This window comes from Kitasatospora sp. NPDC127060, from assembly GCF_042724935.1.
In the GTDB taxonomy this organism is placed as follows: domain Bacteria; phylum Actinomycetota; class Actinomycetes; order Streptomycetales; family Streptomycetaceae; genus Kitasatospora.
Genome location: NZ_JBHXEG010000047.1, coordinates 1 through 56,563 on the forward strand (window position 1 = coordinate 1; position 56,563 = coordinate 56,563).

At 72.6% G+C, this 56,563-nt stretch carries 51 protein-coding genes (1 of these 51 cut by a window edge); 30 read left to right on the top strand and 21 right to left on the bottom strand.

Going from position 1 to position 56,563, the window contains the following annotated elements; translation table 11 throughout:
* The first annotated feature begins 475 nt into the window (after nt 1-475).
* The 18 genes from ACFWIS_RS24150 to ACFWIS_RS24235 all read left to right on the top strand — a co-directional run bounded on the left by ACFWIS_RS24150 (nt 476) and on the right by ACFWIS_RS24235 (nt 22,236).
* The gene (locus ACFWIS_RS24150) at nt 476-835 is read left to right on the top strand and encodes an NADH-quinone oxidoreductase subunit A (protein WP_188306789.1); all 360 of its coding nucleotides are present in this window, start codon (nt 476-478) and stop codon (nt 833-835) included.
* 137 nt (nt 836-972) lie between these two features.
* Nucleotides 973-1,527 carry an NADH-quinone oxidoreductase subunit B family protein gene (locus ACFWIS_RS24155; protein ID WP_030286559.1) on the top strand — a complete coding sequence of 185 codons (555 nt, stop codon included), beginning with the start codon at nt 973-975 and terminating at the stop codon, nt 1,525-1,527.
* Nucleotides 1,524-2,237, top strand: coding sequence for an NADH-quinone oxidoreductase subunit C (locus tag ACFWIS_RS24160; RefSeq protein WP_380457031.1), 714 nt, complete (start codon nt 1,524-1,526; stop codon nt 2,235-2,237). The genes ACFWIS_RS24155 and ACFWIS_RS24160 overlap by 4 nt, the downstream gene beginning before the upstream one ends.
* Entirely contained in the window at nt 2,237-3,601 is a 1,365-nt protein-coding gene (locus tag ACFWIS_RS24165; RefSeq protein WP_380457029.1) for an NADH-quinone oxidoreductase subunit D, read from the top strand. Before ACFWIS_RS24160 ends, ACFWIS_RS24165 begins: the two co-directional genes overlap by 1 nt.
* Complete coding sequence (gene nuoE / locus ACFWIS_RS24170; protein ID WP_380457027.1) at nt 3,598-4,404, top strand: NADH-quinone oxidoreductase subunit NuoE; 807 nt, start codon at nt 3,598-3,600, stop codon at nt 4,402-4,404. Before ACFWIS_RS24165 ends, nuoE begins: the two co-directional genes overlap by 4 nt.
* Nucleotides 4,404-5,765: an NADH-quinone oxidoreductase subunit NuoF gene (gene nuoF, locus ACFWIS_RS24175; protein WP_380457025.1), complete on the top strand. Its 1,362-nt coding sequence runs from the start codon at nt 4,404-4,406 to the stop codon at nt 5,763-5,765. The genes nuoE and nuoF overlap by 1 nt, the downstream gene beginning before the upstream one ends.
* A 23-nt stretch (nt 5,766-5,788) precedes the next feature.
* Complete coding sequence (locus ACFWIS_RS24180; protein WP_380457041.1) at nt 5,789-8,281, top strand: NADH-quinone oxidoreductase subunit G; 2,493 nt, start codon at nt 5,789-5,791, stop codon at nt 8,279-8,281.
* Nucleotides 8,278-9,606 carry an NADH-quinone oxidoreductase subunit NuoH gene (gene nuoH / locus ACFWIS_RS24185; RefSeq protein ID WP_380457023.1) on the top strand — a complete coding sequence of 443 codons (1,329 nt, stop codon included), beginning with the start codon at nt 8,278-8,280 and terminating at the stop codon, nt 9,604-9,606. The genes ACFWIS_RS24180 and nuoH overlap by 4 nt, the downstream gene beginning before the upstream one ends.
* 6 nt (nt 9,607-9,612) lie before the next feature.
* A complete protein-coding gene (nuoI, locus tag ACFWIS_RS24190; protein WP_380457021.1) occupies nt 9,613-10,215 on the top strand; it encodes an NADH-quinone oxidoreductase subunit NuoI in 603 nt (200 codons plus the stop codon).
* The gene (locus ACFWIS_RS24195; protein WP_380457039.1) at nt 10,215-11,099 is read left to right on the top strand and encodes an NADH-quinone oxidoreductase subunit J; all 885 of its coding nucleotides are present in this window, start codon (nt 10,215-10,217) and stop codon (nt 11,097-11,099) included. The genes nuoI and ACFWIS_RS24195 overlap by 1 nt, the downstream gene beginning before the upstream one ends.
* A complete protein-coding gene (gene nuoK / locus ACFWIS_RS24200) occupies nt 11,096-11,395 on the top strand; it encodes an NADH-quinone oxidoreductase subunit NuoK (RefSeq protein ID WP_380457019.1) in 300 nt (99 codons plus the stop codon). The genes ACFWIS_RS24195 and nuoK overlap by 4 nt, the downstream gene beginning before the upstream one ends.
* 14 nt (nt 11,396-11,409) lie before the next feature.
* Nucleotides 11,410-13,305, top strand: coding sequence for an NADH-quinone oxidoreductase subunit L (gene nuoL, locus ACFWIS_RS24205; RefSeq protein WP_380457017.1), 1,896 nt, complete (start codon nt 11,410-11,412; stop codon nt 13,303-13,305).
* Nucleotides 13,306-13,492: 187 nt separating this feature from the next.
* Nucleotides 13,493-15,127, top strand: a complete 1,635-nt coding sequence (locus ACFWIS_RS24210) for an NADH-quinone oxidoreductase subunit M (protein WP_380457015.1) — start codon at nt 13,493-13,495, stop codon at nt 15,125-15,127.
* Complete coding sequence (nuoN, locus tag ACFWIS_RS24215) at nt 15,124-16,761, top strand: NADH-quinone oxidoreductase subunit NuoN (RefSeq protein WP_380457013.1); 1,638 nt, start codon at nt 15,124-15,126, stop codon at nt 16,759-16,761. Before ACFWIS_RS24210 ends, nuoN begins: the two co-directional genes overlap by 4 nt.
* A gap of 348 nt (nt 16,762-17,109) precedes the next feature.
* Entirely contained in the window at nt 17,110-18,120 is a 1,011-nt protein-coding gene (locus ACFWIS_RS24220; protein ID WP_380457011.1) for a polyprenyl synthetase family protein, read from the top strand.
* Between the two features lie 128 nt (nt 18,121-18,248).
* Entirely contained in the window at nt 18,249-18,911 is a 663-nt protein-coding gene (locus ACFWIS_RS24225; protein WP_380457009.1) for a LuxR C-terminal-related transcriptional regulator, read from the top strand.
* A gap of 281 nt (nt 18,912-19,192) precedes the next feature.
* Nucleotides 19,193-21,160, top strand: a complete 1,968-nt coding sequence (locus ACFWIS_RS24230; protein WP_380457037.1) for a 2-oxoacid:acceptor oxidoreductase subunit alpha — start codon at nt 19,193-19,195, stop codon at nt 21,158-21,160.
* A complete protein-coding gene (locus ACFWIS_RS24235) occupies nt 21,157-22,236 on the top strand; it encodes a 2-oxoacid:ferredoxin oxidoreductase subunit beta (RefSeq protein WP_380457007.1) in 1,080 nt (359 codons plus the stop codon). Before ACFWIS_RS24230 ends, ACFWIS_RS24235 begins: the two co-directional genes overlap by 4 nt.
* Before the next feature lie 68 nt (nt 22,237-22,304).
* Here ACFWIS_RS24235 and ACFWIS_RS24240 read toward each other — a convergent pair whose 3' ends face one another.
* The 3 genes from ACFWIS_RS24240 to ACFWIS_RS24250 form a co-directional block, all read right to left on the bottom strand.
* Nucleotides 22,305-22,697, bottom strand: coding sequence for a VOC family protein (locus ACFWIS_RS24240; RefSeq protein ID WP_380457005.1), 393 nt, complete (start codon nt 22,695-22,697; stop codon nt 22,305-22,307).
* Nucleotides 22,698-22,840: 143 nt separating this feature from the next.
* Nucleotides 22,841-24,496 carry an LCP family protein gene (locus tag ACFWIS_RS24245; RefSeq protein ID WP_380457003.1) on the bottom strand — a complete coding sequence of 552 codons (1,656 nt, stop codon included), beginning with the start codon at nt 24,494-24,496 and terminating at the stop codon, nt 22,841-22,843.
* Nucleotides 24,489-24,806 carry a DUF6542 domain-containing protein gene (locus ACFWIS_RS24250; protein ID WP_380457001.1) on the bottom strand — a complete coding sequence of 106 codons (318 nt, stop codon included), beginning with the start codon at nt 24,804-24,806 and terminating at the stop codon, nt 24,489-24,491. Before ACFWIS_RS24250 ends, ACFWIS_RS24245 begins: the two co-directional genes overlap by 8 nt.
* A 449-nt stretch (nt 24,807-25,255) precedes the next feature.
* Between ACFWIS_RS24250 and ACFWIS_RS24255 the strand changes: the two genes are divergently transcribed.
* Nucleotides 25,256-25,894 carry a TetR/AcrR family transcriptional regulator gene (locus tag ACFWIS_RS24255; RefSeq protein ID WP_380457000.1) on the top strand — a complete coding sequence of 213 codons (639 nt, stop codon included), beginning with the start codon at nt 25,256-25,258 and terminating at the stop codon, nt 25,892-25,894.
* Between the two features lie 126 nt (nt 25,895-26,020).
* Here ACFWIS_RS24255 and ACFWIS_RS24260 read toward each other — a convergent pair whose 3' ends face one another.
* The 4 genes from ACFWIS_RS24260 to ACFWIS_RS24275 form a co-directional block, all read right to left on the bottom strand.
* On the bottom strand, nt 26,021-26,728 hold the full coding sequence (locus tag ACFWIS_RS24260) for a hypothetical protein (RefSeq protein WP_380456998.1): 708 nt from the start codon (nt 26,726-26,728) through the stop codon (nt 26,021-26,023).
* A gap of 206 nt (nt 26,729-26,934) precedes the next feature.
* Entirely contained in the window at nt 26,935-27,717 is a 783-nt protein-coding gene (locus ACFWIS_RS24265) for a GNAT family N-acetyltransferase (protein ID WP_380456997.1), read from the bottom strand.
* A gap of 88 nt (nt 27,718-27,805) precedes the next feature.
* Complete coding sequence (locus ACFWIS_RS24270) at nt 27,806-28,255, bottom strand: CAP domain-containing protein (protein ID WP_380456995.1); 450 nt, start codon at nt 28,253-28,255, stop codon at nt 27,806-27,808.
* A gap of 188 nt (nt 28,256-28,443) precedes the next feature.
* Nucleotides 28,444-31,356: a BTAD domain-containing putative transcriptional regulator gene (locus ACFWIS_RS24275; protein ID WP_380456993.1), complete on the bottom strand. Its 2,913-nt coding sequence runs from the start codon at nt 31,354-31,356 to the stop codon at nt 28,444-28,446.
* A 134-nt stretch (nt 31,357-31,490) separates the two neighbouring features.
* Here ACFWIS_RS24275 and ACFWIS_RS24280 point away from each other — a divergent pair, with 134 nt between their 5' ends.
* Nucleotides 31,491-32,915: a BTAD domain-containing putative transcriptional regulator gene (locus tag ACFWIS_RS24280; RefSeq protein WP_380523987.1), complete on the top strand. Its 1,425-nt coding sequence runs from the start codon at nt 31,491-31,493 to the stop codon at nt 32,913-32,915.
* A 24-nt stretch (nt 32,916-32,939) separates the two neighbouring features.
* On the opposite strand, the gene ACFWIS_RS24285 is transcribed toward ACFWIS_RS24280, so the two are convergent.
* From ACFWIS_RS24285 to ACFWIS_RS24295, 3 genes are all read right to left on the bottom strand, one after another.
* On the bottom strand, nt 32,940-33,407 hold the full coding sequence (locus tag ACFWIS_RS24285) for a hypothetical protein (RefSeq protein WP_380456990.1): 468 nt from the start codon (nt 33,405-33,407) through the stop codon (nt 32,940-32,942).
* Between the two features lie 148 nt (nt 33,408-33,555).
* A complete protein-coding gene (locus ACFWIS_RS24290; protein WP_380456988.1) occupies nt 33,556-33,756 on the bottom strand; it encodes a DUF397 domain-containing protein in 201 nt (66 codons plus the stop codon).
* Nucleotides 33,692-33,916 (bottom strand): Scr1 family TA system antitoxin-like transcriptional regulator, encoded by a 225-nt coding sequence (locus ACFWIS_RS24295; protein WP_380457035.1) that lies wholly within the window; start codon nt 33,914-33,916, stop codon nt 33,692-33,694. The genes ACFWIS_RS24290 and ACFWIS_RS24295 overlap by 65 nt, the downstream gene beginning before the upstream one ends.
* Before the next feature lie 14 nt (nt 33,917-33,930).
* Between ACFWIS_RS24295 and ACFWIS_RS24300 the strand changes: the two genes are divergently transcribed.
* From ACFWIS_RS24300 to ACFWIS_RS24310, 3 genes are all read left to right on the top strand, one after another.
* Nucleotides 33,931-34,197: a hypothetical protein gene (locus ACFWIS_RS24300; protein ID WP_380456986.1), complete on the top strand. Its 267-nt coding sequence runs from the start codon at nt 33,931-33,933 to the stop codon at nt 34,195-34,197.
* Nucleotides 34,198-34,209: 12 nt separating this feature from the next.
* A complete protein-coding gene (locus tag ACFWIS_RS24305) occupies nt 34,210-34,659 on the top strand; it encodes a hypothetical protein (RefSeq protein WP_380456984.1) in 450 nt (149 codons plus the stop codon).
* Nucleotides 34,660-34,758: 99 nt separating this feature from the next.
* Nucleotides 34,759-35,874, top strand: coding sequence for an alpha/beta hydrolase (locus ACFWIS_RS24310; protein ID WP_380456982.1), 1,116 nt, complete (start codon nt 34,759-34,761; stop codon nt 35,872-35,874).
* Between the two features lie 19 nt (nt 35,875-35,893).
* Here the strand turns inward: ACFWIS_RS24310 and ACFWIS_RS24315 are convergent, their stop codons facing one another.
* The 3 genes from ACFWIS_RS24315 to ACFWIS_RS24325 all read right to left on the bottom strand — a co-directional run bounded on the left by ACFWIS_RS24315 (nt 35,894) and on the right by ACFWIS_RS24325 (nt 38,294).
* A complete protein-coding gene (locus tag ACFWIS_RS24315) occupies nt 35,894-36,613 on the bottom strand; it encodes a DsbA family oxidoreductase (protein ID WP_380456980.1) in 720 nt (239 codons plus the stop codon).
* A gap of 93 nt (nt 36,614-36,706) precedes the next feature.
* Nucleotides 36,707-37,255, bottom strand: coding sequence for a GNAT family N-acetyltransferase (locus tag ACFWIS_RS24320; protein ID WP_380456978.1), 549 nt, complete (start codon nt 37,253-37,255; stop codon nt 36,707-36,709).
* A 319-nt stretch (nt 37,256-37,574) separates the two neighbouring features.
* Nucleotides 37,575-38,294, bottom strand: a complete 720-nt coding sequence (locus tag ACFWIS_RS24325) for a chitinase (protein ID WP_380456976.1) — start codon at nt 38,292-38,294, stop codon at nt 37,575-37,577.
* A 229-nt stretch (nt 38,295-38,523) separates the two neighbouring features.
* Between ACFWIS_RS24325 and ACFWIS_RS24330 the strand changes: the two genes are divergently transcribed.
* Entirely contained in the window at nt 38,524-40,545 is a 2,022-nt protein-coding gene (locus ACFWIS_RS24330) for a tetratricopeptide repeat protein (protein ID WP_380456974.1), read from the top strand.
* 42 nt (nt 40,546-40,587) lie between these two features.
* Here ACFWIS_RS24330 and ACFWIS_RS24335 read toward each other — a convergent pair whose 3' ends face one another.
* Nucleotides 40,588-40,779 carry a DUF6011 domain-containing protein gene (locus ACFWIS_RS24335; protein WP_380456972.1) on the bottom strand — a complete coding sequence of 64 codons (192 nt, stop codon included), beginning with the start codon at nt 40,777-40,779 and terminating at the stop codon, nt 40,588-40,590.
* Between the two features lie 42 nt (nt 40,780-40,821).
* On the opposite strand from ACFWIS_RS24335, the gene ACFWIS_RS24340 reads away from it, so the two are divergent.
* Complete coding sequence (locus ACFWIS_RS24340) at nt 40,822-41,589, top strand: TetR/AcrR family transcriptional regulator (RefSeq protein ID WP_380456970.1); 768 nt, start codon at nt 40,822-40,824, stop codon at nt 41,587-41,589.
* Nucleotides 41,590-41,619: 30 nt separating this feature from the next.
* Here ACFWIS_RS24340 and ACFWIS_RS24345 read toward each other — a convergent pair whose 3' ends face one another.
* Nucleotides 41,620-42,018, bottom strand: coding sequence for a winged helix-turn-helix transcriptional regulator (locus ACFWIS_RS24345; RefSeq protein ID WP_380456968.1), 399 nt, complete (start codon nt 42,016-42,018; stop codon nt 41,620-41,622).
* Nucleotides 42,019-42,114: 96 nt separating this feature from the next.
* Between ACFWIS_RS24345 and ACFWIS_RS24350 the strand changes: the two genes are divergently transcribed.
* The gene (locus ACFWIS_RS24350) at nt 42,115-42,963 is read left to right on the top strand and encodes an SDR family oxidoreductase (RefSeq protein ID WP_380456966.1); all 849 of its coding nucleotides are present in this window, start codon (nt 42,115-42,117) and stop codon (nt 42,961-42,963) included.
* A gap of 201 nt (nt 42,964-43,164) precedes the next feature.
* A complete protein-coding gene (rarD, locus tag ACFWIS_RS24355) occupies nt 43,165-44,142 on the top strand; it encodes an EamA family transporter RarD (RefSeq protein WP_380456964.1) in 978 nt (325 codons plus the stop codon).
* A gap of 53 nt (nt 44,143-44,195) precedes the next feature.
* On the opposite strand, the gene ACFWIS_RS24360 is transcribed toward rarD, so the two are convergent.
* From ACFWIS_RS24360 to ACFWIS_RS24370, 3 genes are read right to left on the bottom strand one after another with little or no spacing between them, the layout of a single operon-like run.
* Nucleotides 44,196-45,110, bottom strand: coding sequence for an ABC transporter permease (locus tag ACFWIS_RS24360; protein ID WP_380456962.1), 915 nt, complete (start codon nt 45,108-45,110; stop codon nt 44,196-44,198).
* Entirely contained in the window at nt 45,097-46,191 is a 1,095-nt protein-coding gene (locus ACFWIS_RS24365; protein WP_380456960.1) for an ABC transporter ATP-binding protein, read from the bottom strand. The genes ACFWIS_RS24360 and ACFWIS_RS24365 overlap by 14 nt, the downstream gene beginning before the upstream one ends.
* Nucleotides 46,192-46,194: 3 nt before the next feature.
* A complete protein-coding gene (locus ACFWIS_RS24370; RefSeq protein ID WP_380456958.1) occupies nt 46,195-47,481 on the bottom strand; it encodes an outer membrane lipoprotein carrier protein LolA in 1,287 nt (428 codons plus the stop codon).
* Between the two features lie 182 nt (nt 47,482-47,663).
* Between ACFWIS_RS24370 and ACFWIS_RS24375 the strand changes: the two genes are divergently transcribed.
* On the top strand, nt 47,664-50,252 hold the full coding sequence (locus ACFWIS_RS24375) for a bifunctional FO biosynthesis protein CofGH (RefSeq protein WP_380456956.1): 2,589 nt from the start codon (nt 47,664-47,666) through the stop codon (nt 50,250-50,252).
* A gap of 246 nt (nt 50,253-50,498) precedes the next feature.
* On the top strand, nt 50,499-51,614 hold the full coding sequence (locus tag ACFWIS_RS24380) for an ADP-ribosylglycohydrolase family protein (RefSeq protein ID WP_380456954.1): 1,116 nt from the start codon (nt 50,499-50,501) through the stop codon (nt 51,612-51,614).
* A 183-nt stretch (nt 51,615-51,797) separates the two neighbouring features.
* Here the strand turns inward: ACFWIS_RS24380 and ACFWIS_RS24385 are convergent, their stop codons facing one another.
* The 3 genes from ACFWIS_RS24385 to ACFWIS_RS24395 form a co-directional block, all read right to left on the bottom strand.
* Entirely contained in the window at nt 51,798-52,007 is a 210-nt protein-coding gene (locus tag ACFWIS_RS24385) for a DUF397 domain-containing protein (protein WP_380456952.1), read from the bottom strand.
* A complete protein-coding gene (locus ACFWIS_RS24390) occupies nt 52,004-52,867 on the bottom strand; it encodes a helix-turn-helix domain-containing protein (protein WP_380456950.1) in 864 nt (287 codons plus the stop codon). The genes ACFWIS_RS24385 and ACFWIS_RS24390 overlap by 4 nt, the downstream gene beginning before the upstream one ends.
* A gap of 517 nt (nt 52,868-53,384) precedes the next feature.
* Nucleotides 53,385-54,125, bottom strand: coding sequence for a GPP34 family phosphoprotein (locus ACFWIS_RS24395; RefSeq protein WP_380456948.1), 741 nt, complete (start codon nt 54,123-54,125; stop codon nt 53,385-53,387).
* Nucleotides 54,126-54,791: 666 nt separating this feature from the next.
* Between ACFWIS_RS24395 and ACFWIS_RS24400 the strand changes: the two genes are divergently transcribed.
* On the top strand, nt 54,792-56,563 hold the 5' portion of the coding sequence (locus tag ACFWIS_RS24400) for a D-alanyl-D-alanine carboxypeptidase (protein WP_380456946.1). 265 nt of this gene lie beyond the right edge of the window; only the first 1,772 of its 2,037 coding nucleotides appear in the window; the start codon lies at nt 54,792-54,794; its stop codon lies off the right edge, out of view.

Sequence of the window (56,563 nt, forward strand, 5' to 3'; positions counted from 1 at the left end):
GCGGCGGGCGGGGAGGGGGAGGGGGAGGGGGACCCCACGACGAGTTCGCGCGCTTGTGAACAAAGGGTCAAGCAAGCGTTCATCCCCCCACCACCCCTCCGAGTGAGCCCCTATAACACGTCAACATGGCGCCCAGAAATTTGCTATCCCCGGAGCATAGTTGATATAGAAACGCGCCCCTGACCAGCCGCTTCAAAGATAGATGCGACTGCTTGTGACCATTTGACTCCTTTGCGTTGACAACTCTGGGCATGTTCACATTCGCCACCATTCACATGGTGTCGTAGATCACAAAGATGGCGATGAACTGCGTGTCGCAGATCACAAGCCACCGGGCATAGGATGCGCTCGTTCCAGGCTTTGTGAACTGCCTCACATGAGGTGGATCCCGGGAACTGGAACGCGGGTTCACCACAGCGTGACCCGCCGGTTCCGATCTGCAGTCAAGGACGACTGGACGGAGGGAGCGGAGGCTATGAATGCCTACGCGCCGATCCTCGTACTCGGTGCCATCGCGGCGGCGTTCGCGGTCGGTTCCGTCGTGATGGCCTCACTCACCGGCCCCAAGCGCTACAACCGGGCCAAGTTGGAGGCGTACGAGTGCGGCATCGAGCCGACCCCGCAGCCCGTGGGCGGCGGTCGGTTCCCGATCAAGTACTACCTGACGGCGATGCTCTTCATCGTCTTCGACATCGAGATCGTCTTCCTCTACCCCTGGGCGGTGACCTTCGACTCCCTGGGGATCTTCGGGCTGGTCGAGATGCTCCTGTTCATCGCCACCGTCTTCGTCGCGTACGCCTACGTCTGGCGCCGCGGCGGCCTGGAGTGGGACTGAGTCGGGGGCGGTGCCGCCGCCCCTTGTGAACGAGTGGACAAACTCGAACGGGCCGGACGTTCCCCGGGGCGCCGTCGGGCGCTCCCGGGCGTACCGCCGGACGTACCACAGGACTTGAGGGCATTGAGAGGGATCTGATGGGAATCGAGGAGAAGCTGCCGAGCGGCTTTCTGCTCACGACCGTGGAGACGGCCGCCGGTTGGGTGCGCAAGGCGTCACTCTTCCCGGCCACCTTCGGTCTGGCCTGCTGCGCGATCGAGATGATGACCACCGGTGCCGGCCGTTACGACCTGGCCCGGTTCGGGATGGAGGTCTTCCGGGGCTCCCCCCGGCAGGCCGATCTGATGATCGTGGCGGGCCGGGTGAGTCAGAAGATGGCCCCGGTGCTGCGCCAGGTGTACGACCAGATGGCCAACCCGAAGTGGGTCATCTCGATGGGCGTCTGCGCCTCCTCCGGCGGGATGTTCAACAACTACGCGATCGTCCAGGGCGTCGACCACATCGTGCCGGTGGACATCTACCTGCCCGGTTGCCCGCCCCGTCCGGAGATGCTGATGGACGCCATCCTGAAGCTGCACGACAAGATCCAGCACGAGCCGCTGGGCGTGAACCGGCGTCGGGCCGAGGAGCTCGGCGAGGCGCTCGCCCTCAAGGCCACCCCGGTCAGCGAGATGCGGGGGCAGCTGCGATGAACGAGCAGGTACCCGAGACCCGCCGCGAGCAGCCGGTCCGCGAGATCCCGGTCGAGGTGGTCGGCCGCCGCCAGGGCATGTTCGGCGCCCAGGGCACCGGCGACACCTCCGGCTTCGGCGGTCTGGCCGCCCCGATCGTGCTGCCCGGCCCGAGCGAACGCCCGTACGGCGGCTGGTTCGACGAGGTCGCCGACGAGTTCGAGGGCGCTCTGGAGGAGCAGGGCCTGGACCCGGCCGAGGTCGTCGAGAAGACCGTGGTCGACCGCGGCGAGCTGACCTTCCAGCTCGACCGCGCCCACCTGCTGAAGGCGGTGCGGATCCTGCGCGACGACCCGGCGCTGCGCTTCGAACTGTGCCTGGGCGTCAGCGGCGTGCACTACCCCGGCGACAAGGGCCGTGAGCTGCACGCGGTCTACCACCTGCGCTCGATCACCCACGGCCGGCTGATCCGGCTGGAGGTCACCGCGCCGGACGCCGACCCGCGCATCCCCTCGGTGGTGAGCGTCTACCCGACCAACGACTGGCACGAGCGCGAGGCCTACGACTTCTTCGGCCTGGTCTTCGACGGCCACCCGGCGCTCACCCGGATCATGATGCCGGACGACTGGCTGGGCCACCCGCAGCGCAAGGACTACCCGCTCGGCGGCATCCCCGTCGAGTACAAGGGCGCCCAGATCCCGGCACCCGACCAGCGGAGGTCGTACAGCTGATGAGCACTCAGCACTACGAAGGCGCCCAGGCCCAGTCCCAGGACGGGACCGAGGAGGCGCAGGCCCGCGACACCACCGAGGGCCGGGTCTTCACCGTCACCGGCGGCGACTGGGGCGAGGTGGTCGAGGCGCTCGGCCGGGCGGACGACGAGCGCGTCATCGTCAACATGGGCCCCCAGCACCCGTCCACCCACGGGGTGTTGCGGCTGATCCTGGAGATCGACGGCGAGACGGTGAAGGAGGCCCGCTGCGGCATCGGCTACCTCCACACCGGCATCGAGAAGAACATGGAGTTCCGCAGCTGGGTCCAGGGCACCACCTTCGTGACCCGCATGGACTACCTGACCCCGCTGTTCAACGAGACCGCCTACTGCCTGGCGGTCGAGAAGCTGCTCGGCATCACCGACGACGTCCCGGAGCGGGCCGACGTCATCCGGGTGATGATGATGGAGCTCAACCGGATCGCCTCGCACCTGGTCTGTCTGGCGACCGGTGGCATGGAGATCGGCTCCACCACCCTGATGATCTACGGCTTCCGGGACCGCGAGCTGATCCTGGACGTCTTCGAGCTGGTCACCGGCCTGCGGATGAACCACGCGTACGTACGCCCCGGCGGCCTCGCCCAGGACCTGCCGCCCGGCGCGGTGGACCAGATCCGGGAGGCGGTGCGCACCTTCCGTTCCCGGATGCACGAGTACGACAAACTCGCCACCGGCAACCCGGTGTTCAAGGCCCGCCTGGTCGACGTCGGCTTCCTGGACCTGGCCGGCTGCCTGGCCCTCGGCGCCACCGGACCGATCCTGCGCGCCGCCGGCCTGCCGCACGACCTGCGCAAGACCGACCCGTACTGCGGTTACCAGGACTACGACTTCGAGGTCGCGACCGCCGACACCGCCGACTCCTACGGCCGCTTCCTGATCCGCCTGGAGGAGATGAAGCAGTCGCTGCGGATCGTCGAGCAGTGCCTGGACCGGCTGCGTCCGGGCCCGGTGATGGTGGCCGACAAGAAGATCGCCTGGCCGGCCCAACTGGCCGTCGGTCCGGACGGGATGGGCAACTCGCTCGACCACATCCGCAAGATCATGGGCACCTCGATGGAGGCCCTGATCCACCACTTCAAGCTGGTCACCGAGGGCTTCCGGGTCCCGGTGGGGCAGGCGTACGCGGCGGTCGAGTCGCCCAAGGGCGAGCTGGGCGTGCACGTGGTCAGCGACGGCGGGACGCGCCCGTACCGGGTCCACTTCCGGGATCCGTCGTTCACCAATCTGCAGACGATGGCGGCGATGTGCGAGGGCGGCCAGGTGGCCGACGTGATCGTCGCGGTGGCCGGGATCGACCCGGTGATGGGAGGCGTGGACCGGTGACCAACGTCGAACTCGGACTGCCGGCGCTGCCGGCCCCGCCCTACCCGGAGGAGGTGCGCGCCCGGCTGGCCGCGGACGCCGCCGAGCTGATCGGCCGCTACCCCCAGGCCCGTTCGGCGCTGCTGCCGCTGCTGCACCTGGTGCAGGCCGAGGAGGGCTTCGTCAGCCCGACCGGGATCCGTTTCTGCGCCGAGCAGTTGGACCTCACCACCGCAGAGGTCACCGCCGTCGCCACCTTCTACACGATGTACCGGCGGCGACCGGCCGGGAAGTACCACGTCGGGGTGTGCACCAACACCTTGTGCGCGGTGCTCGGCGGCGACCAGATCTTCGCCGAGCTGCAGGAGCACCTGGGCATCGGCAACAACGAGACCACCGAGGACGGCGAGATCTCGATCGAGCACATCGAGTGCAACGCCGCCTGCGACTACGCCCCCGTGGTGATGGTCAACTGGGAGTTCTTCGACGACCAGACCCCGCAGAGCGCCCGGCGGCTGGTCGACGACCTGCGGGCCGGCCGCGAGGTGCGGCCCACCCGCGGCGCCCGGCTGTGCGGCTTCAAGGAGACCGCCCGGATCCTGGCCGGTTTCCCGGACGAGCGCCCCGGCGCCAACGACGAGTCCGGTGCCGGCGGCGCCCCCTCGCTGGCCGGCCTGCGGCTGGCCCGCGGCGAGGCCCTGCCCGGCACCGGCGGCACCAAGGTGGTCGCCCCCCGCCACGAGGCCCCCCGTCACGACGAACCTCGCCACGACGAGCCCGGCCAAGAGGGCAAGGCCGGCGGCCAGGAAGGGACCGAAGCGTGATGACCTCCGCCGAGCCGGCCGAGAAGCTGCTCACCCCCGTCCTGTCCGACTCCTGGGACGACAGTCGCCCCTGGACGCTGGCCACCTACCGCCGCCACCACGGCTACGAGGGCCTCAAGGCGGCCCTCGCGATGCCCCCGGACGACGTGATCGCCCTGGTCAAGGACTCCGGGCTGCGCGGCCGCGGCGGCGCCGGCTTCCCGACCGGGATGAAGTGGCAGTTCATCCCGCAGAACGACGGCAAGCCGCACTACCTGGTGGTCAACGCGGACGAGTCCGAGCCGGGCACCTGCAAGGACATCCCGCTGCTGTTCGCCAACCCGCACTCGCTGATCGAGGGCATGGTGATCGCCTCCTACGCGATCCGGTGCGACCACGCCTTCATCTACCTGCGCGGCGAGGTCGTCCCGGTGCTGCGCCGGCTGCACGCGGCGGTCGCCGAGGCGTACGAGGCGGGGCTGTTGGGCCGGAACATCCTGGGCTCCGGGGTGAACCTGGACATCACCGTGCACGCCGGCGCCGGCGCGTACATCTGCGGCGAGGAGACGGCGCTGCTGGACTCGCTGGAGGGCCGGCGCGGCCAGCCGAGGCTGCGGCCCCCGTTCCCGGCGATCGCCGGCCTGTACGCCTGCCCGACGGTGGTCAACAACGTCGAGTCGATCGCCTCGGTGCCGCCGATCCTGGCCCGGGGCAAGGAGTGGTTCAAGGGCCTGGGCACCGAGAAGTCCCCGGGCTTCACGCTGTACTCGCTCTCCGGCCACGTCACCAACCCGGGCCAGTACGAGGCCCCGCTGGGCGTCACGCTGCGCCAGCTGCTGGACCTCAGCGGCGGCGTCCGGGCCGGGCACCGGCTGAAGTTCTGGACGCCGGGGGGTTCCTCCACCCCGATGTTCACCGACGAGCACCTGGACGTCCCGCTGGACTACGAGGGCGTCGGCGCGGCCGGTTCGATGCTGGGCACCAAGGCGCTGCAGGTCTTCGACGAGACCACCTGCGTGGTGCGGGCGGTGACCCGCTGGACGGAGTTCTACGCCCACGAGTCCTGCGGCAAGTGCACCCCCTGCCGGGAGGGCACCTACTGGCTGGTCCAGCTGCTGAAGCGGATCGAGGCGGGCGGCGGCGTCGAGGGTGACCTGGAGAAGCTCCTCGACATCGCCGACAACATCAACGGCAAGTCCTTCTGCGCGCTGGGCGACGGCGCGGCGAGCCCGATCGTCTCCTCGCTCCAGCACTTCCGCGCCGAGTACGAGCAGCACCTGGCCGAGCGCCGCTGCCCGTTCGACCCGGCCGCCTCCACCGTCTGGGCCGACGGCCCCCGCCCCGGCCACCAGTCCGCCACCGAGAGGGAGGTGCACGCGTGACGATCACCGAGCCGACCGCCTCCATGAACGACGGAGCCGCGGTAGAACTGGTCACGCTCACCATCGACGGCGTCGAAGTGAAGGTCCCCAAGGGCACCTTGGTGATCCGGGCCGCCGAGACGATCGGCACCCAGATCCCGCGCTTCTGCGACCATCCGCTGCTGGATCCGGCCGGCGCGTGCCGGCAGTGCATCGTGGAGGTCGAGGGCCAGCGCAAGCCGGTCGCCTCCTGCACCATCCCGGTCGCCGAGGGCATGGTGGTGCGCACCCAGGTGAGTTCGCCGGTGGCCGAGAAGGCGCAGCGCGGCGTGATGGAGCTGCTGCTGATCAACCACCCGCTGGACTGCCCGGTCTGCGACAAGGGCGGCGAGTGCCCGCTGCAGAACCAGGCGATGTCCACGGGGGACGCGGACTCCCGCTTCGAGGGGTTGAAGCGCACCTACCCGAAGCCGCTGCCGATCAGCAGCCAGGTGCTGCTGGACCGGGAGCGCTGCGTGCTGTGCGCGCGCTGTACCCGGTTCTCCCAGCAGATCGCCGGGGACCCGTTCATCGACCTGGTGGAGCGCGGGGCGCTCCAGCAGGTGGGTACCGGGGAGGGGGACGACTTCGAGTCGTACTTCTCCGGGAACACCATCCAGATCTGCCCGGTGGGCGCGCTGACCTCGGCGGCTTATCGTTTCCGCTCGCGCCCCTTCGACCTGGTGTCCTCGCCGAGCGTGTGCGAGCACTGCGCGGCGGGCTGCGCCCAGCGGACCGACCACCGGCGGGGCAAGGTGCTGCGCCGGCTGGCGGGCGAGGATCCGGCGGTGAACGAGGAGTGGAACTGCGACAAGGGCCGGTTCGCGTTCCGCTACGCCCAGCAGCGGGACCGGCTGACCGCCCCGCTGGTGCGGGTGGACGGCGAGCTGGTGCCGGTGTCCTGGCCGGAGGCGCTGGCCCGGGCGGCGCAGGGGCTGCGCGGGGCCCGTACGGGGGTGCTGGCCGGCGGCCGGGTGACGGTGGAGGACGCGTACGCGTACGCGAAGTTCGCCCGGGTGGTGCTGGGCACCAATGACGTGGACTTCCGGGCCCGGCCGCACAGCGGTGAGGAGGCGGACTTCCTGGCCGCGGCGGTCGCCGGGCGCGGGGTGGACGTGGACGGCACGGGCCTGAGCTACGAGCGGCTGGAGCAGGCTCCGGTGGTGCTGCTGGCGGGCCTGGAGCCGGAGGAGGAGTCGCCGATCGTCTTCCTGCGGCTGCGCAAAGCCAGCCGTGGAGGTGCGAGCCGGGCGGGTGGCCTGAAGGTGTTCTCGGTGGCGGCGTTCGCCTCCCGGGGGCTGGCGAAGCTGCGCGGTGCGCTGCTGCCGGCGGCTCCGGGCACCGAGCCGGAGTGGTTCGCGGCGCTGGCGGCGGACGAGCCGTTGAACGACGACGCCGGGCGGGCGGCCGAGCTGTTGCGGCAGCCGGGTGCGGTGATCCTGGCGGGTGAGCGGCTGGCGTCGGTGCCGGGCGCGTTGACGGCGGTGCTGCGGCTGGCGCACGCGACCGGGGCCGCGCTGGCCTGGGTGCCGCGCCGGGCGGGGGAGCGCGGCGCGGTGGAGGCGGGTGCGCTGCCGGGGCTGCTGCCGGGCGGCCGTCCGGTGGCGGCCGCGGCGGCGCGGGCGGAGGCGGCCGCGGTGTGGGGGGTGGCGGAGCTGCCGTCGCGTCCGGGGCGGGACACCGGCCAGATCCTGACCGCGGCGGCGCGGGGCGATCTGGACGCGCTGCTGGTCGGCGGGGTGGATCCGGACGACCTGCCGGATCCGGCGCTGGCCGGTGAGGCGCTGGCGGCGGTGCCGTTCGTGGTGTCGCTGGAGCTGCGGCCGTCGGCGGTGACCGAGCGGGCCGACGTGGTGCTGCCGGTGGCGGCGGTGGCGGAGAAGGCGGGCACCTTCCTGGACTGGGAGGGCCGGGTGCGGATGTTCGAGGCCGCGCTGAAGCCGGACCAGCAGATGGGACGTCATCTGCAGTCGGACCTGCGGGTGCTGGCGATGCTGGCGGACGCGCTGGGTCACCGGCTGGGCCTGGCGGACGTGCGGGCGGCCCGGCTGGAGCTGGACCGCTTCGAGCCGTGGCGGGGTGACCGTGCGGCGGATCCGGCGGCGCACCCGGGGGTGTTGCCGCGGCCGGCCACCGGCCAGGCGGTGCTGGCGGGTTGGCGGCTGCTGCTGGACGAGGGCTCGCTGCAGGACGGCGATCCGCATCTGGCGGGGACGCGGCACCGGGCGGTGGCCCGGGTGTCGGCGGCCACCGCGAAGGAGGTCGACGCCGGTGCGGCGGGGGCGCTGCGGCTGACCGGTCCGGCCGGTTCGCTGACGCTGCCGCTGGAGGTCACCGAGTCGATCCCGGACCGCACGGTCTGGATCCCGCTCAACTCCACGCCGGGCGGTGCCCACCGCGCGCTCGGTACGACCGTCGGCCACCTGGTGACGATCGCGGCGGCGGAGCTCGCGCCGGTCGTCGTCGGGGGCGGGGACCGGGAAGGGGAGGTCCGATGACTCCGAAGCCGTACGAGACGCTGCACTTCTTCGGCCAGGACCCGTGGTGGCTGGTGCTGTTGAAGGCGGTGTTCTGCTTCGCGTTCCTGCTGCTGACGGTGCTGGTCGCGATCGTCTGGGAGCGCAAGGTGGTGGCCTGGATGCAGTTGCGCATCGGGCCGAACCGGCACGGGCCGTGGGGTCTGCTGCAGTCGCTGGCGGACGGCGTGAAGCTGGCGCTGAAGGAAGACCTGGTGGTCAAGGGCGCGGACAAGGCGGTCTACATCCTGGCCCCGATCGTCTGCGCGATCCCGGCGTTCATGGCCTTCGCGGTGATCCCGTTCGGTCCGCCCGGCAACGAGGTGTCGATCTTCGGCACCCGGACGCCGCTGCAGCTGACGGACTTCCCGGTGGCGCTGCTGTACGTGCTGGCGACGGCCTCGGTGGGCATCTACGGCATCGTGCTGGCGGGGTGGTCGTCGGGTTCGACGTACCCGCTGCTGGGCGGGCTGCGCTCGTCCGCGCAGATGATCAGCTACGAGATCGCGATGGGTCTGTCCTTCGCGGCGGTGTTCATCTACTCGGGGTCGATGTCGACCTCGGAGATCGTGGCGAACCAGCAGCCGAGGTGGTTCGCGGTGCTGCTGCCGGTGTCGTTCATCGTGTACATCATCGCGATGGTCGGTGAGACCAACCGGGCGCCGTTCGACCTCCCGGAGGCCGAGGGCGAGCTGGTGGGCGGCTTCAACACCGAGTACTCCTCGCTGAAGTTCGCGATGTTCATGCTGGCCGAGTACGTCAACATGGTGACGGTCTCGGCGGTGGCCTCGACCCTGTTCCTGGGCGGCTGGCGGGCCCCGTGGCCGGTGTCCACGTTCTGGGAGGGCGCCAACCACGGCTGGTGGCCGATGCTGTGGATCACGCTGAAGATCCAGCTGCTGCTGTTCTTCTTCATCTGGCTGCGCGGCACCCTGCCGCGGCTGCGCTACGACCAGTTCATGAAGCTGGGCTGGAAGGTGCTGATCCCGGTCTCGCTGGTCTGGCTGGTGCTGATCGCGAGCGTGCGGGCGCTGCGCAACGAGGGGTACGGCTCCGGTTCGGTGGTGCTGTACGTCGGGGCGCCGGTCGGCGCGATCCTGCTGCTGGCGCTGGTCCGGGACTTCCTGAGGAAGCAGCCGGTCGAAGAACAGCCGCCCCCCAACGCGGAGTTCGACCCGATGGCGGGCGGGTACCCGGTGCCGCCGCTGCCCGGTCAGGTGCTCCCGCCGGTGCCGCGCCGGCCGAGCCGCGCCCCGAAGCAACTCCAGGACGCCCTCAACGGGGCCGACCATTCCGAAGGGAGCTGATCCGCGATGTCGTCCGACCAGACGGGCCGGCCCGAGCGGGCCGACCGGCCGTCGATCCTCGGTCCGGCCGCCGGCTTCGGCGTGACCTTCAAGGCCATGTTCAAGAAGCGGCTCACCGAGCAGTACCCGGAGCAGAAGAAGCCCACCGCTCCGCGTTTCCACGGCCGCCACCAGCTGAACCGGCATCCGGACGGCCTGGAGAAGTGCGTCGGCTGCGAGTTGTGCGCGTGGGCCTGCCCGGCCGACGCGATCTACGTGGAGGGCGCGGACAACCGGGACGAGGAGCGCTACTCGCCGGGTGAGCGCTACGGCGCGGTGTACCAGATCAACTACGCCCGCTGCATCCTGTGCGGGCTGTGCATCGAGGCGTGCCCGACCAGGGCGCTGACCATGACCAATGAGTACGAGCTGGCCGACTCCTCCCGCAAGGACCTGATCTTCACCAAGGAGCAGCTGCTGGTGGGCCTGTCCGAGGGCATGGTGGACACCCCGCACGAGATCTTCCCGGGCACCGACGAGGGCGCGTACTACCGGGGCGAGATCACCGCGGCGGCGCCGGGGACGGTCCAGCAGGAGCGCACCGACCGGGACAAGGAGGTGCGGCAGTGATCGCACAGCTGGCGGCGGCGAGCGGGACGACCTCCACGGGTGAGGCCGTCCAGTTCTGGGTGCTCGCGGTGATCGCGGTCGGTGGCGCGCTGGGCATGCTGCTGATGCGCAAGGCGGTGCACAGCGCGCTGTGCCTGGCGGCGACGATGCTGGCGCTGGCGGTCTGTTACATGGCGCAGGGCGCGGTCTTCCTGGGCGTGGTGCAGATCGTGGTGTACACCGGCGCGATCATGATGCTGTTCCTGTTCGTGGTGATGCTGGTCGGCGTGACCGGCGAGGACTCCCTGAAGGAGCAGCTGAAGGGGCAGCGGTTCGCGGCGGTGCTGTGCGGGCTGGGCTTCGGGGTGCTGCTGATCGCGGGGATCGCCGATGCGAGGCTGGGCCACTTCACCGGGCTGGCCGAGGCGAACGCCGAGGGCAATGTGCCGGGCCTGGCCCGGCTGATCTTCACCCGGTACGTGTGGGCCTTCGAGGTCACCGGAGCGCTGCTGATCACCGCGGCGATCGGCGCGATGGTGCTGACGCACCGGGAGCACGTGAAGGCGCCGAAGACCCAGCGCGAGCTGGCGGAGCAGCGGGTGCGGGACAACCTCCAGGTGCCGCCGCTGCCGGCCCCGGGCGTGTTCGCGCGGCACAACGCGGTGGACGTCCCGGCGCTGCTGCCGGACGGCACGATCGCCGAGGACTCGGTGATGGCGACGCTGCGCGAGCGCGGCCAGGTCCGGGACGTCAGCCAGGCGATGCTCCAGCGGATGGCGGAGCTGGAGAACAGCACGGCGGACTGGCTGGGCCGTCCGTCCTCGGAGCGGCCGGCGGTGGCGGCTCCGCGCAAGTCCCTGGAGCCGGTGCCCAACCACGAGGCCGGCGAGGAGGACGCTCAGTGAACCCGGTCAACTACCTCTATCTGTCTGCCCTGTTGTTCACCATCGGCGCCTCCGGGGTGCTGATCCGGCGCAACGCGATCGTGCTGTTCATGTGCGTGGAGCTGATGCTGAACGCCTCGAACCTGGCGCTGGTGACCTTCTCCCGGCTGCACGGGACCTTGGACGGCCAGATCATCGCGTTCTTCACGATGGTGGTCGCGGCGGCGGAGGTCGTGGTCGGCCTCGCCATCATCGTCGCCATCTTCCGGACCAGGCACTCCGCTTCGGTCGACGACAGCAACCTGATGAAGCTGTAGGCGGAGGACCTTCGGTGAACTCTCTCATTCCGCTGCTGGTGGCGGCCCCGCTGGCCGGTGCCGCCCTGCTGCTCCTGGGCGGCCGGACCCTCGACCGGTTCGGCCACTGGCTGGCCACCGCGCTCGCCGCGCTCTCGTTCGGCTTCGGCCTGGCGCTGTTCTCGGACATGCTGGGCCGGGACGCCGAGCACCGGGCGGTGACGAAGCACCTGTTCAGCTGGGTATCGGTGAACGCCTTCCAGGCCGACGTCTCGTTCCGGCTCGACCAGCTGTCGATGACCTTCGTGCTGTTGATCACGGGTGTCGGCACGCTGATCCACCTGTACTCGGTGGGCTACATGGCGCACGACGAGCGCCGGCGCCGCTTCTTCGCGTACCTGAACCTGTTCCTGGCCGCCATGCTGCTGCTGGTGGTGGCGGACAACTACCTGCTGCTGTACGCCGGTTGGGAGGGTGTGGGGCTCGCCTCGTACCTGCTGATCGGCTTCTGGCAGCACAAGCCGAGCGCGGCGACGGCGGCGAAGAAGGCCTTCATCGTCAACCGGGTCGGCGACATGGGCCTGTCGATCGCGATCATGCTGATGTTCGCCGAGTTCGGCTCCTTCGCCTTCACCCCGGTCTTCGACGGGGCGCACCAGGCGAGCGAGGGCAAGCTGACGGCGATCGGCCTGATGCTGCTGCTGGCCGCCTGCGGCAAGTCGGCGCAGGTGCCGCTGCAGTCCTGGCTCGGGGACGCGATGGAGGGCCCGACCCCGGTCTCGGCCCTGATCCACGCGGCCACCATGGTGACGGCCGGGGTCTACCTGATCACCCGCTCCTCGGCGATCTTCGACCTGGCGCCGGACGCGCAGACCGCCGTGGTGGTGGTCGGTGCGGTGACGCTGCTGTTCGGTGCGATCGTCGGTTGTGCCAAGGACGACATCAAGAAGGCGCTGGCCGGTTCGACCATGTCGCAGATCGGCTACATGGTGATGGCGGCCGGGCTCGGCCCGATCGGCTACGCCTTCGCGATCATGCACCTGGTGACCCACGGCTTCTTCAAGGCCGGGCTGTTCCTCGGCGCCGGGTCGGTCATGCACGGCATGAACGACGAGGTGAACATGCGTCGCTACGGCGGCCTGTGGCGGTCCATGCCGTGGACCTTCGTCACCTTCGGCCTCGGTTACCTCGCCATCATCGGCTTCCCGGGCCTGTCCGGCTTCTTCTCCAAGGACAAGATCATCGAGGCGGCCTTCGCCAAGGGCGGCACCGAGGGCTGGATCCTCGGCCTGTGCGCGCTGGTCGGCGCGGCCGTCACCGCGTTCTACATGACCCGGGTGATGCTGCTGACCTTCTTCGGCGAGAAGCGCTGGCAGCCCGACGACGAGGGCAACCTCCCGCACCCGCACGAGTCGCCGAAGACCATGGTGATCCCGATGGTCCTGCTCTCCTTCGGCTCGGTGTTCGCGGGGGCACTGTTCGCCTTCCACGACTCCTTCCTGAAGTGGCTGGAGCCGGTCACCCACCACAGCGAGGGCAACTCCCCGCTCGGCACCTGGACCGTCACCGGGCTGACCACCGTCTGCATGCTGGCCGGCGTCGGCCTGTCGTACGTGATGTACGGGCGCTCGCCCGTCCCGGTGGTGCCGCCGGTCGGCTCCCCGCTCACCCGGGCCGCCCGCCGCGACCTGCTGCAGGACGACTTCAACCACGCCGTGCTGGTGCGGCCGGGCTCGGCGCTCACCGCGACCCTGGTCTACTTCGACAGCCGCGGCCTGGACGGGTTCGTCAACGGCCTGGCCGCCCTCATCGGGGGCTTGTCCGGCCGGCTGCGGCGGGTCCAGAACGGCTTCGTCCGCTCGTACGCGCTCTCCATGTTCGGCGGCACGCTGGTGCTGGTCGCCTCGACTCTCCTGATGAGGTCCGTGTGATGACAGTCACTCGCCCGCTCGCCTCCGGGCGCCCTGTCCCGGCGCCGACACTCTCCCCCGGCCTGGCGGCCGGGAGGTGCCCCCACGCTCCGGCGCTCCCTCCCTCGTCGCTCGCTGGTCGCTCGTCGCTCTCGGCACCGGCGCGCCCTTCGGCTCGGGGCGGGGAAACACGTCGAGGGGTGGGGGCATGAGCACGCTGCTGACCGTCACCTGCGCCGTCCCGGCGGCCGGTGCGGTGCTGACCGCCGCGCTTCCGGCCGGCTCGAACGAGGCCCGGCGGCGCACCACCAAGGCCGTCGCGCTGGGCGTCTCGGCCGTCACCCTGGTGCTGGCAGCGGTGGTGGCGCTGCGGTTCGACCCGCACGGCGCCCGCTACCAGCTGACCGAGTCGTACAACTGGATCCGCTCCTTCGGCATCACCTTCTCGCTCGGCGTGGACGGCATCGGCGCGGTGCTGGCCCTGCTGACGGCCGTCCTGGTGCCGATGGTGATGCTGGCCTCCTGGTACGACGCCGACCCGGCCGCGCCGGGCCCCGACGGCACCTTCGAGGCTGCCACGTTCGAAGGGGGGCGCCGCACCCAGGCCTTCTTCGCCCTGATCCTGGCGGTGGAGGCGATGGTGATCGTCTCCTTCTACGCCACCGACGTCTTCCTGTTCTACGTGTTCTTCGAAGCCATGCTGATCCCGATGTACTTCCTGATCGGCGGCTTCGGCGACCGGGCCGGCGGCCCCGAGTCGGCGCGCCAGCGCTCCTACGCGGCCGTCAAGTTCCTGCTGTACAACCTGCTCGGCGGCCTGGTGATGCTGGCCGCCGTGATCGGCCTGTACGTGATCGCCCAGGACCAGGGCCTGGGCACCTTCGACCTGCGGACCCTCACCACCGCGGTCGCCGACGGCAGCCTGAAGCTGTCCGGCACCGCCCAGAACGCGCTGTTCCTGGGCTTCTTCTTCGCCTTCGCGGTGAAGGCCCCGCTGTGGCCGCTGCACACCTGGCTGCCGAACGCGATGGGCGAGGCGACGGCGGGCACCGCCGTGCTGATCACCGCCGTGGTGGACAAGGTCGGCACCTTCGCGATGCTGCGCTTCTGCCTCGGGCTGTTCCCGGACGCCTCGAAGACCTTCGCCCCGGCGATCCTGGTCCTGTCGCTGATCGGGATCGTCTACGGCGCGCTGCTGGCGGTCGGCCAGAAGGACATCAAGCGGCTGGTCGCCTACGCCTCGATCTCGCACTTCGGCTTCATCATCATGGGCATCTTCGCCATGACCAGCCAGGGGCAGAGCGGCGCGACCCTCTACATGGTCAACCACGGCCTCTCCACCGCCGCGTGGATGCTGGTGGCCGGCTTCCTGATCTCCCGCCGCGGCTCGCGGCTGATCGCCGACTACGGCGGCGTGCAGAAGGTCGCCCCGGTGCTCGCCGGGACGTTCCTGATCGGCAGCCTGGCCACCCTGTCGCTGCCCGGGCTTGCCCCGTTCGTCAGCGAGTTCCTGGTGCTGGTGGGCACCTTCACCCGCTACCCGGCGATCGGGATCGTCGCCACCTTCGGCATCGTGCTGGCCGCGCTGTACGCCCTGCTGCTGTACCAGCGCACCATGACCGGCCCGGTGAAGGAGGGCGTGCGCGCGATGCCCGACCTCAAGGTCCGCGAACTCGCCGTGGTGGCGCCGCTGGTGGCGCTGACGATCCTGCTCGGCGTTTACCCCAAGCCGCTCACCGACCTGGTGAACCCCTCGGTGGACGCGACACTCTCGCAGGTCCACCGGACCGACCCGGCGCCGGCCCACCCGGTCGCCGCCACCTCAGGAGGTGAGCAGAAGTGAGTGCCAGCGCAGTGCTCGCCGCGGCCGGCGGCAACACCCCGAGCATCCCGGCCCCGCACCTCGAGTACGGCCAACTCTCCCCGATGCTGGTGGTGTTCGGCGCCGCCGTGGCCGGCGTCCTGGTCGAGGCCTTCGTCCCGCGCCGGCTGCGGCACTGGACCCAGGTCACCCTGGCCCTGGTCGCGCTGGCCGGTGCCTTCGCCGCCGTGGTGGTGCTGGCCACGCAGGGCCACGGCGCGCCGCGGGTCGACCTGCTGGCCATGGAGTCGGTCGCGCTGGACGGCCCGGCGCTGTTCCTCCAGGGCGTGATCCTGCTGGCCGCCGTGGTGGCGGTGCTCACCTACGCGGAGCGCAGGCTGGAGCCCAAGGCCGGCGGCCTGCCCGCCGACGCCTTCGCCGCCCAGGCCGCCGCCACTCCCGGCGGGGAGCAGGAGCGGGCCGCGGTCCGGGCCGGCTTCACCACCACCGAGGTCTTCCCGCTGACCATGTTCGCGGTCGGCGGGATGCTGCTCTTCCCGGCCGCCAACGACCTGCTGACCATGTTCGTGGCGCTGGAGGTCTTCTCCCTCCCGCTGTACCTGCTCTGCGCGCTGGCCCGGCGCCGCCGGCTGCTCTCCCAGGAGGCGGCGGTCAAGTACTTCCTGCTGGGCGCCTTCGCGTCGGCGTTCTTCCTGTTCGGCACGGCGCTGCTGTACGGCTACGCCGGCAGCGTGAAGCTCGGCGACATCGCGGACGTCATCTCCGGCAAGGCGATGACCACCCCGGCGCTGCTGAGCAGCACCAGGAGCGACGTGCTGCTGCTGACCGGCCTGGCGATGCTGGCGGTGGGCCTGCTGTTCAAGGTCGGCGCGGTGCCGTTCCACTCCTGGACCCCGGACGTCTACCAGGGCGCGCCGACCCCGGTGACCGGCTTCATGGCCTCGGCCACCAAGGTGGCGGCGTTCGGCGCGCTCCTGCGGCTGTTCTACGTGGCCTTCCCGGGCCTGCGGCTGGACTGGCGGCCGGTGCTGTGGGGGGTGGCGATCCTGACCATGGTGGTGGGCGCGGTGCTGGCGGTGACCCAGCAGGACGTCAAGCGGCTGCTGGCGTACTCCTCGGTCGCGCACGCCGGGTTCATCCTGACCGGGGTGATCGCCGTCAACAAGCAGGGCCTGTCCTCGGTGCTGTTCTACCTGGCGGCGTACTCCTTCGTGACGCTCGGCGCCTTCGCCGTGGTCACCCTGGTGCGCGACTCCAAGGGAGAGGCGACCCACCTGTCCAGCTGGGCCGGGCTGGGGCGGCGCTCGCCGCTGGTGGCGGCGGTGTTCGCGCTGTTCCTGCTGGCCTTCGCCGGGATTCCGCTGACCTCCGGTTTCACCGGGAAGTTCGCGGTGTTCCAGGCGGCGGCGGCCGGCGGGGCGATGCCGCTGGTGATCGTCGGTGTGCTGAGTTCGGCGGTGGCCGCGTTCTTCTACATCCGGGTGATCGTGCTGATGTTCTTCTCCGACCCGAAGCCGGGCGGCCCGACGGTGGCGATCCCGAGCGCCTTCACGGCGACCGCGATCGGGGTGGGGGTGCTGGTCACGCTGGGCCTGGGCCTGCTGCCGCAGTACTTCCTGGACCTCGCGTCCAAGGCCTCGCTGTTCGCCTACTGATCCGCCTACTGATCCGCGTACTGATCGGCCGGCGGATCCGCCTGCCGATCGGTGCGCTGATCGACGCGCCGACCGGTGCGCTGATGCGCGCGCCGGTCGGCGCCGGTCGGTTCGCCGGAGGTCGGTCCGGAAGTCCGGGCCGATCTCCCGCCTTTGTTTCCAGTGGAATTCGCCCCCACCGCCGCTTTGCCCGCGGAGCCCCTCTGACCAGGCCTTCCGGTTCGGGCATGACAGGATCCGCACGCCCGTGCAGTGATCCACTCGTGACCGGATACCCTGCCTGTATGGCCAGCGGCGGCACTCAGGGACCAGGCCGCTAGATCGACCAGGGACAGAGGAGTGGTCTTCGTGACCGTCGTGGGACCCTTCGGGCTCAGCGTGCAGGACCGCGACCTGACCCGGGACGTCCAGGCCGGACTGGACGCGGTGGAGGCGGCGCTCTCCGAGGCCGTCAAGAGCGACGTCCCGTTCATCACCGTCACCGCCAGCCACCTGATCGAGGCCGGCGGCAAGCGCTTCCGTCCGCTGCTCCTGCTGCTGGCCGCCCAGTTCGGCGACCCGGGGGCGCCCGGTGTGGTGCCGGCCGCGGTGGTCGTCGAGCTGACCCACCTGGCCACGCTGTACCACGACGACGTGATGGACGAGGCCCCGGTGCGGCGCGGCGCGGAGAGCGCCAACTCGCGCTGGGACAACTCGGTGGCCATCCTCACCGGCGACTTCCTGTTCTCCCGGGCCTCCCAGGTGCTGGCCGACCTCGGCCCGGAGGCGGTGCGGATGCAGGCCGAGGCCTTCGAGCGGCTGGTCACCGGCCAGATCCTGGAGACCCGCGGCCCCGGCCCGGAGATGGACCCGCTGCTGCACTACCTGGACGTGCTCGCGGGCAAGACCGGATCGCTGATCGCCGTCTCCTGCCGGATAGGAGCGCTGATGGCCGGCGCCGCACCGGACCTGGTGGAGACCCTCGGCGAGTTCGGCGAGCGGATCGGCATCGCCTTCCAGCTGGCCGACGACGTGCTGGACATCGCCAGCGACGGCCACGAGTCCGGCAAGACCCCCGGCACCGACCTGCGCGAGGGCGTGCCGACCCTGCCGACCCTGCTGCTGGAGCAGATGCCCGCCGACCCGTCCGACCCGGACGACAGCCGGCTGCGCGAACTGCTCACCCAGGACCTCTCCGACGACGACCTGCACGCCGAGGCGCTGCGCCTGCTGCGCGCCCACCCGGCGTTGGAGCGCGCCCGCCGGGAGACCCTGCGGCACGCCGAGGAGGCCCGGGCGCTGCTGGCCCCGCTGCCGGACTGCGCGGCGAAGGCGGCCCTGGACGGGCTCTGCGACGCGGTGGCCATCCGCACCATGTGACGCGGTGGCCATCCGCGCCGTGTGACGCGGGGGCTTACACCGGGGGCGATCCGTCGCTACCGCCCCGGCGCCCCGCCGGGATGGGGGAGACTGGCACCCGTCAGCTCACGCCTGCCCGGAAGGTCACCATGCGTCGCGTCGTCATCGCCGAGGACTCCGTACTGCTGCGGGAAGGTCTGACCCGGCTGCTCACCGACCGCGGCCTGGAAGTCGTGGCCGGGGTCGGGGACGGCGCCGCCCTGGTGAAGACCATCCACGACCTGGCGGCCTCCGACGCCCTGCCGGACGTGGTGGTCTCGGACGTGCGGATGCCGCCGACCCACACCGACGAGGGCCTGCGCGCCTGCGTGGAGCTGCGCGGACGCTACCCCCGGCTGGGCGTGCTGGTGCTGTCGCAGTTCGTGGAGGAGCGGTACGCCTCCGAGCTGCTGGCCGGCTCCACCCGGGGCGTGGGCTACCTGCTGAAGGACCGGGTCGCCGAGGTGCGCGAGTTCGCCGACGCGGTGCTGCGGGTCGCCGACGGCGGCACCGCGCTGGACCCGGAGGTGGTGCAGCAGTTGCTCAGCCGCAGCCGCAAGGGCGACGTCCTGGCCAACCTCACGCCGCGTGAGCGGGAGGTGCTCGCGGCGATGGCGGAGGGGCGCACCAACGCGGCGGTGGCCAAGCAGCTGGTGGTCTCGGACGGCGCGGTGGAGAAGCACGTCAGCAACATCTTCCTCAAGCTCGGCCTGGCGCAGAGCCCGGAGGACCACCGCCGGGTGCTGGCGGTGCTCACCTACCTCAACTCCTGAGGCCCGCCGACTCCTGAGGCCCGCCGCCCGGGCCGGCCCGCCGAGGCCCGGGCGCGGCCCGTTCGGGCGTGTGCGGAATGATCTCCGGCGGCCGGATGTTGTGCGGAGGAGAGGTACCGGCATGGGCGGGTGAAACCTGCCGGAGTTCCGGCCTCGGCCGAGTTCGCGCGCATAGGATGCGAGCGGTGCACCAGGCGGACGGGGCACGGGGCCGCGCCCGCGGTGGTGCGCCCACGAGGAGGTCCGCGGCAGTGACCAGTCAGGTCGATCAGTCAGAGGCAGTGGACGGATCGGACGGCGACGAGGGTCGTACCGGTGACGATGCCGGACACCCCGGAGCGACCGGGCCCGTCGGCGCGCACGCCCCGGACGGCCCACCGGAGCGGCGGGCCAAGCCCATCCGCAGACTCGACCGGGTGATCATCAGGTTCGCCGGCGACTCCGGTGACGGCATGCAGCTCACCGGCGACCGCTTCACCTCGGAGACGGCCGCGTTCGGCAACGACCTCTCCACGCTGCCGAACTTCCCGGCCGAGATCCGGGCCCCCGCCGGTACCCTGCCCGGCGTCTCGTCCTTCCAACTGCACTTCGCCGACCACGACATCCTCACCCCGGGCGACGCCCCGAACGTGCTGGTGGCGATGAACCCGGCGGCCCTGAAGGCGAACCTGCCGGACCTGCCGCGCGGCGCGGAGATCATCGTCAACACCGACGAGTTCACCAAGCGGGCGCTGGCGAAGGTGGGTTACGCCGCGGACCCGCTCGGCGACGGCTCTCTGGACGGCTTCCACCTGCACCGGGTGCCGCTCACCGCGCTGACCCTGGAGGCGCTCAAGGACAGCGGGCTGGCCCGCAAGGACGCCGAGCGGGCGAAGAACATGTTCGCCCTGGGGCTGCTGTCCTGGATGTACCACCGGCCCACCCACGGCACCGAGACCTTCCTGCGCGGCAAGTTCGCCAAGAAGCCGCAGATCGCCGAGGCGAACATCAGCGCCTTCCGGGCGGGCTGGAACTTCGGCGAGACCACCGAGTCCTTCGCGGTCTCCTACGAGGTGCCGCCGGCCCGGCTCCCGGCCGGGCGCTACCGCAACATCTCCGGCAACCTGGCGCTGTCCTACGGGCTGATCGCCGCCGCGCAGCGCTCCGGCCTGCCGCTGTACCTGGGCTCGTACCCCATCACCCCGGCCTCGGACATCCTGCACGAGCTGAGCCGGCACAAGGACTTCGGGGTGCGCACCTTCCAGGCCGAGGACGAGATCGCCGGCATCGGCGCGGCGCTCGGCGCGGCCTTCGGCGGAGCACTGGGCGTGACGACCACCTCCGGGCCGGGCGTGGCGCTCAAGTCGGAGACGATCGGCCTGGCGGTCTCGCTGGAACTGCCGCTGCTGGTGGTGGACATCCAGCGCGGCGGCCCGTCAACCGGGCTGCCGACCAAGACCGAGCAGGCGGACCTGCTGCAGGCGATGTTCGGCCGCAACGGCGAGGCACCGGTGCCGATCGTCGCCCCGGCCACGCCCGCCGAGTGCTTCGACGCGGCCCTGGAGGCGGCCCGGATCGCGGTGACCTACCGCACCCCGGTGTTCCTGCTCTCGGACGGCTACCTGGCGAACGGCTCGGAGCCCTGGCGGATCCCGGAGGTCGGTGAACTGCCGGAGATCGACCCGGCGTTCGCCACCGCCCCGAACCGCGAGGACGGCGCCTTCTGGCCGTACCTGCGGGACCCGCACACCCTGGCCCGGCCCTGGGCGGTGCCCGGCACGGCCGGGCTGGAGCACCGGATCGGCGGCATCGAGAAGCAGGACGGCACCGGGAACATCTCCTACGACCCGGCCAACCACGACCTGATGGTGCGCACCCGGCAGGCCAAGGTGGACGGGATCACCGTCAAGCCGGTGGAGGTCGACGACCCGACCGGCGACGCCCGGGTGCTGGTGCTCGGCTGGGGCTCGACCTACGGCCCGATCACGGCGGCGGTGCGCCGGGTGCGCGCGGACGGCGGCGAGGTCGCCCAGGCGCACCTGCGCAACCTCAACCCGTTCCCGGCCAACCTGGGTGCGGTGCTGCGCAGTTACGAGAAGGTCATCGTGCCCGAGATGAACCTGGGCCAGCTCGCGCTGCTGCTGCGGGCGAAGTACCTGGTGGACGCGGAGTCCTACAACCAGGTGCGCGGACTGCCGTTCAAGGCGGCGCAGTTGGCGGACGTGCTGTGGGCGGCGATCGGCAGCCTGGACGAGGAGGACCACCGATGAGTGAGCGGAGCGAGCGAACCGTCGAGGGGCGTGGCTTCCCGTCGCTGAAGCTGGTGCCCAAGTCCGAAGGCCCGCAGAGCGCCCGGGACTTCAAGACCGACCAGGAGGTGCGCTGGTGCCCCGGCTGCGGGGACTACGCGATCCTGGCGGCGGTGCAGTCCTTCATGCCGGAGCTCGGCATCCGGCGCGAGAACACGGTGTTCGTCTCCGGCATCGGCTGCTCCTCGCGCTTCCCGTACTACATGAACACCTACGGGGTGCACTCGATCCACGGCCGGGCGCCGGCGATCGCGACCGGGCTGGCCTCCTCCCGGCGGGACCTGAGCGTGTGGGTGGTGACCGGGGACGGCGACGCGCTGTCGATCGGCGGCAACCACCTGATCCACGCTCTGCGGCGGAACGTCAATCTGAAGATCCTGCTGTTCAACAACCGGATCTACGGCCTCACCAAGGGTCAGTACTCGCCGACCAGCGAACTCGGCAAGATCACCAAGTCCACCCCGATGGGCTCGCTGGACGCGCCGTTCAACCCGCTGTCGCTGGCGATCGGCGCCGAGGCCTCCTTCGTGGCCCGCACCATCGACTCGGACCGCCAGCACCTCCAGTCGGTGCTGCGGGCGGCGGCCGAGCACGAGGGCACCGCGCTGGTGGAGATCTACCAGAACTGCAACATCTTCAACGACGGCGCCTTCGAGGTGCTCAAGGACGCCGGCACCCGGGACGAGGCGCTGATCCGGCTGGAGCACGGGCGGCCGATCCGGTTCGGCGCGGAGGCGGCCGACGGCGTCTTCCGGGGCCCGGACGGCGAACTGTTCGTCGCGCCGGTCACGCCCTCGAACGAGCCGGACGTCCTGGTGCACGACGCCCACGCGGCCGGCCCGGCGACGGCCTTCGCGCTCTCCCGGATCGCCGACGCGGACACCCTGCACCACACGCCGATCGGCGTGCTGCGGGACGTCCGCCGGCCGGTCTACGACGAGCTGATGGAGGACCAGCTGGCCACCGCCGTCGCCCAGCGCGGCCCGGGCGACCTGGCGACCCTGTTGGCGGGCGGCGACACCTGGACGGTGGACTGACCGCTCCGCCGCGCCCCTCGGCGCCCCCGCCCCTCGCCGGGCGGGGGCGCCGACGCACGTTCCGGCCCCTACTGCTGGCTGTCGGCGGCGGCCCACTCGACCAGTTCGATCACGACCCCGTTCGGGTCGGCGACCTGGAACAGCTTCTCGCCCCACGGCTCCTCGCGCAGCGCCATGGTGATCTCCACCCCCTCCTCGCGCAGCCGCCGCTCCTGCGCGGCGAGGTCCTCGACGGTGAAGGCCAGGATCACCCCGTCCGCCGTGCGGTCCCGCTGGTCCTCGGGCAGCACCTCCAGGCCGCGGCGCAGGTAGACGACGTCGACCCCGCCGCCCGGGTGGCCGAGCGAGACGAAGCCGTCGGCGGACATCTGCTCGGTGTAGCCGAAGTGCCGCTGGAGGAAGGCGGCGGAGGCGGCGGTGTCCTCGACGGTCAGGGTGACGACGGTGGTGGTGATCTGCATGGCGGAGCCCTCTCGTCATGGCGCACGGTTATCCCGTACGCAGTACACTATACATAGTACGGAGAATCTCGCCAGGGGTCCGCCCGGAAAGGCCTGAGGGAGGCCCCCGATGGGGACCTCCCTCAGGAGTGGTGCCGGTCGCGTCAGAAGACGCAGGGGATGCCGCCGTCGGAGGTGGCGTCGACGCCCGGGCCCTGCATGGGCAGGTTGGCGGCCGGGTCGCCGGTGGGGGCGGGGCCGGGGGCGGTGGGCTTGTCGGCCGCGACGCCGGTGAAGGAGGTGCCGAGGGTGACCACGACGTGGTCCGCGGCGGCGGTGGCGGACTCGGTGGCGGTGACGCCGTAGCGGGCCGCGACCTGGTCGGCGGCGTCCTTGCCGCCCTTGCCGTAGGTGACCGTGGTGGTCTTCTGCTTGGTGCGGGCCGGGCCGGTCGCGCCCTCCTTGAAGCCCATCGCGACCAGTGCCTTGGCCTCGTTGCCGGAGGAGACCCCGGCGGCCGAGGAGGCGTTGTACACGTCGACGGTGGTCGGGGAGGCGGCCTTGGTCGGGGTGGTCGCGGTCGGCGCCGGGGTGGGGGCGTCGGTGGCCGGGGCGTCGGTGGCGCCGTCGGCCGGGGCGGCGGGCGCGGCCGCGTCGGCGTAGCCGAACAACTGCTTGACCACCTTCTGGATCTTCGACGGGGTGACCAGGTTGACGTCCTGGCCGTTCTTGGTGCCGAAGCCGTCGAAGGTCAGGGTGTTGAACTCGACGTTGCCGCCGGTGAGCGCCGGGGCCTGCTGGGCGAAGTCCAGGACGTTCCACTCGTTGTCGATCACCAGGTCCTTCTGGACGACGCCGAAGAGGTCCTTGAGCTTGCCCAGATCGCTGATGATGCCGTCCTGCTTGAGCTTGTGCACGACGGAGGAGATGAAGGCCTGCTGGCGGTGGGTGCGGGCGAAGTCGCCGGTGTTGCCCTTGCCGTCGTCCAGGTTGTGGCGCTGGCGGACGAAGGCGAGCGCCTGGGAGGCGTTGAGGGTGTTGATGCCCTTCTTGAAGTCGGCGCCGGAGCCCTGGCCCTCCATGGCCGGGTCCTTGGTGTCGTGGGTCAGGCAGACCTGGATCGGCTCGACGGCCTTGGCGATGTCGTAGAAGCCCATCAGGTTGACCTCGGCGATGTGGTCCACCGGCTGGTTCACGAAGGTCTGGACGGTGCGGATGGTGGCCGCGCGGCCGGCGTCGCGGCCGGCCTTCTCCAGGTCGGCGCCCTTGAGGCCCTTCTTCTGCAGGCCCGGGTTCGCCTTCTCCTTGGCGATCCCGTACGCCTCCTTGATCTTGTGCATGCCCTGCTGGGTGCCGTCCCCGTTGTAGGTCATGACGTAGTCGTCGCGCGGGATGGAGATCGCCTGCACCTTGCCGCCGTTGGCCGGTATGTGCAGCAGGATCAGCGAGTTGGTGTTGTAGCCGCCGATGTCCGAGCTGTGGCCGGCGTGCAGTTCGTCCTGGACGAACTGCGGGGGCAGGTCGGAGCCGTCCATCGCCTTGCGGCTGTCCAGGCCGATCAGCAGCAGGTTGACCGAGTTGTCCAGGTGCTTGGGGGCGTCCTTCTTGGTCTCCGAGATGGCGTTGGACGTGGTCATCCCGTCGGTGAGCGAGGTGTACTCGTACCAGACCACCCCGCTCGCCGCGAACACCGCGAAGCCGACGGTGGCGGCCACCACCCGCCCGGCGATCAGCAGCGGGGAGCCCTTGCGGGGCGCCGGTTTCGCGCCCCGGCGCCCGGCGGTACGGTCGCCGTCCTGCTGCTCACGGTCCTCAGCCATGCCGCCTCCTCCGGTCCCGGACCACCCGGACCACGATCACCAGCAGGGCCGCCGCCGCGGCCTGCGCCATCACGGGAAACCCGTGCACCACCCACTTGGCGGAGCCGGTGGCCAGGCCGTTGCCCTGGTACTTCTCGCTGTTCGCCGAGAATTCGACCACCGCCGTCACGCCGAGTACGACCACCGGCGAGGCGGCGAGCACCCACCACCAGCCGCGGTGGGTGCAGAGCGCGGCCGCCAGGCCGGTGCCGAGCGCCGCGCAGAGCGCGAAGACCAGGCCCATGCCCGGCCCGGAGAGCTCGTCGACCACCGCCCCGACCAGGGGGAGTCCGAGGGCCGCGACCGCGGGCAGGGTGGGCCCGCCGGAGAAGGGACGCGCGGGGCCGGCGGGCCGGCTCGCCGGCCGCCGCCGTGATCCCTGGTCGGAGGACCGTCCTCGCTGCCCCGCCACTCACTCACCCCCGGTGTTCCCGTGCCTGGTGCGCCGTCTCGGCGCCGCGCCGGGTCTGCTGTGGAAGAGCGGTAACGGCGCTGCCAGTACGGGACGCTGGTGGTCGGCCGGCCGGTTCCCGTTCTCGGTTTCCCGCTGCTGCTCGGGGGCAGGCACGTTTTCGGATTTGCTCTACAGAGGTGTAGAGATCGTACGCAGCATAGAGCACGCCTGTTCGGTGGCAAGTCCGTTCGTGAACAGGCCTGCATACACTACACCGGGCAGTTTCTGAGGGGTCGGCGCGGGTGCCGACGGAGAAGGAGAACGTCGTGGCGACCACGGGCGGAGCGGGACGACCGGAGAAGCGCAAGGCGATCACCCGGGCCGCGACCACGGTGTTCGGGCGCGAGGGCTACGTCCGGGCCAGCATGGACGCGATCGCGGCCGAGGCCGGGGTGTCCAAGCGCACGGTCTACAACCACTTCGCCGACAAGGAGACCCTCTTCCTGTCGGTGGCGCTGCAGAACTCGGCCGAACTGACCGAGCTGATCCGCGAGTTGATGGCCAGACACCTCGACCGGGTGCTGGACCCGCGGCGCGACCTGGTCGCCTTCGCGGTCGAGCGGGCGAACGCCGTGCTCGCCGCGGGCGAGCACGGGGCACTCGGCCGGGCCATCCGCGCCGAAGTGGCCAACATCCCGGCGGACGTCCTGGAGGCCTGGCTGGAGGCCGGCCCGGTGGCCTCCCAGCGCGACCTCGCGGAGCGCTTCACCGCGCTCACCGAGCGCGGGCTGCTGGCCGTGCGGGACCCGGAGCTGGCCGCCGAGCAGTTCACCCTGCTGACCTTCCACGGCGTGGCCGAACGCTCCTTCTGGGGCGCGCTGCCGGTGGCCGGGGCGGAAGTCGAGCGGGTCGCGGAGCAGGGCGTGGACGCCTTCCTGACGATCCACGGCCCTGCCGCGGGCTGACCGGGCTGACCGCGGCCTGACCGGGCGGGTCGGGCACACGCCAATGGGCGGGGCGGCACCGGGCCGCTCCGCCCACCGGTCGTCGCGCGAAGGTCACCTCAAGACGCGGTCACCTCAAGGCGCGGGTCACTTCCAGTTGACGCCCTTGCCCAGGGTGTACGGCTCGCCCCAGTACTCGGCGCCGGACACCTTGGTCGCCTGCGGCGCCAGGGCCAGCACGCAGGAGGTGATCGACTGCCCGTTGGTGAAGCCCTTCGGGAAGGACGGGTGCGGGCACTTGTCGAAGGTGCCGATCAGCATCACCTCGGAGGCCTCCGAGCCGTCCGGCAGGGTGCCCTTCACCTGGGTCAGGCTGGAGAAGGACAGGTCGGTGCTGCCGGTGTTGGTGACGTTGAAGCGGACGTAGTACGGCACCATGCCCGCGGCCTTGTCGCCCAGCTTCAGCGGGGTGAGGTCGGCCGGGTCGCCCTTGTCGATCGAGGTGACCGTGAGCGAGACGGTGCCCTTGGTGCTGCCCGAGGAGAACGGGATGGTGGCGGCCTGGCCGATCTTCACCGTGGTGCCGGGCGCCGCGGTCGGACCGGCCTGGGCCGGGGCCCCGCCGGTGGCGCCGCCCGTCGCCCCGGCGGTGGCGCCGCCGGTCGGCGCGGCCGCGGAGGTGGGGGCGGCCGGGGTGGTCTGCGCGGCGGTCGGCGCGGCCGGCGCCTGGGTGGCCGGCGGGGTGGTGGCGCTGTCGGACGAAGCGGCGTCGTCGTTGCAGGCGCTCATGGTGAGCGCGCCGACCACGGCCAGGCCGGCCAGGGCCATGGTGCGACTGTTGCGGATGGTCTTCACGTGATGTCCCCCGTTATTGCGGACCGCCGTCGCGACGGTCCTCCTGTGGGATGTTCATAGCGCAGGGGCCGTGCGGGACGCCACGCATTCCGGGTGGTCTTGACGCTGCCGTGACGAGTCCTGCGCGGGTCCGTGACAAGGGATGCCGAGTCGTGATCAGTGGTACCCGAACCGCCTGCCACCTCGGACGATCCACCGGACGGGCCCTAAGCGGCCCGCAGCACCAGTTCGTTGTACGTCGTGACGGTGCCGAAGCCCAGCCGCCGGTAGAGGTGGATCGCCGGGGCGTTGTCCGTACGGACGTTGAGGCCCAGGTGGTCGGTGGTCGGCGCGAGGTGCCGGGCCAGCGCGGTGACGCAGGAGCGGGCCAGGCCGCGGCCGCGGGCGTCGGGGTGGGTGACCACGTTGCCGAGCACGGCGACCCGGTGCGCGGGGGAGTGGACGTGCACCCCGGCGGCGGCCACCAGTCGGCCGTGCTCGCGGACGCCGACGTAGCCGCCGGCCGCCAGCAGTCGCCGGTCGAACCAGGACTCGGGGTAGGCCTCGGCCAGCAGGGTGTGCAGGGCGTCCAGGTCGGCGGGGGTCAACTGCTCGGTCCGGTGGGCGGGTTCGGCGGGGAGGTGGCCCGGGTCCGGGAGGATCATCCGCAGCAGCGGGGTGCGCCGCTCGACGCTGTAGTCCGGGGCGAGGGCCCGCTCGGCGCCGTCCGGCAGCCCGGCGGTGAAGCGGCGCGGCAGGAACGGCCGCAGCGCGCCCAGCAGTTCCTCCAGGGCGGGGACGGCGGCGGACCGGGCGAAGGCGAGCAGCACGGGGGTGTCGCCGCCGCTGTAGAGCAGGGCGACCGGTCCGCGGTCGGGATCGGTGGTGTACCAGGTGGTGTTGGGCCAGAGGGTGTCGTCCAGGTCGCCGAGTTCGAACAGGTGCAGGGCCGGGTCGGGGCGGAACCGTTCGGCGAGCGCGGCGCGGTCGTGCAGGCTGATGAGGGGCACGGGGTCGAGCTTAGGGCGGGTCTGACAGCCCCTGGGCCTGGTCCGTCGGTGGACGGACGGACCAGGCCGCGGACCAGGCCGCGCCGGGTCAGACCTGGCCGAGGGTCAGCACGTAGCGGCCCCGGGTGTCGCCCCGGCGGGGTGCGCGGCCGATGCCGAGGTGGTTGAAGCGCGGGTCGAGCAGGGTGTCGCGGTGCTGCGGGCTGTGCATCCAGCGCTGCATGGCCTCGGGCACGCTGTCGGCCGCCGCGGCGATCTCGGCGGCGAAGCGGAAGGCGAAGCCGGCCGTCCGGATCCGGCGCCAGGGCGTGCTGCCGTCGGTGCCGTCGTGCTGGAGGAGGTCGTGCGCGGCGAGGTCGTCGGCGTGGCGCTGGGCCGCGGTGTTGAGCCGTTCGTCCAGGTTGAGCAGTCGGGCGCCGGCGTGGACGCGCCGGAAGTTGGCGGAGGTCAGCATCTCGGTGCGGAAGTCGCCGCCGGTGGCGGTCCAGGGCGTGGCCGCGGGTGTCAGGATCCGGCCGTTGCGCACGAGTGTGGTCATGGGTCGCGCCTTTCCTCGGGGTGTCGCCCCGGGCCGCGGGCGGCGCGGTCCGGGGCCGGACGAGGAGTACGGTCCCGGACCGCGGTAGACAGCCGGTCAACGCGCGTAGCCGGTGGTCGGTCGAGCTCGGTCGGCCGAGGTCGGTCAGCTGCCCTTCGACCTGCGCGGGCCCGGCCGGCCGGGCTCGGTCAGCCGAGGCCGGCCAGCTGCCCTTCGACCTGCGCGGCGTCCTCGTCGAGGCCGAGCCGCCGGTAGCCGTCCAGGGCGTCGGTGAGGCAGGCGCGGGCCTGGCGCGGGCGGCCGAGGCCGGCGAGGGCGGTGCCGAGGGTGCGCAGCAGGGCGGCCTCCAGGGCGGCGCTGGTGCGGCGGGCCTGCGGCAGGACGGCTTCGGCGAGGTCCGCGGCGAGCAGCCAGCGCCCGGCTTCGGCGTGGATGCGGGCGGCGAGGTCTCCGGCGGCGGCTTCGAACACGGTGACCTGGAGGGCGGCGAACTCGTCCCGGGCGCCGAGCGCGTCGGCGAGGGCGGCCTCCGGGTCGCCGCACAGCCGCAGCACCCGGGCGAGGTAGTAGCGGCCGATCGCGGCGGACACCGGTCCGGAGCCGCTCATCAGGCGGGCGCTGCGTTCGGCGGCGTCCCGGGCCTCGGCGAGGCGCCCGGTGTGGGCGGCGCTGAAGGCGAACTCGCCGAGCGCGCTGCCCTCGGCCCGTTGGGCGCCGACCCGGTGGAACAGCTCGGCGGCGCGGCCGGCGTGTTCGGCGGCTTCGGCGTAGCGGCCCTGGACCCGGGCGTTGCTGCCGAGGTTGATCAGGGCTTTGGCGAGCACGCCTTCGGTCCGCGGGTCGGTGCAGAGGTCGACGGCCCGGCGGATCTCCTGCTCGGACTCGGCGTAGCGGTTGATGTGCCAGAGCATGGTGCCGCGCAGGTAGCGGGCGAGGGCGAGCGGGCCGTCCTCGCCGCGGGCCTCGGCCTCCTGGGCGATGCGTCCGGCGAGGTCGCCGAGGATGCCGGTCTGGGCGCGTTCGGAGAGCACGGCGCCCATCCGGTCGGCCAGTTCGGCGGCCCGGTCGAGCGGCAGGGCCGGGTCGGCGCAGCTGAGCACGATGGCGGCGGCGTGCACCTCGGCCTGGTCGCGCATCCAGCGCACGGCTTCGGCGCCGTCGGTGATCGGGCGGCCGGCCGCGGTCACGGACACGCCGAGCAGGCTGAGTTCGGCGGGTTCCGCCTTGCGGGCGGCCCGGTCGGCGTTGCGGGCGGTGGCCAGGCAGAAGTCGGTGAGCCGGTCGGCGGCGGCGGTGCGTTCGGCGGGGGGCTCCTCGGCGGCGAGCCGGCCGCGGGCGTAGTCGCGGACGAGGTCGTGGAAGCCGTACCGGCCGAAGCGGGGGGAGTGCAGCAGGTTGAGGTCGACGAGGGTTTCGAGGAGCTGGTCGGCCTGGTCCTCGGTGCGGCCGAGCAGGGCGGCGGCGCAGGGCAGCGGCAGGTCGGGGGTTTCGGGTAGCGAGAGCAGGCGGAAGGCGCGGGCGAGTTCCGGGTCGAGGCGGTGGTAGGAGAGCGCGAAGGTGGCTTCCACGGTGCGTTCGCCGTCGCTGAGTTCGGCGAGCCGGTGTTCCCGGCGCAGTCCTTCGGCGAGAGCGGCGAGGGTGAGGCCGGGGTCGGCGGCGAGCCGGGAGGCGGCGATGCGGACGGCGAGCGGCAGCAGCCCGCAGGCCCGGACGACCTCCTCGGCGGCTTGCGGCTCGGCGGTGACGCGTTCGGCGCCGACGATCCGGGTGAGCAGGTCGAGGGCCTCGGCGGGCGGCAGGGTGTCCAGTCGCAGGTGGTGGGCGCCGGAGAGGCCGGTGAGCCGCAGCCGGCTGGTGATCAGGACGGCGCAGCCGGCCGCGCCGGGCAGCAGCGGTTCGACGTGGTCGCGGGTGGCGGCGTTGTCGAGGACGACGAGGACGCGTCGCCCGGCCAGGGCCGAGCGGTAGAGGGCGCTGCGTTCGCCGGTGTCGTTGGGGATCTCGTCGGGGGCGATGCCGAGGGCGCGCAGGAAGCCGGTCAGGACGGTGCCCGGGTCGGGCGGGGTGCGGTCGGCGCCGCGCAGGTCGGCGAAGAGCTGCCCGTCGGGGAAGCGGTCGCGGACCTGCCGGGCGAGGTGCACGGCGAGGGTGGTCTTGCCGACGCCGCCCATGCCGTCCAGGGCGGAGATCATGACGGCCCGCCCGCCGGCGCCGGCGAGCTGCTCCGCGAGGGTGTCGAGTTCCTCGGCTCGGCCGGTGAAGTCGGGTAGGCCGGAGGGGAGTTGGTCGGGGGCCTGCCAGCGGTCGGCCGCGGGCTCGGGGTCGGCCTTCGGCGGCAGCAGGGCGGTGTCCTCGCGCAGGATGCGCAGCTGGAGCTCGGCGGGGCCGTGGTCGTCGGCGGGCAGGTACGGGCGGGCGTCCTCGTAGACGGCGAGTGCCTCGGCCTTGCGGCCGGCCCGGTAGAGGGCGCGCATCAGGACGGCGGTGAGCCGGGGCCGGCCGGGGTGCTCCAGGGCGAGGGCGGTGGCCTCGGCGATGAGGTCGGTGCGGTCGCCGATGTCGGCGTCGAGTTCGAGTTGGGTCTCCTTGGCCGAGATCCGCTGTTCGGCGAGTCGGGCCCGGACGGCTTCGGCGTGCCGTCCGGGCAGCCCGGCGAGCGCCTCGCCGACCCAGAGCCGTTGGGCGCGGTGCAGGACGTCCCGGACGTCCTGCGGGGGTGCGTCCGCCCGGCGCAGTCGTTCGGCCTCGGCGAGCAGGGCCTGCCATTCGTCGGCGTCGGTCGGTACCGGCCGGAGGGCGTAGCCGTCCCCGACGCGCAGCAGCGGCATGTCTTCCGGGGCGTCGCCGGTGTGCGGCTTGAGCGCGGCGCGCAGCCGGGAGACGGCGAGCTGGACGGCCTTGCGCGGGTCGGCCGGCGGGGTGCCGCCCCACACGCCCTCGATCAGTACCGAGGTGGCCACCGTCCGTCCGGCGGCGTCCAGCAGTACGGCGAGCACGGCGCGCTGCTGGGGGCGGCCGAGTTCCACCTCCTCGGTCCCGTACCAGGCCCGCAGTGGGCCGAGCAGCGCGAAGCGCAGCCCGGGGCCCCCCTTGTCCACCATGTCGTCCCGTCCCGATGAGTCGTCCCGTGCCGGGATCTCGCCACTTCCGTCCGGATTGCGGCGCCCCCGGTCCCGGCCTCGTATGCTCTGCTCACAGATTGTGCACCGGACGTCGGAATTCCGAGGGGTGGGGAGTGGTGCTCGAATTCCGCGTGCTGGGGTCCCTGCGGGCCCGGTGCGAGGGCGTGGAGGTCGACCTCGGGCGACCGCAGCAGCGGGCCGTGCTGGCGGCGCTGCTGCTGGCGCCCGGGCAGTTGGTGTCGACGGACCGGCTGGTCGAGGGCGTGTGGGGGGAGGACGACGCGCGCTGGCCGAAGGATCCGGTGGGCCAGATCGGCACCCATGTGCACCGGCTGCGGCGGGCGTTGGGAGCGCCCGGGCTGGTGGTCGCGGCGGCCGGCGGGTACCGGTTGTCGGTGCCGCGCGGCTCGGTGGACCTGTTCCGCTACGAGGCGGCGGTGGCCGAGGCCGTTGCGCTGCGTCACCAGGAGCCCCTGCGGGCGTGGGAGTTGCTGGGCGAGGCGCTCGGGGCCTGGGCGGGCGCCCGGGCGCTGGACGGCGTGCCGGGGCCGCTCGCGGAGCGGGCCCGGGAGCGGCTGGCGGCCGGGCGGCTGGCGGCGCGGAAGGTGCGGTACGACCTGGACCTGGCGCTCGGGCGGCACGTCGAGGCGCTGGAGGAGCTGGGCGCGCTGGCCGCCGAGTGCCCGCTGGACGAGGAGGTGCACCGGCTGCACCTGCTGGCGCTGCACCGCTGTGGCCGAACGGCGCAGGCCCTGGCCGAGTACGGGGCGTTGCGGGAGCGGCTGGACCGGGAGCTGGGGCTCGAACCGGCCGTCGCGGTCGTGGAGCTGGCCGACCGGATCCGGCGCGGGGAGGCCCCGGTGTCGCTGCGGCGGCTGCCCCGGCCGAGCCAACTGCCGCCCGACATCCCCGACCTGGTGGGGCGGGCCGGGTTGGCGGGGCAGGCGGAACGGGCGCTCCGGGCGGTCGGCGGCTCGCCGGTGGTGGGGCTGTCCGGTCCGGCGGGCAGCGGGAAGTCGGCACTGGCGGTGCACATCGCCCACGCTGCCCAGGACGCCTTCCCGGACGGGCAGTTGTACGCGAGCGGGGGTGAGCCGGGCACGGTCCTGGCCGCCTTCCTGCGGGCCCTGGGGGAGCGGCCCGCGGGTTCGGACACCGTCGGGGAACTGTCCGTGCGGTACCGCTCCGCACTGGCCGGACGGCGTGTGCTGGTGGTGCTCGACGGAGTGGCCGACCCCGGCCCGCTGCTGCCCGCGACGAGCGGGTGCGCGGCGGTGGTCACGGGGGCGGATCCGGGGGCCCTGCCGGGCGACGCGGTCCGGCTGACGGTCGGGGCGCTGGAACCGCACGACGCCCACGAGCTGCTGGCGCGGATCGTGGGCGTGGAGCGGATCGGCCGGGAGCCGGCCGCGGTCGAGGAGCTGGCCGGGCTCTGCGGCCACCTGCCCGTCCTGCTGCGGACGGCGGCGGCGCGGCTCGCGGCCCGGCCCTGGTGGTCGGTGGCGGACCTGGTGACCAGGTTCGCCGAACGGGGGTGAGGGCCGGGCCGCGGGGTGGTGCTCCTAGTACGGGTCGGTGCTGCTGATGACCGAGTAGCTCGGGCCGCTCTCGAACTGGGAGATGTAGTCGATCTTGACGCCGCCGAAGCCCCAGACCTCCAGCTTGACCCCGTCGTTGGGGTCGGACTTGAAGGTGTTGCTGTTCCAGCAGACGCGGTCGTTGGCGCCGTAGACGACGAAGTTGCCGTCGGTCTGCAGGGTCGCCCGGGTGCCGCAGCCCCAGCTGCCCGGCGCGGCCCACTTGGCGACGTACCGGTTGTCGGTCCGGTAGACGACGAGGTTGCCGTCGGTCTGGAGGGTCAGCCGGGTGTAGCCGGTGTCGATGGCCTGGCCGGGCAGGAGCGTCACGGGCGCGTTCTGGGTCACCCTGGGGGCCAGGTCGGGGTTGACGATGGTGTCCGCCTGCGCGGTACCCGTCGCCGTCATCGTCCCGGCCAGCGCCAGGGCGCCCGCTGCTGCTGCCATGGCCATGTGCCGCATCGTCTTCATGTCCCCGTGCTGCCTCTCTCACGTGTGGGTGCGCCCGTGAACGTGGCGGGCGCCCTGTGGTGAACGGATCATGACCCAGGGCGGTAGACAACTGATAAACGTTGCGTTGAGGCCGGGACGGAACGCGGGTTCAGGTGAGGTGGTCGAACTCGCCTGTCTTGGCCCCGAGGAGAAGGACGCGGAGCCTGGCGGTGGTCGTGGTGATCACGATGGCGGGGTCGTCGGACTCGCGGAGATGGCAGATGTCCTCAGCTCCGACTGCGAGTTCAACGCAGCTGCCGCCCTCGTTCGAGCCACTGAACGATGACTTTTGCCAACGGAGTTCGGACATCGGATGCCTTTCGAGTTTGCAGCAGGTAGAGAAGGTGTCGAATGAGTCCCGCTGCATCGCCCGGGAATCGCATTCGCAACGCCGTCTCGTGGATGACGAATCGAAACTGGCGCAGTGGCACGTTTGTGAGAATGTGCTGCCGCTGCTTCCGAAACTCGATTCCGACCGGCCTCGGTGGGGCTCACCGTCGGTCCCGTCGCCGCCGGGTTCAACTCCCTCACCCCCGCCAGGGCCCCCGTCACCCCGTCCGTCCCCGACGATTTCGACTGGCCCGGGCTCGAATCCTTCCTCTTCCACCCCGGCTTCGCCGCCGACGGATCCGACGCCGCCCTCAACCTCCACCGCCTCCTCTTCGCCGTCCAGCGCATCGCCTACCGCGAGGCCGCCGGCCGCAACGCCCCCTGGCCCGCCGCCCGGCTCCACCCGCGCTCGCCGGTGTGAAACCCTCGCCCCATGGACGAGTTCACGCGCCGCCTGGACGGCGCCTGGGAGTGGTGGCACGCCGCCATCGAGGATTCCCAGGAGGGCAGGTGGATCCGCACCGACGCCGAACGCCGGACGATCGACGACATCGCCGCCGCGACCGTCGGCTGTCCGCCCCCGGCCGGTGAACTCCCCTGGCGGGCCCGGCTCGCCCGCATCGTCCGCTGGGCCGCCGTACTGCGGCTCGCCGCCCGGGCCGGCGGCTGGGAGCTGGTGCCCGTCGCGGGCGCGGCCCCGGCCCGGCCCGCCGGGATGGCGACCCTGCTCTCCGCCGTCTACGCCGTCGGGGAGCAGGGCGAGATCTGGCTCGACGCCCTCCGCACGCAGGGCCCGCCGCCGGTGGCCGAAGTCGGCCGGGCGGAGGCCTTCCTCTTCGGGCCGGGTTCCGTCGAGGACCTCCGGCAGTTCTTCTACGACTGATGACGCCCCGGAGCGGGAAGTCGGACCGGCCGACTTCCCGCTCCGCAACCGATCCGGCTCGGGTGCAACCGAACACCCGTGTTACCCGTTTCAGCTGGTGTGAAGCTCACCGGCACCCCGTTCTTCGTCCTCGCGCTCCTCCTCGTCCCGCTCTCCATCGGGCTGCTGATGTACCTGTGGAACCGGGTGCGCGGGCCGCGCGCGCTGCGCTTCGGGTCGCGGCTGCTGATGGTGGCCTTCGCGCAGCTGACGGCGGTGACGCTGGTGTTCGTGGTGGTGAACAACGACAACCAGCTGTACGGCAGCTGGGACGACCTGCTCGGCACCGGCAGCCACGTCCGCGCCGTGCCCGTACCGCCCCCGGCGGACGCGACGGCGGCGGCCAACGCACCGGACCAGCCCAAGGTGACGCAGCAGTTCGGGTCGGTGGACGACCCCGCCGTGCCGAAGGACGTGAAGACGACCCAGCTGAAGGGCCGGGTGTCCGGCGTCGACGGCGAGGTGCTGGTGTGGACGCCGCCGCAGTACGCCGACCCGGCCTACAAGGACAAGAAGTTCCCGGTGGTGGAGCTGCTGGCGGGCTTCCCCGGTTCGTCCAGCGCCTGGTTCGGCAGCATGAACGTCTCCAAGCAGCTGGAGCCGCTGATGAAGTCCGGGCAGGTCGCGCCGTTCATCCTGGTGTCTCCGCGGGTCGTCCTGCTCGCCGGGCACGTGGACACTGGCTGCGCGGACGTGCCGGGCCAGGCCAACGCCGAGACCTGGCTGGCGCGCGACGTGCCGCAGATGGTGCTGGACAACTTCCGCGCCGAGCCGGGCCCGGAGCGGTGGGCGGTGGCCGGCTACTCGGCGGGCGCGCACTGTGCCGTCCGGCTTGCCCTGGGGCACCCGAACCGGTACCACGCGGGCGTCAGCCTGTCCGGGTACAACGACCCGATGGGGGAGTCGGACTCGCTGACCGCCAAGGACCCGCACCTGCGCGAGGTCTCCAATCCGGTCTACCTGCTGCAGCACGCGCAGACGCCGCCGAACGTCGCCCTGTACCTGACCGGGAAGAAGGGCGACGGCTACGAGGACGCCCTGGCGCTGCAGAAGAACGCCAAGGCGCCGACGGCCGTCACCCCGGTGGAGGTCAACGGTCCGCACCTGACCTCCACCTGGCAGCCGCTGGTGCCGGCGGTGTTCACCTGGCTCACCCAGACCGTCGGGAAGGGCTGACGGCCGGCGGCCGGGGCGGTCACCGCTGGGGCAGCTCGCAGCCGTCCGGGCCGCAGGCTTCCGCGTCGCCCCCGCCTTCGGCCAGCGGGATCAGCGGCGCCGGCACCCGGCTGCCCCAGGCCTGCTCCAGCGCCCGGGTGAACGTCTCCGCGGGCTGGGCGCCGGAGACCCGGAGCCGCCGGTCGAGGACGAAGAACGGCACGCCCGTCGCCCCCATGGCGGCGGCCGTCTCCTCGTCCTCGCGCACCGCCGCCGCGTAGGCCTCCGGGTCGGCCAGCACGGCGGCCGATCCGGCGGCGTCCAGCCCGGCCTCGACGGCCAGCTCGGCCAGCCGGCCGGTGTCGAAGGCGGAGCGCTCCTCGGCGAAGTTGGCCCGGTACAGCGCGTCCAGCAGCTCGGCCTGGCGGCCCTGCTCCTTGGCGAAGTGCAGCAGCCGGTGCATGTCGAAGGAGTTCGCGGCGTCCCGCCCGTCGTCCAGGTAGGGCAGGCCCTCGCCGCGCGCGTTCTCGGCGATCCGGGCCTCCGCGGCCTCGGCCTGCTCCAGGCTCATCCCGTACTTCGTGGCGAGCAGCGGGATCACCGGGCGGGCCGTGCGCGGCGCGTTCGGGTCCAGTTCGAACGAGCGGTGGACGACCTCCACCTCGTCACGGTGCGGGAACGCCGCCAGGGCCTGCTCGAACCGGGCCTTGCCGATGTAGCACCACGGGCAGTTGATGTCGCTCCAGATCTCCACGCGCACGGCGCCGTACTCCTTCCGGTCCCGCGCGGACCGTCCGCGCCGACGGTTACCGGAACGCCGGTCTCCACCTGAATATTTCTCGTCCTGAAATATTCAGGTTCGGAAGCCGGGGACCGGTCGCTCGTAGCGGCTCATCCAGAGGACCGGGACGTCCTCCGGCGACTGCCCCGGGAGGCCGAGCCAGCGGGCGTCACCGCGGTGCGCGAAGCCGCGCCCCTCGTAGTAGTCGCGCAGCGAGCGGTTGTGGGCGACGCAGTCCAGCCGCAGCGCGTCCACTCCGCGCTGCCGGGCCCGCTCCTCGGCCCAGCCGAGGACGAGCCCGCCCAGGCCGCGCGCCCACCGGCGCACGGTCAGCCGGTGCACGTAGCCCGCCTCGCCGCCGACGTCCGCCCAGAGGTCGTCGGCCCAGTCCAGGGTGACCGTCCCGGCGGTCTTGTCCCCGACGTCCACCAGCCAGGTCTCGCCGCGCTCGATCGCGTCGGCCACCCACTCGGGCGGGAAGCTGCCCGGCCACTGGCGGATGCCCCGCCCGCCCAGCCACCCGGCCGCCTCGTCCAGCACGTCCAGCACCTCGCCGGTGTGCTCCGGCGCGGCGGGCCGGAACGAGACCCGGTCGCCCGCCCACTCGATCGAACCGCTCATCGCTCCTGCCGTCCTGCCGTCCTGCCGCTTCGGGGCCGGGGGTGCCGCGAGGTCCCCCGCCGCCCAGCGTTCCAGCTCCGCCCCGACGGCGTCCACCGGTCCCGGCCCGCTCCCGCCGCCACCAAGGGGACTTGAGCCAGACCGCGGTCCAGAGCCGATCGGCTCGCCTTCTCCGCCACCGGCACCGCCGACGCCGCCTGGCGGGGCTCGACTGACACCGTTCACCCGATCGACTGAGTCACGGAGCGAGAAGTGGGCCCGGCCGACTTTCCGCTCCGCGCGTGCCGTCGGAGGCCGTCGGAGGCCGTCGGAGGCCGGCTCAGCAGGAGATGTTGCCGCCGCCCACGGTGGTGCCCAGTACGCCGACGAACTGCTTGAACAGGTTGATCCGGTCGTTGCGCTCGTCCGGGTTCTTGCCGTTGCACTCCAGGTCGCCGTTGATGCTGCGGATGGTCTCGCCGAAGCCCTTGTTGTTGACGATGGCGTCGTGGGGGGTCATCGTCCCGGCGCCCTTCTGGGCGTCCCAGAACCAGAGGCCGGTCTTCCAGGCGACGGCCGGGTCCTTCTCGACCTTGTACGGGTCGTGCAGCAGGTCGAGGTGGAGGGCGTCGCCCGCGGCCTTGTAGTTGAAGTTCCAGCTGATCTGCAGCGGCCCGCGCCCGTAGTACGCGGACTGCCCGGCCGGACAGCCGTAGGGCTGGGTGGTGTCGCAGTAGTGGCTGTAGTTGGCGGTGTTCTGCTCGACGACGTAGCGGAGCCCGCCGGTCTCGTGGCTGACGTTGGCGAGGAAGGCGGCCGCCTCGCGCTTGCGGGTGGCGTCGTCGCCGGTGGCGGCGAACTTCGGGTAGGCGCCCAGCGCGTCGGTCAGGCCCTTGTACGTGTAGAAGGAATTCCGGTTCGGGAACATCTTGTTGAACTGGGCCTCGCTGACCACGAACGAGCCCGCGGCGGAGGCCGGGGCGGCGGTCGGGCCGGTCAGGGCGAGGGTGCTCAGGACGGCGGCGGAGGCCACGGCGGAGAGGGTGCGGGAGAGCTTCATCGTTCCTCGTCGGGAGTCAGGGGCGGGGGGTGCTTCGCTCTCGAAGCACCGGAGCCATCGTGGTGGCCGCCGCCCCCGGTCCGAACCGGACCGAGGTCCAAACCACTCGTACGGGTCTTATCCAGCCGGGTAGTTGTCGTCGCGCCCACTGCGGGGTGATCATCCGTCCGTCATACGCACCGGATAGCCTCATCCGCGCACGGCACGAGAGCGGACCGGGGGACAGGGCATGGCGCACACCGACGACGGGGGCGACGAGCGGCTGGCGGCGGAGGGAGAGGTGGCCGTCGCCCGGCTGGCCATCGACTCCGGCGACCTCACCCATGCCGCCGACCACCTCTCCGACGCGATCCTCGCCGACCCCCAGCTGCCCGAACTCCACGAGGCGCTGGCCGAGTTGTCCGCCGCCGCGGGCGGGCCCGCCAAGGCGCGCGAGCTGTTCCCGCTGGACGGCGAGGTCTACCTGGGCACGGTCGTCTGCCGGGCCCACGTGGAGGCCGCCGCCGGGGACTGGGACACCGCCGTCAGCCTGCTCGCCTCGGCGATCCAGTACGAGCCGGGCCGCCCCTGGGCGCACGCCGCCTGGCTCGCCCGCGAGGACCTGCCCACCCTGGTCGACCCGGACGCCGTCGCCCAGGCGGTGGCCCGCGCCGCCGGTGCGCTGCCCGACCCGCTGCCCGCCGAACTCGCCGACACCGTAAGGCCCTTCGAGCGCTTCCTGCGGGCCGTGGTGGCCCGCCACCCCGAGCACCCGCTGCTACTGGCGATGGCCTCCGGCCTGACCCGCCGCTTCGGCGCCACCACTCGCGCCGTCGAACTCGCCGAGCGGGCCCACCGGCTGGCCCCCGGCTACCTGCCCGCGGTGATGCTCGGCAACGCCCTGCGCGCCGACGGCCGCCCCGAGGAGGCGCTCGCCGTCTGGGAGGCCGAACTCGCCCGGGCCGCCCCGGAGGAGGGCGACTCCAGCGGCTACCTCGCCGTGGACGTCGCCGAGTTGTACGGCACCCTCGGCCGCCCCGCCGAGGGCCTGCCCTGGCTGGAGCGCGTCCTCGCCGCCGATCCCGACCACCCCAAGGCCGCCCCCGCCCGGCACGGACTGCGGCACGCCGTCGACGGCGACGCCGCCCATCTGCTCGCCCTCGCCGACCACCACCGCGACCACCCCGACCACGCGTACGCCCAGGACCTGCTGGAGCGGCTCAGCCACCGGGAGCCCTGGCTGGGCATGGTCACCGGCACCACCGAGGCGACCGTCAACGTGCTGCACCAGGTGCTCGGTTCGGCCGGCACCGGCACCGGCACGGGAACCGACACCGAGATCGACTGCACCGCCTCCGCCGTCGAGCCGCCCAGCTCGGTGCTGGCCGTCCGGCTCGCGCTGCCGCGCTCCACGGTGTCCTACCGGTCCGTCGGCGAGCCCGACCCCCGGTTGCCGCTGACCGAGCCGACCACCCGGATCTGGGCCTGGGACGGCACCGACCCGCGCCCGGCCGTCGCCGCGCCCGCCCCGTCCAGCTCCGAACTCGTCCGCGCCACCGCCGAGATCGTCTGGCCGACCGTGCCCGCCGCCTACGACCACGCCGTCCGGCTGGCCGGGCTGCCGCTGGACGAACTGCTCGGCGCGCTCGTCCACCCGCCGGCGCCCCGTGAGGACGACCTCGGCCGCGCGCTGCTCGCCCACCAGCCCGAACTGTGGGTGCGTGCCGTGCAGTCCTTCGCCTGCCTCGGCATCGCCCACCACCGCACCGACCAGCCCTGGGAGGGCTCCGAGCGCCGCCGGGTGCTGCGCGACCTGCTGCTCGGGCCGGAGGACTGGGTGGTCGAGGCGGCCGGCTTCGCCCTGGTCGCGATCGGCTGGACCCACCCCGCCGCCCGCGCCGACATCGCCGCCCTGCTGCGGCAACGGCTGCACTACAGCGCCCGGGCGAGCCGCAGCCGGGTGGTGACCATCCTCCGCTCCTACTGCGCCCTGGTGCTGGCCGCGCCGTGGGCGGAGCCGGCCGACCTCGCGCTCGCCCGGCAGCTGATGGCGGAGGCGGACGCCCGGGACGCCGAGGGACCGGCGGAAACCGGCGGCACCGGCGGCACTGGCGGCACCGGCGGCACTGACGGCACTGACGGCACTGGCGGCACTGATGGGACCGACGGCACTGGCGGTACGGATGATGCCCAGGAGAGCGGCGGAGGGCCCGCACGGGATCCGGGGCGACCCCGCCCCGGCCTGTTCCGCCGCCTCTTCGGCCGCTCCTGACGCGCCGATCCGGGTGGCCGCTCGTGATGCTCCGGCCCGGCGTCACACCCCCGGCAGGGTCTCCTGCTCCACGTCGAACCGCGTGACCCGCTCCGCCGGATCGCGGCACTCCGGCCCCAGCCGCAGCATCCGCGACTCCGGGTCGTGCAGCGGCCGGTGGCAGCGTCGGCAGGTCACCCGGGGGCGGAGCGCCTCGGTGGTGTCCGTGCCGGGCAGTGGCTCAGGGCTGGTCATGGAGAGACGGTAGCGGCCGTCGGCCGTGAAAGGATCCTCCGCATGGCCACCGACCGCAGCAGCGCAGGAGATCCGGCGCGCACCCTCGCCCTGCTCTGGGGGCTGACCGCCGAGGAGAAGCCGGGCCGGCGCGGCCCCCGGCAGGCCCGTTCGACCGGCGAGATCGCCGCCGTAGCGATCGCCCTGGCCGACGCCGAGGGCGTGGACGCCGTCACCATGCGGCGGGTCGCCCAGGAGCTGGGGCTGTCCGCGATGGCGCTCTACACCTACGTGCCCGGCAAGGCCGAACTCCTGGACCTGATGCTGGACACGGTCTACGCCACCATGCCCCGCAGCACCCCGGCGGACGACGGCTGGCGGGCCCGGGCCACCGCCGTCGCCGACGACAACCGGGAGCTGTACCGCGCCCACCCGTGGGTCGCGGCCGTATCCACCAGCCGCCCGCCGCTGGGCCCCGGCCTGATGGCCAAGTACGAGTACGAGCTGCGCGCCCTGGAGGGCACCGGCCTGCCCGACGTCGAACTGGACGCCGCGCTGACCCACCTGCTCGGCTTCGTCCAGACCTGCGCCCGGATGGCCGCCGACGAGCGGGCCGCCCAGCAGGACAGCGCGCTGACCGACGCCCAGTGGTGGCAGGCCAACGCCGAACTGCTGGCCCGGGTCTTCGACCCCGAGCGCCACCCCGTCGCCGCCCGCGTCGGGGCCGCCGCCGGGGAGGCGCACGGCGGCGCGTACAGCCCGGACCACGCGTACGCCTTCGGGCTGGCCCGGGTCTTGGACGGCCTGGAGGCCCTGATCGGGAAGCAGTAGCCCGGCCTCGGGGAGCAGTGGCCCGCCGTCTCAGGAGGCGGTGGCCCGCCCGTCGTACTCCTCGCGGGCCGCGACCACGGAGGCCACCCGCTGCTCCGACCAGTGCGCGAGCGCCGCGACCAGCTCCGCCGCCTCCTGCCCGAGCGGGGTGAGGCTGTAGTCGACCCTGGGCGGGATCACCGGGTGCGCCTCGCGCAGCACGAAGCCGTCCCGCTCCAGCGTCTGCAGGGTCTGGGCGAGCATCTTCTCGCTGACCCCCGAGACCCGGCGCCGCAGTTCGCTGAACCGGTAGCCGCGCTCGCGCAGCGCGCCGAGGACGAGCACGCCCCAGCGGCTGGTGACGTGCTCCAGTACGCCCCGGGACGGGCACATCCGGTCGAAGACGTTCGCGGGCGGGAGCCCGTCCGGAACCATCGTGCTTACCTTCATGTCAGTACCCTACTTTGAAGTGCGTACTTTCGAAAGGTTAGTGCAGCTCCTAGGGTGAGTTCCGAGGTCAGAAGCCCCCAGGAGTAGGAGCACCCCATGTACGTCGTCACCGGAGCCACCGGCCAGCTCGGCCGTCTCGTCCTCGAAGGCCTGCTGGCCGCCGTCCCCGCGAGCGAGGTGGCGGTGGCCGTCCGCTCCGCCGGGAAGGCCGCCGACCTGGCCGCGCGCGGGGTCGACGTCCGGGTGGTCGACTACGACCGGCCGGAGACCCTGGCGGGCGCCTTCGCCGCCGGCGACCGGGTGCTGTTGATCTCGGGCAGCGAGGTCGGCCGCCGGATCCCCCAGCACCGGGCCGTCGTCGAGGCCGCGCGGGCGGCCGGGGTCGCCCTGCTCGCCTACACCAGCATCCCGGCCGCGGCCACCTTCGGGCTGGCCGACGAGCACAAGGCGACCGAGGAGCTGATCCTCGCCTCCGGACTGCCGTACGCCTTCCTGCGCAACGGCTGGTACACCGAGAACTACCTGGGCGACGCGGCCGGCACGGTCGAGCGCGGTGTGGTGCTCGGCAGCGCCGGGGACGGCCGGGTGGCCACCGCCCCGCGCCGGGACTACGCCGACGCCGCGGTCGCCGTCCTGCTGCGCGGTGACGAGCAGAACAAGGCCTACGAGCTGAGCGGGGACACCGCCTGGAGCCTGCCCGAGCTCGCCGCGGAGCTGGCACAGGCCTCCGGCAAGCCGGTCGCCCACCGTGACGTGACCCCGGCCGAGCACCTGGAGGTCCTGGTCGGCGCGGGCCTGCCGCAGGGCTTCGCGGAGGCCCTGGTCGACGTGGACGCGGGCATCGCGCGCGGCGAGCTGGCCGGCACCCCGGGCGACCTGGCCCGGCTGATCGGCCGCCCGACCGTCCCGCTGGCGGAGTCCGTCCGTACCGCGCTCGGGGTCTGAGACAGCCGGTCGGCCGCCCGACTGGCCCGCCGTCCGGCCGCCGTCCGGTTGTCGTCTGACCAGCGAATGACCAGCGAAGACGCCGCAACCGTCCAGCATCCAAGCGCTGTCATGACCAAAATCCGGAAACGGAGATGACAGGCTGCCCTCCCGCCCGCTACCGTCACCTCGATATTCGCGCGCGCGGGAGGGCACTCGGCCATGCCACAGACAACCCAGCAGGACAACGGCCGAGGCCTCTGGTACGGCGTGGCGGCCTACGGCATCTGGGGCCTGTTCCCGCTGTTCTGGCCGCTGCTGGAGCCCGGCGCCGCCGACGACATCCTCGCCAACCGGATGGTCTGGTCCCTGGTCGCGGTGGTGCTGATGCTGGTCGCCCAGCGGCACTGGGGCTGGATACGCCCGCTGCTGCGCCAGCCCCGCCGGGTCGCCATGCTGGCCGGCGCGGCCATGGTGATCTCCGTCAACTGGGGCGTCTACATCTGGGCCGTCAACAACGACCACGTCGTGGAGACCAGCCTCGGCTACTTCATCAACCCCCTGGTCACCATCGGCTTCGGCGTCCTGGTGCTCAAGGAGAAGCTGCGCGGCGTGCAGTGGGCGGCCGTCGGCATCGGCGCGGCCGCCGTCGCGGTGCTGACCGCCGCCTTCGGACAGTTGCCCTGGATCGCGCTCACCCTGGCGCTCTCCTTCGCCACCTACGGCCTGCTGAAGAAGCAGGTCGGACTGAGCGGGCTGGAGAGCCTGGCCGCGGAGAGCGCCTTCATGTTCCCCTTCGCCCTCGGCTACCTCGTCTACCTGGAGGTCAGCGGGCGCGGCACCTTCGGGCACACGGTGGCCGGCTCGTACGGCTGGGGGCACTCCGGGCTGCTGATGCTCAGCGGGGTGATCACCGCGATCCCGCTGCTGTTCTTCGGCGCGGCCGCCGTCCGGGTGCCGCTGACCGTGCTGGGCCTGCTGCAGTACCTGGCGCCGGTGTTCCAGTTCCTGATCGGCGTCGCGGTGTTCCACGAGTCGATGCCGCCGGCGCGCTGGGCCGGCTTCGCCCTGGTGTGGGCCGCGCTGGCACTGCTCACCTGGGACGCGCTGCGCCAGGTGCGGGCCGACCGCGCCGGGCGGGCCGCGGCGCTGCCGCAGCCCGTCCCGGCCGAGGCCGTCCGGGAAGCCGTCACGCGCTGAGGCGGCTCCCGCCGGCGTCGGTCACGCGCTGAGGCGGCTCCCGCCGGCGTCGGTCACGCGCTGATGTCCCGGCTGGTGAACCGGGCCCAGGCCGCCGAGCCGAACACGGCGACGTAGGCGGCCTGGAGGCCGAGGTCCTTCCACACGCCGTCCCAGTACATCGGCTGGCGCAGCAGGTCCGAGAAGCTCATCCAGTAGTGGGTGAACAGGAACGGCCGGATCGCGTCCAGCTGCGGGAAGGCGTCCAGGATCTGCACCGTGATGACCAGCCCGACGGTCGCCGCCATCGCCGCGATGCCGCTGCCGGTCAGGGTGGAGACGAACAGCCCGATCGCCACCAGCCCGGCCAGCGAGGCCGCGACCACCCCGGCCACCAGCACCGCCCGCAGCAGCGCGTCGGCGAAGCCGATGGTGTCCCCGGAGATCAGCGTGACCTCGCCGAGCGGGAACAGCGTGGCGCCGGCCGCCAGCGCGGTGACCGCGACCGCCGCCGTCGCCGCCAGGCAGAACACCAGCCCGGCGGTGAACTTGGCGGCCAGCAGCCTGGTCCGCCCGGCCGGGGCGACCAGCAGGTAGCGCAGCGTCCCGGTGGCCGCCTCGCCCGCCACCGAGTCCCCGGCGACCACGCCGACCGTCATCGGCAGGAACACCGGCAGCGCCACCGCCAGCGCGGTGAACACCAGGAACAGGCCGTTCTGGGTGGTCTGCGCGATGAAGCTGGGACCGCCGCCCTCGCGCGGGCTGTCGGTGTTGAGCTTGACCACCACCCCGATCAGGATCGGCAGCACCGCCAGGATGCCGAGCAGCACCTTGGTGCGCATCCGGCGGAAGGTCAGGTGCAGTTCGTTGCGGAACAGCGCCAGGAAGCCGGACGCGGTCTGCGGCCGCCGACCGGTCACCAGCACCGGCCCGGCCGTCGACGGCTCCGCCTGAGACGGCTCAGCCTGCGGAGCCTCAGCCTGCGACATCGAAGCCCTCCCCGGTCAGCGCCACGAAGGCGTCCTCCAATGTGCCCCGCTCCAGCCCGAACCCGTGCACCCGGACCCCGGCCTCGACCAGCGCCGCGCACAGCTTGGGCAGCGCCTCGTCGCCGCTCGCGCCCAGCTCGCCGTCCACCCGGCCCTCGCCGGGCGCCAGCGCGACCACCTGGTGGGCCGCCAGCACCTCGGCGGCCTGCGTCACGTCGGGGGTGCGGACCACCAGCCGGCCCTGCGCCCGGGCGGCCAGTTCGGCGACGGTGCCCTGCACCACCAGCCGGCCCCGGGACATCACCGCCGCGTGGGTGCAGACCTGCTCGATCTCGTCCAGCAGGTGGGAGGAGAGGAACACCGTGGTCCCCTCCGCCGCGACCTCCCGGACCAGCGCCCGGATCTCCCGCATGCCCTGCGGGTCCAGCCCGTTGGTCGGCTCGTCCAGTACCAGCAGTTCGCGCGGCTGCAGCAGCGCGGAGGCCAGGCCCAGACGCTGCTTCATGCCGAGCGAGTAGGCGCGGGCCTTCTTGCCCGCGGCGGCGCTCAGGCCGACCCGCTCCAGCGCGGTCTCGACCCGCTGCCGACGGGTGCGCGGGTCGGCGGTCGGGTCGGCGGCGTCGAAGCGGACCAGGTTGTCCCGGCCGGACAGGAAGCCGTACAGCGCCGGGCCCTCGATCAGCGCGCCCACCCGGGGCAGCACGCCGGCGACGGACTGCGGCATCGACTCGCCGAGCACGGTGGCCACGCCGGAGGTGGGGGCGATCAGGCCCATCAGCATCCGGATGGTGGTGGTCTTGCCGGAGCCGTTGGGGCCGAGGAAGCCGAACACTGAGCCGCGCGGCACGCTCAGGTCCAGGCCGTCGACGGCGAGTTGGCCGCCGCGGAAGCGCTTGGTCAGGCCGCGGGTCCTGATCACGTCATCGGCGGAGCTGGGAGCGGAGCGGGGAACGGAACCGGGAGCGGAGCGGGGAACGGGACCGGGAGGGGAGGCCGGGGACGGAACGGGGGCCGGGCGCGACGCCGCGCCCGAGCCCCCGGCCGACTCCGTAACGTCCCCCGTTACGGGAGTCTCGGTCATCCGTCAGTTCACCCCGGCGGCGTGCTGGAGGACGGGCAGGGTGACCGCGCCGGCGAAGACCCGGCCGTCGTCGGTGAGCAGCACGTTGACGACCTTGGTGCTGATCAGGGTGCCGCCGCCGACCGGCTTGCCGAGCGACTTCACCAGGGCCTGCGGGTTCATCGCCCGGCTCTGGGGCTTGCCCTTCTTGCCGTCGGCCTTCGGCGCCGCGTCGGGCGCCTCGACGGTGGCGGGCAGCTGGGTGGAGACGACGGCCGTCCAGCCCTCGCCGATCACCTTCACCCCGTCGTGGCCCGTGCCCTGCTCACCCTTGCCCGGCTCGCCCCGGCCCTTGGCGTGCTCGGCCTCGGCGCCCTTGGTCGCCTCGTCCGCCTTCTTCTCCGTCACCTTGGCGCCCTTGGGCGCGGTGAAGTCGAAGGTCTTGGCGGCCGGCTTGGCGAAGGAGACGTCGGTGAAGTGGACGTCCAGCACGGTGGAGCCGTCGGTGGACTTCACCACCACGGCCAGCGGCACCCCGTTGTCGGCGGCGACCGAGATCCGCACCTCGGCGATGGTCGAGCCGGACTGGGTCGGCTTGACGCTCAGCTGATAGGCCTTCTGCCCGGCCACGTTGGCCGTCCCGGTGACGGTGACGGCGGTGGTGCCGGCGCTGCCGGTCAGGAACTGCTCGGCGGCCTCCTGCGGGGTGGTCGGCACCCCGGTGAGCGGCGCCTTCGGCGACTTCCCGGCCTCCGCGTGCCCGGCCGCGTGCCCGGCCGGGCGCCCGGTCATGTGCAGCGCGGTGTTGGTCGAGCTGTCCCAGGCCCAGCTCTGGTCGCCGTTGCGGACCAGGGTGTAGCCCGCCATGTTCTCCATCAGGTCCACCCGCTGGCGGTCCGGGCCGTCCACCGCGACCCGCAGCGTCTGGTCGCCGCCGAGCAGGCCGAGCAGCTTGGCCTGCGGGTCCGCGGACGCGCCCTGGCCCTGGCCGCCGCCGTGGCCGGCCGCCGCGCCGAGCCCGCCCGCCGCCGCGCCCAGCAGCTGGCTGGGCACGCCGAGGTCGGTGGCGACGGAGACCGTCCCGGACAGGGACTGGGCGTCGGAGCCCAGCGCCTTGGCCACCACCTGCTCGGCGGACAGCTGCGGCAGGTTCGGCGGCGAGTCGGCGGCCAGCGCCGGCACCAGCCCGACTCCGGCGGCGATCACCGCCCCCACCGCCAGCGGTACCCCGGCCCGCACCAGGGTGCGCCGTCGCGAGCGGTACGGGACCCCGCCGTCCATGGCGTCGTCCACCGCCGTCTCATTGGTCATGGCGTCCTCAACTCCTCTTCGAACACGTGCGCTTGGCCCTGCCCCTCCATTAGAGGCCGCCGCCGTCGCCACGTCATCGCCCTGCGGGGGCACTTCGAGGTGAACCTGACGGGGTACGCCGACCCTGAGACGGCCTCAGGGTTGTGTACTCCCGTCGTACGACCCTGGCATAGGGTCGCGCCATGGACGGAACCGCTACGGCCACAAGCAACCCTCCGACCGCGAACGCGATGCGGCGCGCCCTGCGCCGCGCCAGGGACGGCGTCGCCCTCGACCTCACCGAGGCCGCCGTGCTGCTCCAGGCCAGAGGCGAGGACCTGCGGGACCTCTGTGCGAGCGCCGCCCGGGTGCGCGACGCCGGCCTGGAGGCGGCCGGCCGGCCCGGTGTCATCACCTACTCCAAGAGCGTGTTCATCCCGCTCACCCGGCTCTGCCGGGACAAGTGCCACTACTGCACCTTCGTCACCGTCCCCGGCAAGCTCCGCCGGGCCGGGCACGGGATGTTCATGTCCCCGGACGAGGTGCTGGAGGTCGCCCGGCGCGGGGCCGAACTCGGCTGCAAGGAAGCCCTGATCACGCTCGGCGACAAGCCCGAGGACCGCTGGCCGGAGGCCCGCGAGTGGCTGGACGCGCACGGCTACGACGACACCATCGCCTACGTCCGGGCGATGTCCATCCGCATCCTGGAGGAGACCGGCCTGCTCCCGCACCTCAACCCCGGGGTGCTGAGCTGGACGGACTTCCAGCGGCTCAAGCCGGTCTCCGCCTCGATGGGCATGATGCTGGAGACCACCGCCACCCGGCTGTGGAGCGAGCCCGGCGGCCCGCACCACGGCTCCCCGGACAAGGAACCGGCCGTCCGGCTGCGGGTGCTGGAGGACGCCGGCCGCAGCTCCGTCCCCTTCACCAGCGGCCTGCTGATCGGCATCGGCGAGACGTACCAGGAGCGCGCCGAGTCGCTGTTCGCGCTGCGCAAGGTCTCCCGGGCCTACCACGGCGTCCAGGAACTGATCCTGCAGAACTTCCGCGCCAAGCCGGACACCGCGATGCGCGGCATGCCCGACGCCGAACTGGACGAGCTGGTCGCCACGGTGGCCGTCGCCCGGCACCTGCTCGGCCCGACCGCCTGCCTCCAGGCGCCGCCCAACCTGGTCGACGGCGAGTACGAGCGGCTGATCGCGGCCGGCATCGACGACTGGGGCGGCGTCTCCCCGCTCACCCCCGACCACGTCAACCCCGAGCGCCCCTGGCCGCAGATCGACCGGCTCGCCGAACGCTCCGCCGCGGCCGGCTTCGCCCTGCGCGAGCGCCTCGCCGTCTACCCCGAGTACGTGCTGCGCGGCGAACCCTGGCTGGACCCGCGGGTGCTGCCGCACGTCCGGGCCCTGGCCGACCCGGCCACCGGACTGGCGAACCCGGACGCGACCGTCCAGGGCCACCCCTGGCAGGAGCCCGAGGACCTCCCGGAGTCGTACGGCCGGACCGACCTGCACACCGCCGTCGACACCGAGGGCCGCACCGGAGACCGCCGGGCCGACTTCGAGGACGTCTACGGCGACTGGGAGGTGCTGCGCGAACAGGTGCTGGCCAAGGGCGCGCCCGAGCGCCTCGCCGGGGACCTCCGCGAGGCGCTCGCGGTGGCCGCCGACGACCCGGAGAGGCTCACCGACGACCACGCGCTGGCCCTGTTCCACGCGGACGGCCCGGCCCTGGACGCCCTGTGCCGGATCGCCGACGACGTCCGCCGGGCGGCGGTCGGCGAGGACGTCACCTACTGCGTCACCCGGAACATCAACTTCACCAACGTCTGCTACACCGGCTGCCGCTTCTGCGCCTTCGCCCAGCGCCGCACCGACGCCGACGCCTACACCCTCTCCCTTGAGCAGGTCGCCGAACGGGCCGCCCAGGCCTGGGAGGTGGGCGCCACCGAGGTGTGCATGCAGGGCGGCATCCACCCGGACCTGCCCGGCACCGCCTACTTCGACATCGCCCGCGCGGTGAAGGAGCGGGTGCCCGGCATCCACGTGCACGCCTTCTCCCCGATGGAGGTGGTCAACGGCGCCACCAGGACGGGCCTGTCGATCCGCGACTGGCTCCAGCGGGCCAAGGAGTCCGGCCTGGACACCATCCCCGGCACCGCCGCCGAGATCCTCGACGACGAGGTCCGCTGGGTGCTCACCAAGGGCAAGCTGCCCGCCGCGACCTGGGTCGAAGTCGTCACCACCGCCCACGAACTGGGCATCCGCTCCTCCTCCACCATGATGTACGGGCACGTGGACGCCCCCGCGCACTGGCTCGGGCACCTGCGGCTGCTCGCTCGGATCCAGCAACGCACCGGCGGGTTCACCGAGTTCGTCACCCTCCCGTTCATCCACACCAACGCCCCGGTCTACCTGGCCGGCATCGCCCGCCCCGGCCCGACCGCCCGGGACAACCGCGCGGTGGTCGCGATGGCCCGGCTGCTGCTGCACCCGCACATCCCCAACATCCAGACCAGCTGGGTCAAGCTGGGCGCCGAGGGCGCCGCCGAGATGCTCCGCTCCGGCGCCAACGACCTCGGTGGCACGCTGATGGAGGAGACCATCTCGCGGATGGCCGGCTCGGCGTACGGCAGCTACAAGTCGGTGCGCGACCTCCAGGCGATCGCCGAGGCGGCCGGTCGCCCGCACCGCCAGCGCACCACCCTCTACGGCGAGGTGCCGGCCGAGCGGCGGGCGGCGGCGCTGGCCTCGGACGGGCACCTGCCGGAACTGCTGCCGGTCCTCGACTGAGGCCGGTCGCCCGCCGGCCCGCCCGGTCCGCCCGCCTGCCCGGTCCGCCGCACCACCGGCGGGCCGGGCCCCGGGGGGCGCCGGACGACGAGGGTGCCGGACGACGAGGGTGCCGGACGACGAGGCTGCCGGACAACGAGGGATGCCGTCTCTCCGTTCGAACCTTCGAAGTACAGTGCCAGGGCGCGTCGGCCGCCGTGGGTGCCGCGTGCGGCCCCCGACCCCGACGAAAGGCGCCCCGCCGTGATGCCACTGTGGTCACGAGCCCAGCAGCAGGACTTCCGCAGCCGGGTCCGCGGCTGCCTGCTCGGCGGTGCCATCGGTGACGCGCTCGGAGCGGGCGTCGAGTTCGAGCCCCTGGAGAAGATCCGGGCCCAGCACGGCCCGCAGGGCGTCACCGGCTACGTCCCCGCGTACGGGCGCACCGGCGCGATAACGGACGACACCCAGCTCAGCCTGTTCACCGTGGACGGCCTGATCCGCGCCCACATCCGGCGCGACACCGGCAGCTGGCACCCGCCCACCGACCTGCACCTGGCCTACCTGCGCTGGGCCGCCACCCAGCGCGACTGGGGCCCGGACGAGCGCCGCCCCGACCTCGGCTGGCTCGGCCGCGAGGAGTGGCTGTACGCCCAGCGCGCCCCCGGCCAGGGCTGCCTGACCGGCCTCACCGGGCCGGACGGCGAGCGGCTCGGCACCCTGGAACACCCCAAGAACCCGCACTCCAAGGGCTGCGGAACGGTGGTGCGGTCGGCGCCGTTCGGGCTGCTCACCACCTGGGAGCCGGGCCTGGTGTTCCAACTCGCGGTGGAGTGCTCGGTGCTCACCCACGGCCACCCCACCGGCTACCTCGCGGCGGGCGCGCTCGCGGTGATCGTCCAGGCGGTCGCCCGTGGCGGCACCCTGGAGGAGGGCGTCCACCTGGCGCTGGCCCTGCTCTCCGAGCGGCAGGCGCACGAGGAGACCACCAACGCGCTGCGGGCCGCGCTGGACGCGGTGCGGGCCGGCGAGCCGTCCGCCGAGCGGGTCGAGGCGCTGGGGGAGGGCTGGGTCGCCGAGGAGGCGCTGGCCATCGGGGTCTACTGCGCGCTGGTCGCCCACGACGTCCGCTCGGGCCTGCTGCTGGCCGTCAACCACTCCGGGGACAGCGACTCCACCGGCGCGATCTGCGGCAACCTGCTCGGGGTGCTGCACGGCGACACCGCGCTGCCGCCGGGCCTGGTGGCGGGGCTGGAGGGGCGCGGCGCGATCCTCGAACTCGCCGACGACTTCGCCCTGGAGCTGATGCACGGCACCGAACTGCACGACCGGCGGAGCCCGGAGGGGGCCGACTGGGCCGGCCGGTACCCGGTGGCGCACTGAACCCGGCCCGCCGCCGTATCCGCGCGCGGCGCCCGTAGCGCACGGAGCCCTGAACGCAGCCGCCCGGAACGCGAGTAGCCGTAACGCAAGTCGCTCGTAGCGCAAGTTGCCCGTAGCGCTGTCCGCCGCTCGGGGCGACGGACAGCGCTACGGGCAACTGGGCCGAGCACGGAACCGGCCTGGTCAGACCTCGCCGAAGGACCCCGCCGCCGCGGCCGACGCGAACGCGTTCCAGGCCTGGGTGGAGAAGCGCAGCTGCGGGCCGGCCGGGTCCTTGGAGTCCCGGACGGCGACCGCTCCCGCGGCCGGTCCGGCGATCTCCACGCAGGCGCCCTGGCCTCCGCTGTGACTGCTCTTTCGCCAACGGACTCCGTGCTCGGCGGGGGTGCTCATTCGTGGTATCCCTTTTCGATGTCGGCTATCAGCGACCGGCTCTCCGCGACACCGAGCGCGGCCGCTCTCAGGTAGTCGTAGAGACCGGTATAGCGGCGCACATCGGCTTCCTTCTCCAGGTAGAGATCGCTCGTCACACCTTCGAAGTAGACAACCGTGGAATCGGCTGACTCCGGGAACTCCAGCAGGGAGAATGTCCCGGTCATGCCGGGATGGGCTCCGTGCGAGAACGGGATCACCTGGATGGTGATGTTCGGGCGCAGGCTGAGCTCCAGCATCTGCCGCAGCTGGCGGGCCATGATCTCGCGGCTGCCGACCTCGCGGCGCAGCGCCGCCTCGTCTATGACGGTCCACAGGCTGCCGAGCTGGTTGTCGCCGTGGACGCGCTCCTGTCGCTTCATCCGCACCTGCACCCGGCGCTGCACCGCGTTCGCGTCGGTGTCCGGCTGGGTGCCCTCGACCACCGCCTGCGCGTAGTGCTCGGTCTGCAGCAGGCCGGGGATGAAGGAGGACTCGTAGGCGCGGATCGAGGAGGCCTCGGCCTCCAGGCCGATGTAGACGCTGTAGGGGGTCGGCATGTCGTTGAAGTCGTGCCACCAGCCGCGCTGACGGGACTCCTTGGCCATCTCCATCAGACTGTTGCGCATCTGCTCGTCGGCCACGTTGTACACGTCGCAGAGGTCGCGCACATCACGCTGGCTGATGCTGCGGCGGCCGTTCTCCAGCCGACTGATCTTCGACTGGGAGACCATCAGGCGGCCGGCCACCTCCTCGGCCGTCATCCCGAGGCCCTCGCGGAGTTTGCGCAGCTCGGAGCCCAGGCGCCGGCGGCGCACGGTGGGATTGATGTTCGCGGACACGTCGACCTCCGGCCGGACCTCTGGTGATCGTTGGAACGGCAGCCCTCGGGACACTTCGGACATTGGGACCAACCCCCCTGACTGGAGCAGCATGTCACCTTGGGCCAGGTCGGCGCCGGGGAATCACAGCAGCGCAGTAGAACAGACCATCGGAAAAGCGCGTCCGTGAGACAGCGATGGCCCCCGGGTGGTAATGCGGCTCGGCGACTAGGACCGGTAGTTGCGATGGGCCTCGACGGGCCTCAGGGAACGGCAGAGGGGCGGTCGCCGGGCGACTTGCGTCGCGGGGCGACCGCCCCTCGGTGCCGTTCGTGGCGCCGGTGATGCCGGGTCGTGCCGGTGGTTCGGATGGTGCGCAGTGGTGCGGCCGGTGGTCCAGCGCCCTCCAGGGGCGTGAACCGGGCGGTGTGCGCCGTCGGGCCGGTCGGGCTCGTCGGGCCGGTTGAACTGGTCGTGCGGTCGGACCGGCCGGAGCGGTCGGACTGTTCAGGCTGTCGCACTGTTCGGACTGTCGGGCTCAGCGCACCCCGACCCGGGGAGCGGAGACCCGTCCGCCCGGAGCCCGGCCCGTCGCCCGGGCGCCGGAGCGACCGGAACCGGCCCCGGAATCCTGGGAAGAACGGTTCTGCTGTGTCGGCAGGCCGTTCTGCACGTCCATCACGGCGTGCGCGACCATCCCGCCCAGCGGGTCGTACCGGATCAGATCGCGCAGCCGCGACCGCGAGGACCGGCCCTCGTTGCCCGGGTACAGGTGCTTGCCCAGCCCCACCGAGTGGGCCAGGGCGGCGAGCGCGGCCGTCCGCGGGTCCGGCGGCACGCCGGTGCGGATCGCGGTGTCCAGCCGCTGCTTGATCGCGGCGTTGGTGCAGTCGTCGGACGCCTGGTACCGGGTCGTCGGCAGCACCCCGCACATCTGCCCCGGCACGGCCGTGACCATGCCGCAGCGTTCCAGGTGTGCCAGGTACGTCTGCCGCAGGCCCAGCCGCGGCCCGCCGATCCAGTGCGCCGCGCGGACCGGACTGCCGCGTCGGCGCAGCAGTTCCAGTGCGTGGTCCAGGGTCGGGTCGCCGGTCGGCCGTGCGAGCACGACGGCGATCCGGTCGCCCTCCGGTACGATCCGTCCGGCCAGGGACAGCTCGACGAGCTGCGCCCCGGCGAGTCCGAGGTCGAGGGTCTGCGGCTGCGCCGTGGTACCCGTGGTCGGGTCCAAAGCGAGCAGCAAGAGTTCCTCGGGAACAGTTCTGCGGCTCTTGCCCATCCAAGCCTCCCCGCGTGGATGAGAGACAGGGTGACGCCTCTCACACGGGCTTGTCGAGTACGCCTCCGAATCGTGACCTTGCGGTGAAGGCGCGGAACCGGCGGCCACAGGCCCGGCGTCTGACCCATGAACAGACCACGTTGCGGCCTTGCGACGGCAATATGCGCCGGTCGGGCGGGGTGTGCGCGGCTGGACGGCCGTCGGTGGCGGAGACTGTACAGGTACACGGGGCGGGGCTTCGGCTTCCCGAAATCGGGTCTGCCGATGCCCCGCCGGGCGTTGAGGAGGCTGGGATACGTGGGCGAGTCCCCCGACAGGGTGCTGAGGGACGGCGAGCGGGAGCAGGGGCGCGAACGCGAACGGACGGGTCCGGCGGCTGGCGGGGCGTCAGCCGGCGCAGCCGCCGGGGAGAACCAGGCGGCGAGTCCCGCCGGGTCGTCGGCCGAGCCGGCTGTCGATGCGGCTGTCGATGCGGCTGTCGAGGCGACTGTCGAGGCGACTGTCGAGGCGTCGACCGGAGCCTCCGCGGAGACCCCCGCCGACGCTTCCACCGATGCCTCCGTCGACGCTTCTGCCGACGCGCCGAAGGCGGGTGTCAAGGGCGGCTCGACCGTACAGCTCCGTGTCCGGGATGTGGACAGCCGGACGACGATGCTGCGGCTTCCGGTGGACAACAAGACCACCGCGCTGCGGCTGCCGGAGGAGCTGCTGAAGCCTGCCGACGACGGTGGTTCCGGTGATCCGGCGGAGGAGAAGAAGGACTCGCCCGAGGTCGCGGAGAAGGAGAAGCAGCCGGCCGCCGAACGGCCGCCCGTCGCCGACCCGCGTCTCGCCATGCGGACGGCTTCGGTGAAGGCGGGTCCCGCCGCCGAGACCGCCCGGAAGGCCGTCGGGAAGGCCGTCGGGAAGGCCGCGGAGGAGGAAGGGGAGGAGGTCGACGACAAGGCCGACACACCCGACACCGCCACGGCCGACACCGCCACGGCCGACACCGCCACGGCCGACACCGCCACGTCCGGCACCGCCACGGCCGACACCGCCACGTCCGGCACCGCCGACAAGGCCGAGGAGGCCGAGGAGGCCGACGCGCCGGAGCAGGCCGCTCCCGCCACGCCCGCGCCCGCGCCGGGGTCCGCGTCCGTCCCCCTGACCAAGAACGGGCAACCGGGCCAGGAACCGGGCCGGGCCGAGAAGTTGGAGAAGCCCGAGTCGCTGCGCGCCCCGGCCGCCTCCCCGGCTGCCGTCACCGCGCCCGAGCCGCCGGAGCCCGCTCCGATGCCCGAGCCGGCCCCGAAGCCGGTCCAGGGCCCCGTGCCCCCGCCCGCGCCGGCACCGCTGCCCCGGCCCGAGCCGCTGCCGTCCCAGCAGCCGCAGCAGCCGACCCAGCCGCCGACGCCCGAGCCCCAGCCGCTGCCCTCGCCCGAGAACACGGCCGAGGCGATGGAGGTGCTGGCCACCCTCAACGCCCGCCCGGTCTCCCCGCTGCGGCGCGCGCTCAAGCGGGTCACCATCTGGACGGTCTTCCTGGCCGTGGTGCTCGGTGCCGTGGTGGTGGCCCAGCTGCTGCGTCCGCTGCCGGACCCGGAACTGCGGATGACGACCCCGGGCAGCTTCAGCTTCGCCGGCGACCAGCTCGACCTCGCCTGGCCGGCCAAGGGCCAGTCCGCCGCCGAGGTGGTCGGCGTCGGCAACCTCGGCAGCTCGGGCCAGGAGACCCCGGCCTCGATCGCCAGCGTCACCAAGGTGATGAACGCCTACCTGGTGCTGCAGAAGTTCCCGCTGAAAAAGGGGGAGAGCGGCCCGAAGATCGTCGTCGACAAGCAGGCCGCGCAGGAGTCCGGCAACAGCGACGAGTCCCGGGTGACCCTCACCGAGGGCCAGGTGCTCACCGAGTACCAGGCACTGGAACTGCTGATGCTGCCGTCCGCCAACAACGTGGCCCGGCTGCTCGCCCGCTACCACTCCGGCTCCGAGGAGGCGTTCGTCAAGCTGATGAACGACACCGCGGCCAAGCTCGGGATGGCCAACACCACCTACGCCGACCCGGCGGGCTTCAACGCGGACACCAAGTCCACCGCGAAGGACCAGCTGAAGCTGGCCGAGCAGGTCATGCAGGACGACATCTTCCGGCAGATCGTCGCCACCCCGGAGACCAACTTCAACAACACGAAGATCTCCAACACCAACAACCTGATCAACCCGAAGACCGGCGTGATCGGCGTCAAGACCGGCTCCAGCACCCCGGCGGGCGGCTGCCTGATGTGGGCCGCCTACAAGGACATCGGCGGCGTGAAGCGGCTGATCCTCGGCGTCACCCTGGGCCAGCAGGCCACCTCCCCGAACCCCGGCGACGGCATCCTGCCCACCGTGCTCAAGGTCAGCGGCAAGCAGATCCAGGCCGCGCAGAACGGGCTGACCGGCCAGACCCTGGTGAAGAA

Coding starts and splice junctions, on each gene's coding strand:
- ACFWIS_RS24395 (WP_380456948.1), bottom strand. CDS start 54,125: ATGGGCAAGAGCCGCAGAACTGTTCCCGAGGAACTCTTGCTGCTCGCT.
- ACFWIS_RS24155 (WP_030286559.1), top strand. CDS start 973: ATGGGAATCGAGGAGAAGCTGCCGAGCGGCTTTCTGCTCACGACCGTG.
- ACFWIS_RS24270 (WP_380456995.1), bottom strand. CDS start 28,255: ATGACCACACTCGTGCGCAACGGCCGGATCCTGACACCCGCGGCCACG.
- ACFWIS_RS24285 (WP_380456990.1), bottom strand. CDS start 33,407: ATGGCCATGGCAGCAGCAGCGGGCGCCCTGGCGCTGGCCGGGACGATG.
- ACFWIS_RS24210 (WP_380457015.1), top strand. CDS start 13,493: ATGAGCACGCTGCTGACCGTCACCTGCGCCGTCCCGGCGGCCGGTGCG.
- ACFWIS_RS24345 (WP_380456968.1), bottom strand. CDS start 42,018: ATGAAGGTAAGCACGATGGTTCCGGACGGGCTCCCGCCCGCGAACGTC.
- ACFWIS_RS24165 (WP_380457029.1), top strand. CDS start 2,237: ATGAGCACTCAGCACTACGAAGGCGCCCAGGCCCAGTCCCAGGACGGG.
- ACFWIS_RS24330 (WP_380456974.1), top strand. CDS start 38,524: ATGGCGCACACCGACGACGGGGGCGACGAGCGGCTGGCGGCGGAGGGA.
- ACFWIS_RS24290 (WP_380456988.1), bottom strand. CDS start 33,756: ATGTCCGAACTCCGTTGGCAAAAGTCATCGTTCAGTGGCTCGAACGAG.
- ACFWIS_RS24365 (WP_380456960.1), bottom strand. CDS start 46,191: ATGACCGAGACTCCCGTAACGGGGGACGTTACGGAGTCGGCCGGGGGC.
- ACFWIS_RS24335 (WP_380456972.1), bottom strand. CDS start 40,779: ATGACCAGCCCTGAGCCACTGCCCGGCACGGACACCACCGAGGCGCTC.
- ACFWIS_RS24240 (WP_380457005.1), bottom strand. CDS start 22,697: ATGCAGATCACCACCACCGTCGTCACCCTGACCGTCGAGGACACCGCC.
- ACFWIS_RS24235 (WP_380457007.1), top strand. CDS start 21,157: ATGAGTGAGCGGAGCGAGCGAACCGTCGAGGGGCGTGGCTTCCCGTCG.
- ACFWIS_RS24180 (WP_380457041.1), top strand. CDS start 5,789: ATGAACGACGGAGCCGCGGTAGAACTGGTCACGCTCACCATCGACGGC.
- ACFWIS_RS24225 (WP_380457009.1), top strand. CDS start 18,249: ATGCGTCGCGTCGTCATCGCCGAGGACTCCGTACTGCTGCGGGAAGGT.
- ACFWIS_RS24275 (WP_380456993.1), bottom strand. CDS start 31,356: ATGGTGGACAAGGGGGGCCCCGGGCTGCGCTTCGCGCTGCTCGGCCCA.
- ACFWIS_RS24350 (WP_380456966.1), top strand. CDS start 42,115: ATGTACGTCGTCACCGGAGCCACCGGCCAGCTCGGCCGTCTCGTCCTC.
- ACFWIS_RS24340 (WP_380456970.1), top strand. CDS start 40,822: ATGGCCACCGACCGCAGCAGCGCAGGAGATCCGGCGCGCACCCTCGCC.
- ACFWIS_RS24320 (WP_380456978.1), bottom strand. CDS start 37,255: ATGAGCGGTTCGATCGAGTGGGCGGGCGACCGGGTCTCGTTCCGGCCC.
- ACFWIS_RS24385 (WP_380456952.1), bottom strand. CDS start 52,007: ATGAGCACCCCCGCCGAGCACGGAGTCCGTTGGCGAAAGAGCAGTCAC.
- ACFWIS_RS24150 (WP_188306789.1), top strand. CDS start 476: ATGAATGCCTACGCGCCGATCCTCGTACTCGGTGCCATCGCGGCGGCG.
- ACFWIS_RS24370 (WP_380456958.1), bottom strand. CDS start 47,481: ATGACCAATGAGACGGCGGTGGACGACGCCATGGACGGCGGGGTCCCG.
- rarD (WP_380456964.1), top strand. CDS start 43,165: ATGCCACAGACAACCCAGCAGGACAACGGCCGAGGCCTCTGGTACGGC.
- nuoF (WP_380457025.1), top strand. CDS start 4,404: ATGACCTCCGCCGAGCCGGCCGAGAAGCTGCTCACCCCCGTCCTGTCC.
- ACFWIS_RS24360 (WP_380456962.1), bottom strand. CDS start 45,110: ATGTCGCAGGCTGAGGCTCCGCAGGCTGAGCCGTCTCAGGCGGAGCCG.
- ACFWIS_RS24305 (WP_380456984.1), top strand. CDS start 34,210: ATGGACGAGTTCACGCGCCGCCTGGACGGCGCCTGGGAGTGGTGGCAC.
- ACFWIS_RS24380 (WP_380456954.1), top strand. CDS start 50,499: ATGCCACTGTGGTCACGAGCCCAGCAGCAGGACTTCCGCAGCCGGGTC.
- nuoI (WP_380457021.1), top strand. CDS start 9,613: ATGTCGTCCGACCAGACGGGCCGGCCCGAGCGGGCCGACCGGCCGTCG.
- ACFWIS_RS24160 (WP_380457031.1), top strand. CDS start 1,524: ATGAACGAGCAGGTACCCGAGACCCGCCGCGAGCAGCCGGTCCGCGAG.
- ACFWIS_RS24325 (WP_380456976.1), bottom strand. CDS start 38,294: ATGAAGCTCTCCCGCACCCTCTCCGCCGTGGCCTCCGCCGCCGTCCTG.
- ACFWIS_RS24245 (WP_380457003.1), bottom strand. CDS start 24,496: ATGGCTGAGGACCGTGAGCAGCAGGACGGCGACCGTACCGCCGGGCGC.
- ACFWIS_RS24375 (WP_380456956.1), top strand. CDS start 47,664: ATGGACGGAACCGCTACGGCCACAAGCAACCCTCCGACCGCGAACGCG.
- nuoH (WP_380457023.1), top strand. CDS start 8,278: ATGACTCCGAAGCCGTACGAGACGCTGCACTTCTTCGGCCAGGACCCG.